This is a genomic window from Streptomyces aurantiacus JA 4570, assembly GCF_000414115.1.
GTDB lineage: Bacteria > Actinomycetota > Actinomycetes > Streptomycetales > Streptomycetaceae > Streptomyces > Streptomyces aurantiacus_A.
Genome location: NZ_AOPZ01000073.1, coordinates 1 through 57671, shown reverse-complemented (window position 1 = coordinate 57671; position 57671 = coordinate 1). Strand labels below are relative to the sequence as shown.

51 protein-coding genes and 1 pseudogene (1 of these 52 running past the window's edge) are annotated in these 57671 nt (G+C 71.1%); 20 read left to right on the top strand and 32 right to left on the bottom strand.

The genetic code is table 11. The features are described 5' to 3' along the window. Positions 1-74, bottom strand: partial view of an NADH-quinone oxidoreductase subunit A gene (locus tag STRAU_RS10250; protein WP_037658521.1) — the start only. The gene continues 328 nt to the left of window position 1, outside the view; only the first 74 of its 402 coding nucleotides appear in the window; its start codon is at positions 72-74; the stop codon falls past the left edge of the window. A 219-nt stretch (positions 75-293) separates the two neighbouring features. On the opposite strand from STRAU_RS10250, the gene STRAU_RS10245 reads away from it, so the two are divergent. The 5 genes from STRAU_RS10245 (at position 294) to STRAU_RS10225 (ending at position 7303) form a co-directional block, all read left to right on the top strand. Continuing rightward, positions 294-1478: a sensor histidine kinase gene (locus STRAU_RS10245; protein ID WP_037658520.1), complete on the top strand. Its 1185-nt coding sequence runs from the start codon at positions 294-296 to the stop codon at positions 1476-1478. Between the two features lie 171 nt (positions 1479-1649). Continuing rightward, positions 1650-3053, top strand: coding sequence for a sensor histidine kinase (locus tag STRAU_RS10240; protein ID WP_016640207.1), 1404 nt, complete (start codon positions 1650-1652; stop codon positions 3051-3053). A 196-nt stretch (positions 3054-3249) separates the two neighbouring features. Further along, positions 3250-3909, top strand: a complete 660-nt coding sequence (locus STRAU_RS10235) for a response regulator transcription factor (RefSeq protein ID WP_310592235.1) — start codon at positions 3250-3252, stop codon at positions 3907-3909. 384 nt (positions 3910-4293) lie between these two features. Beyond that, complete coding sequence (locus STRAU_RS10230; protein ID WP_016640205.1) at positions 4294-6228, top strand: 2-oxoacid:acceptor oxidoreductase subunit alpha; 1935 nt, start codon at positions 4294-4296, stop codon at positions 6226-6228. Further along, the gene (locus STRAU_RS10225) at positions 6221-7303 is read left to right on the top strand and encodes a 2-oxoacid:ferredoxin oxidoreductase subunit beta (RefSeq protein ID WP_037658518.1); all 1083 of its coding nucleotides are present in this window, start codon (positions 6221-6223) and stop codon (positions 7301-7303) included. Before STRAU_RS10230 ends, STRAU_RS10225 begins: the two co-directional genes overlap by 8 nt. A gap of 40 nt (positions 7304-7343) precedes the next feature. Here STRAU_RS10225 and STRAU_RS10220 read toward each other — a convergent pair whose 3' ends face one another. Continuing rightward, positions 7344-7739, bottom strand: a complete 396-nt coding sequence (locus STRAU_RS10220; protein ID WP_016640203.1) for a winged helix-turn-helix transcriptional regulator — start codon at positions 7737-7739, stop codon at positions 7344-7346. Between the two features lie 101 nt (positions 7740-7840). Here STRAU_RS10220 and STRAU_RS10215 point away from each other — a divergent pair, with 101 nt between their 5' ends. Both STRAU_RS10215 and rarD read left to right on the top strand, forming a co-directional pair. Then, entirely contained in the window at positions 7841-8701 is an 861-nt protein-coding gene (locus tag STRAU_RS10215) for an SDR family oxidoreductase (RefSeq protein ID WP_016640202.1), read from the top strand. A gap of 204 nt (positions 8702-8905) precedes the next feature. Continuing rightward, the gene (gene rarD, locus STRAU_RS10210) at positions 8906-9862 is read left to right on the top strand and encodes an EamA family transporter RarD (protein ID WP_397892061.1); all 957 of its coding nucleotides are present in this window, start codon (positions 8906-8908) and stop codon (positions 9860-9862) included. On the opposite strand, the gene STRAU_RS10205 is transcribed toward rarD, so the two are convergent. Continuing rightward, positions 9798-10664, bottom strand: a complete 867-nt coding sequence (locus STRAU_RS10205; protein ID WP_037658515.1) for an NmrA family NAD(P)-binding protein — start codon at positions 10662-10664, stop codon at positions 9798-9800. The genes rarD and STRAU_RS10205 overlap by 65 nt on opposite strands. Before the next feature lie 106 nt (positions 10665-10770). On the opposite strand from STRAU_RS10205, the gene STRAU_RS10200 reads away from it, so the two are divergent. After that, entirely contained in the window at positions 10771-11670 is a 900-nt protein-coding gene (locus tag STRAU_RS10200) for an AraC family transcriptional regulator (protein WP_063890342.1), read from the top strand. Here the strand turns inward: STRAU_RS10200 and STRAU_RS10195 are convergent. Further along, positions 11580-13109, bottom strand: coding sequence for an MFS transporter (locus STRAU_RS10195; protein ID WP_037658513.1), 1530 nt, complete (start codon positions 13107-13109; stop codon positions 11580-11582). The two genes, STRAU_RS10200 and STRAU_RS10195, sit on opposite strands and share 91 nt — an antisense overlap. A 140-nt stretch (positions 13110-13249) precedes the next feature. Here STRAU_RS10195 and STRAU_RS10190 point away from each other — a divergent pair, with 140 nt between their 5' ends. Further along, the gene (locus tag STRAU_RS10190; protein WP_052029029.1) at positions 13250-13681 is read left to right on the top strand and encodes a winged helix-turn-helix transcriptional regulator; all 432 of its coding nucleotides are present in this window, start codon (positions 13250-13252) and stop codon (positions 13679-13681) included. A 7-nt stretch (positions 13682-13688) separates the two neighbouring features. After that, positions 13689-14138, top strand: coding sequence for a VOC family protein (locus tag STRAU_RS10185; RefSeq protein WP_016640198.1), 450 nt, complete (start codon positions 13689-13691; stop codon positions 14136-14138). Positions 14139-14155: 17 nt separating this feature from the next. Here the strand turns inward: STRAU_RS10185 and STRAU_RS10180 are convergent, their stop codons facing one another. Continuing rightward, the gene (locus STRAU_RS10180; protein ID WP_016640197.1) at positions 14156-14572 is read right to left on the bottom strand and encodes a cupin domain-containing protein; all 417 of its coding nucleotides are present in this window, start codon (positions 14570-14572) and stop codon (positions 14156-14158) included. A 51-nt stretch (positions 14573-14623) separates the two neighbouring features. Here STRAU_RS10180 and STRAU_RS10175 point away from each other — a divergent pair, with 51 nt between their 5' ends. The 4 genes from STRAU_RS10175 (at position 14624) to STRAU_RS10160 (ending at position 19128) form a co-directional block, all read left to right on the top strand. Beyond that, positions 14624-15649, top strand: coding sequence for a helix-turn-helix domain-containing protein (locus STRAU_RS10175; RefSeq protein ID WP_016640196.1), 1026 nt, complete (start codon positions 14624-14626; stop codon positions 15647-15649). 151 nt (positions 15650-15800) lie between these two features. Further along, on the top strand, positions 15801-17273 hold the full coding sequence (locus STRAU_RS10170) for a hypothetical protein (RefSeq protein WP_016640195.1): 1473 nt from the start codon (positions 15801-15803) through the stop codon (positions 17271-17273). 182 nt (positions 17274-17455) lie between these two features. Next, positions 17456-18418 (top strand): M28 family metallopeptidase, encoded by a 963-nt coding sequence (locus STRAU_RS10165; protein WP_016640194.1) that lies wholly within the window; start codon positions 17456-17458, stop codon positions 18416-18418. A 98-nt stretch (positions 18419-18516) separates the two neighbouring features. Further along, complete coding sequence (locus STRAU_RS10160) at positions 18517-19128, top strand: flavodoxin family protein (RefSeq protein WP_016640193.1); 612 nt, start codon at positions 18517-18519, stop codon at positions 19126-19128. Positions 19129-19130: 2 nt separating this feature from the next. Here STRAU_RS10160 and STRAU_RS10155 read toward each other — a convergent pair whose 3' ends face one another. The 8 genes from STRAU_RS10155 to STRAU_RS10120 form a co-directional block, all read right to left on the bottom strand. After that, positions 19131-20075, bottom strand: coding sequence for an ABC transporter permease (locus tag STRAU_RS10155; protein ID WP_078621119.1), 945 nt, complete (start codon positions 20073-20075; stop codon positions 19131-19133). Next, positions 20062-20991, bottom strand: coding sequence for an ABC transporter ATP-binding protein (locus STRAU_RS10150; RefSeq protein WP_078621120.1), 930 nt, complete (start codon positions 20989-20991; stop codon positions 20062-20064). The genes STRAU_RS10155 and STRAU_RS10150 overlap by 14 nt, the downstream gene beginning before the upstream one ends. A gap of 192 nt (positions 20992-21183) precedes the next feature. After that, positions 21184-22470, bottom strand: coding sequence for a LolA family protein (locus STRAU_RS10145; RefSeq protein WP_016640189.1), 1287 nt, complete (start codon positions 22468-22470; stop codon positions 21184-21186). Between the two features lie 307 nt (positions 22471-22777). Next, complete coding sequence (locus STRAU_RS10140; protein ID WP_016640188.1) at positions 22778-23833, bottom strand: CHRD domain-containing protein; 1056 nt, start codon at positions 23831-23833, stop codon at positions 22778-22780. Between the two features lie 433 nt (positions 23834-24266). Next, positions 24267-25277, bottom strand: coding sequence for a polyprenyl synthetase family protein (locus STRAU_RS10135; RefSeq protein WP_016640187.1), 1011 nt, complete (start codon positions 25275-25277; stop codon positions 24267-24269). A 584-nt stretch (positions 25278-25861) separates the two neighbouring features. Then, entirely contained in the window at positions 25862-26668 is an 807-nt protein-coding gene (locus tag STRAU_RS10130) for a Cof-type HAD-IIB family hydrolase (RefSeq protein WP_016640186.1), read from the bottom strand. A gap of 374 nt (positions 26669-27042) precedes the next feature. Next, positions 27043-27549 carry a carboxymuconolactone decarboxylase family protein gene (locus STRAU_RS10125; RefSeq protein WP_037658511.1) on the bottom strand — a complete coding sequence of 169 codons (507 nt, stop codon included), beginning with the start codon at positions 27547-27549 and terminating at the stop codon, positions 27043-27045. 91 nt (positions 27550-27640) lie between these two features. Continuing rightward, complete coding sequence (locus tag STRAU_RS10120) at positions 27641-28786, bottom strand: questin oxidase family protein (protein WP_016640184.1); 1146 nt, start codon at positions 28784-28786, stop codon at positions 27641-27643. Between the two features lie 123 nt (positions 28787-28909). On the opposite strand from STRAU_RS10120, the gene STRAU_RS10115 reads away from it, so the two are divergent. Together STRAU_RS10115 and STRAU_RS10110 are read left to right on the top strand one after the other, a co-directional pair. Continuing rightward, positions 28910-29419 carry a MarR family winged helix-turn-helix transcriptional regulator gene (locus tag STRAU_RS10115; protein ID WP_052029028.1) on the top strand — a complete coding sequence of 170 codons (510 nt, stop codon included), beginning with the start codon at positions 28910-28912 and terminating at the stop codon, positions 29417-29419. A 29-nt stretch (positions 29420-29448) separates the two neighbouring features. Continuing rightward, positions 29449-29763 carry a hypothetical protein gene (locus tag STRAU_RS10110; RefSeq protein WP_016640182.1) on the top strand — a complete coding sequence of 105 codons (315 nt, stop codon included), beginning with the start codon at positions 29449-29451 and terminating at the stop codon, positions 29761-29763. 136 nt (positions 29764-29899) lie between these two features. Here the strand turns inward: STRAU_RS10110 and STRAU_RS10105 are convergent, their stop codons facing one another. Then, positions 29900-31132 carry an FAD-dependent oxidoreductase gene (locus tag STRAU_RS10105; RefSeq protein WP_037658535.1) on the bottom strand — a complete coding sequence of 411 codons (1233 nt, stop codon included), beginning with the start codon at positions 31130-31132 and terminating at the stop codon, positions 29900-29902. A gap of 51 nt (positions 31133-31183) precedes the next feature. Then, positions 31184-32437 carry a carboxylate--amine ligase gene (locus STRAU_RS10100; protein ID WP_016640180.1) on the bottom strand — a complete coding sequence of 418 codons (1254 nt, stop codon included), beginning with the start codon at positions 32435-32437 and terminating at the stop codon, positions 31184-31186. 212 nt (positions 32438-32649) lie between these two features. On the opposite strand from STRAU_RS10100, the gene fahA reads away from it, so the two are divergent. Continuing rightward, entirely contained in the window at positions 32650-33957 is a 1308-nt protein-coding gene (gene fahA / locus STRAU_RS10095) for a fumarylacetoacetase (RefSeq protein ID WP_016640179.1), read from the top strand. A 143-nt stretch (positions 33958-34100) separates the two neighbouring features. On the opposite strand, the gene recQ is transcribed toward fahA, so the two are convergent. From recQ to STRAU_RS10020, 15 genes are all read right to left on the bottom strand, one after another. After that, positions 34101-36104: a DNA helicase RecQ gene (gene recQ, locus STRAU_RS10090; RefSeq protein WP_259299874.1), complete on the bottom strand. Its 2004-nt coding sequence runs from the start codon at positions 36102-36104 to the stop codon at positions 34101-34103. Positions 36105-36361: 257 nt separating this feature from the next. Beyond that, positions 36362-38014 carry an NADH-quinone oxidoreductase subunit NuoN gene (nuoN, locus tag STRAU_RS10085; protein WP_037658504.1) on the bottom strand — a complete coding sequence of 551 codons (1653 nt, stop codon included), beginning with the start codon at positions 38012-38014 and terminating at the stop codon, positions 36362-36364. Then, the gene (locus tag STRAU_RS10080; RefSeq protein ID WP_016640176.1) at positions 38011-39582 is read right to left on the bottom strand and encodes an NADH-quinone oxidoreductase subunit M; all 1572 of its coding nucleotides are present in this window, start codon (positions 39580-39582) and stop codon (positions 38011-38013) included. The genes nuoN and STRAU_RS10080 overlap by 4 nt, the downstream gene beginning before the upstream one ends. A 5-nt stretch (positions 39583-39587) precedes the next feature. Then, the gene (nuoL, locus tag STRAU_RS10075; RefSeq protein WP_037658502.1) at positions 39588-41489 is read right to left on the bottom strand and encodes an NADH-quinone oxidoreductase subunit L; all 1902 of its coding nucleotides are present in this window, start codon (positions 41487-41489) and stop codon (positions 39588-39590) included. Positions 41490-41504: 15 nt separating this feature from the next. Then, the gene (gene nuoK, locus STRAU_RS10070) at positions 41505-41804 is read right to left on the bottom strand and encodes an NADH-quinone oxidoreductase subunit NuoK (RefSeq protein ID WP_016640174.1); all 300 of its coding nucleotides are present in this window, start codon (positions 41802-41804) and stop codon (positions 41505-41507) included. Then, positions 41801-42667, bottom strand: a complete 867-nt coding sequence (locus STRAU_RS10065) for an NADH-quinone oxidoreductase subunit J (protein ID WP_016640173.1) — start codon at positions 42665-42667, stop codon at positions 41801-41803. The genes nuoK and STRAU_RS10065 overlap by 4 nt, the downstream gene beginning before the upstream one ends. Next, positions 42664-43443 (bottom strand): NADH-quinone oxidoreductase subunit NuoI, encoded by a 780-nt coding sequence (gene nuoI, locus STRAU_RS10060; RefSeq protein ID WP_397892060.1) that lies wholly within the window; start codon positions 43441-43443, stop codon positions 42664-42666. Before nuoI ends, STRAU_RS10065 begins: the two co-directional genes overlap by 4 nt. Next, positions 43436-44824 (bottom strand): NADH-quinone oxidoreductase subunit NuoH, encoded by a 1389-nt coding sequence (gene nuoH, locus STRAU_RS10055; protein WP_016640171.1) that lies wholly within the window; start codon positions 44822-44824, stop codon positions 43436-43438. Before nuoH ends, nuoI begins: the two co-directional genes overlap by 8 nt. Continuing rightward, on the bottom strand, positions 44824-47337 hold the full coding sequence (locus STRAU_RS10050; RefSeq protein WP_037658500.1) for an NADH-quinone oxidoreductase subunit G: 2514 nt from the start codon (positions 47335-47337) through the stop codon (positions 44824-44826). The genes nuoH and STRAU_RS10050 overlap by 1 nt, the downstream gene beginning before the upstream one ends. Beyond that, positions 47334-48704, bottom strand: coding sequence for an NADH-quinone oxidoreductase subunit NuoF (gene nuoF, locus STRAU_RS10045; protein ID WP_037658498.1), 1371 nt, complete (start codon positions 48702-48704; stop codon positions 47334-47336). Before nuoF ends, STRAU_RS10050 begins: the two co-directional genes overlap by 4 nt. After that, positions 48704-49561, bottom strand: a complete 858-nt coding sequence (gene nuoE / locus STRAU_RS10040; protein ID WP_016640168.1) for an NADH-quinone oxidoreductase subunit NuoE — start codon at positions 49559-49561, stop codon at positions 48704-48706. The genes nuoF and nuoE overlap by 1 nt, the downstream gene beginning before the upstream one ends. Next, positions 49558-50892 carry an NADH-quinone oxidoreductase subunit D gene (locus tag STRAU_RS10035; RefSeq protein WP_016640167.1) on the bottom strand — a complete coding sequence of 445 codons (1335 nt, stop codon included), beginning with the start codon at positions 50890-50892 and terminating at the stop codon, positions 49558-49560. Before STRAU_RS10035 ends, nuoE begins: the two co-directional genes overlap by 4 nt. Next, complete coding sequence (locus tag STRAU_RS10030) at positions 50889-51635, bottom strand: NADH-quinone oxidoreductase subunit C (protein ID WP_016640166.1); 747 nt, start codon at positions 51633-51635, stop codon at positions 50889-50891. Before STRAU_RS10030 ends, STRAU_RS10035 begins: the two co-directional genes overlap by 4 nt. Next, the gene (locus STRAU_RS10025) at positions 51632-52186 is read right to left on the bottom strand and encodes a NuoB/complex I 20 kDa subunit family protein (RefSeq protein WP_016640165.1); all 555 of its coding nucleotides are present in this window, start codon (positions 52184-52186) and stop codon (positions 51632-51634) included. The genes STRAU_RS10030 and STRAU_RS10025 overlap by 4 nt, the downstream gene beginning before the upstream one ends. Positions 52187-52199: 13 nt before the next feature. Next, on the bottom strand, positions 52200-52559 hold the full coding sequence (locus tag STRAU_RS10020; RefSeq protein ID WP_003992243.1) for an NADH-quinone oxidoreductase subunit A: 360 nt from the start codon (positions 52557-52559) through the stop codon (positions 52200-52202). Between the two features lie 727 nt (positions 52560-53286). Between STRAU_RS10020 and STRAU_RS10015 the strand changes: the two genes are divergently transcribed. Further along, positions 53287-54132 (top strand): C40 family peptidase, encoded by an 846-nt coding sequence (locus STRAU_RS10015; RefSeq protein ID WP_078621113.1) that lies wholly within the window; start codon positions 53287-53289, stop codon positions 54130-54132. Between the two features lie 89 nt (positions 54133-54221). On the opposite strand, the gene STRAU_RS10010 is transcribed toward STRAU_RS10015, so the two are convergent. Next, positions 54222-55505, bottom strand: coding sequence for a geranylgeranyl reductase family protein (locus tag STRAU_RS10010; RefSeq protein ID WP_016640161.1), 1284 nt, complete (start codon positions 55503-55505; stop codon positions 54222-54224). 187 nt (positions 55506-55692) lie between these two features. Between STRAU_RS10010 and STRAU_RS10005 the strand changes: the two genes are divergently transcribed. Next, on the top strand, positions 55693-56199 hold the full coding sequence (locus STRAU_RS10005; RefSeq protein WP_037658529.1) for a GNAT family N-acetyltransferase: 507 nt from the start codon (positions 55693-55695) through the stop codon (positions 56197-56199). 101 nt (positions 56200-56300) lie between these two features. Further along, complete coding sequence (locus tag STRAU_RS10000) at positions 56301-56657, top strand: PASTA domain-containing protein (RefSeq protein ID WP_016640159.1); 357 nt, start codon at positions 56301-56303, stop codon at positions 56655-56657. 75 nt (positions 56658-56732) lie between these two features. On the opposite strand, the pseudogene STRAU_RS09995 reads toward STRAU_RS10000, so the two are convergent. Further along, a pseudogene (locus STRAU_RS09995) lies at positions 56733-57671 on the bottom strand (hypothetical protein); the annotation flags it as partial.

Here is a 57671-nt window from a genome sequence, read left to right as displayed (position 1 = left end):
GCGAGCAGTCCGACGACGGAGTACGACTCGAAGTAGCTCGCCGCGACGTCCGTGTGGTGCGTCGTCACTGGCACGTCAGCCCCTCACTCCTGAAACACTCCTGACATTCCCGAACTCCGGCACTCACCGTCTCGCCCGTTCGACGATCTGTACGCACGGGAGTCTAGGGCCTGCTAAAGGCGAGGTAAGCAGACCGTCATGGACAAGCTGGGGTGTGGGGTGGGGTTATCCACAGTGGGATCGTGCGGCACCCCTCATGGCGCGAGCGCGGCGTGCCGGGCAACCTTTGACGTATGACCGCAAGCACCTCGCCTTCGCACGCCGAGCCGCAGGGCCCGCCGCCTGCCCGTTTCGCCTTCGACGTGCACACCTGGAAGGAGATCGCACACCTCCTGGTGAACCTCCCGACCAGCATCGTCGGGTTCGTGTACGTGGTGGCGTCCCTGTCCATCGGCGTCGCCCTGTCGGTGACGGTGGTCGGCCTGCCGCTGCTCGCGCTCGCGCTGTTCGGCGCGCGGCTGATCGGCAAGTTCGAGCGGGGGCGGGCCAGGCTGCTGCTCGGCGTGCGGATCGACGAGCCGAGCCCGATGCCGGCGCCGTCGAAGCGCTCCGGCAGCTTCCTCACCTGGCTGTGGTCCAGCCTCAAGGACCCGGTGGGCTGGCGGACGATGCTGTACGGCTTCATCCGGCTGCCGTGGGGCATCGCGACGTTCACCATCATGGCGTTCGGGGTCTTCCTGCTGTGGCCGGTGCTGCCGTTCATCGCGCGGGCGCTGGCCAACGCCGACCGGGCGATGGTGCGCGGCCTGCTCTCGCGCTCCGACGAACTGGAGCGGCGCATCGCCGAACTGGAGTCGGACCGGGGCGTCGTGGTGGACACCGCCGCGGCCGACCTGCGGCGCATCGAGCGCGATCTGCACGACGGCGCGCAGGCCCGCCTGGTGGCCCTCGCCATGGGCCTCGGCCTCGCCAAGGAGAAGCTCCTGGAGGACCCGGACACGGCGGCGGCGATGGTCGACGAGGCGCACGGCGAGGTGAAGCTGGCGCTCCAGGAGCTGCGGGATCTCGCGCGCGGCATCCATCCGGCGGTCCTCACCGACCGCGGGCTCGACGCGGCCCTCTCGTCGGTCGCCTCGCGGTGCACGGTGCCGGTGAAGGTGACCGCCGACCTGCCCGAGCGCCCGGCGGCCGCGATCGAGGGCATCGCGTACTTCACGGTCTCCGAGCTGCTGCAGAACGTGAGCAAGCACAGTGGGGCGCGGACGGCGAGCGTGGAGGTGTGGCGCTCCGACCAGCGCCTGCTCATACAGGTGTGGGACGACGGCCACGGCGGCGCCAGCCTGGACGGCGGCACGGGCATGGCGGGCCTCGCGGACCGGCTCGGCGCGGTGGACGGCCTGTTCGTCATCGACTCGCCGACCGGCGGCCCGACGACGATCACGGCGGAACTGCCGTGGCGGGACCGCGCGGAGGCGTGAGGTCCGCCGACCTGGCCCACCCCCGGAGGGTGGGGAAAACCCCCGGCCCAAGAGGCCGACGCACTCCATGGTCCGCCCGGCCGCCGACCCGCAGTCTGGACGTACGACAAGGAGAAGCTCTCGCGGAGCGGGCACGAGCCGCGCGGGGCCGAGAAGAAACGGACGACACCGATGGCCACGGACTACGGACAGGGGTACGGACACCTCATGGGAGCCGACGTCGAGGACCGCTGGGGCCACGAGGACCACGGTGGCTACGGCAGCCACCCCGGCGGCGGGCGCGACGAGAGCCGCCTGAGCCGTCTGCCCGCCGCGCTGCGGGCGCCCCTGGAGGGGCGTACGTGGCGTGAGTTCCTGTATGTGCTGCTGTCGTTCCCGATCAGCATCATCGGCTTCGTCTTCGCGGTGACGACGCTGTCGGTCGGCGCGGGCCTGCTGATCACGTTCATCGGCATTCCGGTGCTCGCCCTGGGCCTCGCGGCCCTCCGCGGCTTCGGCGCGCTGGAGCGGATGCGGGCGCGGACGCTGCTCGGCGTGGGCATCAACGACCCGCATCCGCTGCAGACCCGGGGCGGCGGCTTCATGGCGTGGATGGGGGCCGTCCTCAAGAGCGGCGTCTCCTGGCGGCACGTCGTGTACGCAGTGATCCACATGCCGTGGGCCATCTTCTCGTTCGTGGTGACGGCGGCCTTCTGGACGTACGGCTGGGCGATGCTGACGTATCCGCTGTGGTTCTGGCTGTTCCCGCTGTACGGGGGGCAGGCCGGGATCCAGCTCTACGGCGACGACGGCCACCGCATATACCTGGACAACCCTTTCGAAATCGGTGTCACCGCGGCCACCGGCCTTCTCATCACGCTGGCCACGCCCTGGATCATCCGCGCCCTGACCACCGTCGACCGGGTCATGGTCTTCGGGCTGCTCGGCCCCTCGCGACTGGTGTCACGTGTCGTCGAACTGGAGTCGGACCGGGGCGTGGTGGTGGACACCGCCGCGGCCGACCTGCGGCGCATCGAGCGCGATCTGCACGACGGCGCACAGGCGCGGCTCGTGGCCCTCGCCATGGATCTCGGCCTCGCCAAGGAGAAGCTCGCCGAGGACCCGGAGGCGGCGGCGCGGATGGTGGACGAGGCGCACGGCGAGGTGAAGGTGGCGCTGCAGGAGCTGCGGGATCTGGCGCGCGGGATCCATCCGGCCGTCCTCACCGACCGGGGGCTCGACGCCGCGCTGTCCGCGCTGTCCGCGCGGTGCACCGTGCCGGTGGAGGTCGAGGTGGATCTGCCGGCGCGGCCGGCCGCGGCCATCGAGGGGATCGCCTACTTCACCGTGTCCGAGCTGCTGCAGAACATCAGCAAGCACAGTGGGGCCGGGCGGGCCTCCGTGGACGTGTGGAAGGTCGAGAGCCGGCTGATGCTGCAGGTCAGTGATGACGGGCAGGGTGGGGCCGATGTTTCGGCCGGGTCCGGGCTCGCGGGGCTCGCGGAGCGGCTCGACGCGGTCGACGGGATTCTGGTGGTCGAGTCGCCCGTGGGTGGGCCGACGACGATCACTGCGGAGTTGCCTTGGCGGGGGTAGGGGCCCTGCGGGGCATTCCCCAATCCCGCCCCTTCCCGTAACCAGGGGGCTGGCCTCGTCCTCAAACGCCGGACGGGCTGAGTGGTGCCGGACTAATTGAATGAGCGTGACGCCCGGGCGCCCGAATGCTGGGATGCTTGTTCCTGTCAGCGGGGCGGGGACAGGGCATGGGGGCCGGAACATCGTGGAGGACAAGGTGCGGGTGGTCATCGCCGAGGATTCAGTGCTGCTCAGGGAGGGCCTGACCCGGTTGCTGACCGACCGCGGACATGACGTCGTCGCGGGGGTGGGCGACGCGGAGGCGCTGATCAAGACGATCACCGATCTCGCGGCGCAGGACATCCTGCCGGACGTCGTGGTCGCGGATGTGCGGATGCCGCCGACCCACACGGACGAGGGGGTGCGGGCGGCCGTCAAGTTGCGCGCGCGACATCCGGGGCTCGGCGTGCTCGTGCTCTCCCAGTACGTGGAGGAGCAGTACGCGACGGAGCTGCTCGCCGGGTCGAGCCGGGGCGTGGGGTACCTGCTCAAGGACCGCGTCGCCGAGGTCCGCGAGTTCGTGGACGCGGTCGTGCGCGTCGCGCAGGGCGGCACCGCGCTGGACCCGGAGGTCGTGGCGCAGTTGCTCGGGCGCAGCCGCAAACAGGACGTCCTCGCGGGCCTGACCCCGCGCGAGCGGGAGGTCCTGGGCCTGATGGCCGAGGGGCGGACGAACTCGGCGGTCGCGCGCCAGCTCGTGGTGAGCGACGGAGCCGTCGAGAAGCACGTCAGCAACATCTTCCTGAAGCTGGGGCTCTCCCCCAGCGACGGGGACCACCGCCGGGTGCTCGCCGTGCTGACGTACCTCAATTCCTGAATTCCCGAGGGGTTCGGCAGCCTCCCGGGAGGTACTTCGACCGAGTCCGACGACCGCCGCCCGCCGTCCCGCCACCAGGACACGATTACGGGTCGACCGCACAGCGCCACCGTGGCATCACTCGCACGGACTGCACGACACTGCACCGCAGCACGGCCCTGGGACCACACATGGTCCTAGAACCAAAGGATGAGCGGAGAGCGTCTTCATGAAAGGCCGGGGGGCGAGTCACAGCATGACAAATCGGGGCATTCAGCTGTCTCAAAGGTGCGTCCAGCATGCGAGCGGCCCTAAGAAGGTGACCCTTACAGACGTAGGGTGGGCCATGGGAGCGCAGGGCGGCCTGCCGCTTCCGCAGAGCCGCCTCAAGGGAGGTCCAGTTCAGTGACCAGCCAGGTCAGTAGCCCGGCCGAGCAGGCCGACGAAGCCGTCGTAGGAGAGCAGCGCAAGCCCGCAGCGGGCGAGAAGGACGTGCGCCGCCTCGACCGGGTGATCATTCGGTTCGCGGGCGACTCGGGTGACGGCATGCAGCTCACCGGCGACCGGTTCACCTCGGAGACGGCGTCCTTCGGCAACGACCTGTCGACGCTGCCGAACTTCCCCGCCGAGATCAGGGCGCCCGCCGGCACGCTGCCGGGCGTCTCCTCGTTCCAGCTGCACTTCGCCGACCACGACATCCTGACCCCGGGCGACGCGCCGAACGTGCTGGTCGCGATGAACCCGGCGGCCCTGAAGGCGAACATCGGGGACGTGCCGCGCGGCGCCGAGGTGATCGTGAACACGGACGAGTTCACCAAGCGCGCGATGCAGAAGGTGGGGTACGAGACCTCGCCGCTCGAGGACGGCTCCCTGGACGGCTTCCAGGTGCACCCGGTGCCGCTGACCACGCTGACGGTGGAGGCGCTGAAGGAGTTCGACCTGTCCCGGAAGGACGCGGGGCGGTCGAAGAACATGTTCGCGCTCGGCCTGCTCTCGTGGATGTACCACCGGCCGACCGAGGGCACCGAGCGGTTCCTGAAGACCAAGTTCGCCAAGAAGCCGGACATCGCGGCGGCGAACATCGCGGCGTTCCGCGCGGGCTGGAACTTCGGCGAGACCACCGAGGACTTCGCGGTCAGCTACGAGGTGGCGCCCGCGGCGAAGGCGTTCCCCACGGGCACGTACCGCAACATCTCCGGCAACCTCGCCCTGTCGTACGGCCTGATCGCGGCCTCGCGCCAGGCGGACCTGCCGCTGTACCTGGGCTCGTACCCGATCACCCCGGCCTCGGACATCCTGCACGAGCTGTCCAAGCACAAGAACTTCGGCGTGCGCACCTTCCAGGCCGAGGACGAGATCGCCGGCATCGGCGCGGCCCTCGGCGCCGCCTTCGGCGGCTCGCTGGCCGTCACGACGACCTCCGGCCCCGGTGTGGCGCTGAAGTCGGAGACCATCGGGCTCGCGGTCTCCCTCGAACTGCCGCTGCTGATCATCGACATCCAGCGCGGCGGCCCGTCCACCGGCCTGCCGACCAAGACCGAGCAGGCGGACCTGCTCCAGGCGATGTTCGGCCGCAACGGCGAGGCCCCCGTGCCGATCGTCGCGCCGCGCACCCCGGCGGACTGCTTCGACGCGGCCCTGGAGGCGGCGCGCATCGCGGTCACCTACCGCACGCCGGTCTTCCTGCTGTCCGACGGCTATCTGGCCAACGGCTCCGAGCCGTGGCGCATCCCGGAGGTCGACCAACTCCCGGACCTGCGCGTGCAGTTCGCCTCCGGCACGAACCACACCCTGGACGACGGCACCGAAGTGTTCTGGCCGTATCTGCGCGACCCCCAGACCCTCGCCCGGCCGTGGGCGATCCCGGGCACGCCGGGCCTGGAGCACCGCATCGGCGGCATCGAGAAGCAGGACGGCACGGGCAACATCTCGTACGACCCGGCCAACCACGACTTCATGGTCCGCACCCGCCAGGCCAAGGTCGACGGCATCGAGGTGCCCGACCTGGAGGTCGACGACGCGGACGGCGAAGCCGACCTCCTTGTCCTGGGCTGGGGTTCGACGTACGGGCCGATCACCGCCGCGGTCCGCCGCCTGCGGGCCGCCGGGCAGAGCGTCGCGCAGGCGCATCTGCGCCACCTCAACCCGTTCCCGCGGAACCTGGGCGAGGTCCTGAAGCGTTACGACAAGGTGGTGATCCCCGAGATGAACCTCGGCCAGCTCGCCACGCTGATCCGCGCCGAATATCTCGTGGACGCGGTCTCGTACAACCAGGTCAACGGCATGCCGTTCAAGGCCGAGCAGCTCGCCACGGCTCTCAAGGAGGCCATCGATGGCTGACACCACGCTCGCGGGGCCCACAGGTTCCGAGACGCTTCTGAAGCTCGTGCCCAAGGCCGAGGGCAAGCAGTCCATGAAGGACTTCAAGTCCGACCAGGAAGTGCGCTGGTGCCCCGGCTGCGGTGACTACGCGGTCCTGGCCGCCGTGCAGGGCTTCATGCCCGAGCTCGGCCTGGCCAAGGAGAACATCGTCTTCGTCTCCGGCATCGGCTGCTCGTCCCGCTTCCCGTACTACATGAACACGTACGGGATGCACTCCATCCACGGCCGCGCCCCCGCGATCGCCACCGGACTCGCGTCCTCCCGGCGGGACTTGAGCGTCTGGGTGGTCACCGGCGACGGCGACGCGCTCTCCATCGGCGGCAACCACCTCATCCACGCGCTGCGCCGCAATGTGAACCTGAAGATCCTGCTGTTCAACAACCGGATCTACGGCCTCACCAAGGGGCAGTACAGCCCGACCTCCGAGGTCGGGAAGATCACCAAGTCGACGCCGATGGGCTCGCTGGACGCGCCCTTCAACCCGGTGTCGCTCGCGATCGGCGCGGAGGCGTCCTTCGTGGCCCGCACGGTCGACTCCGACCGCAAGCACCTCACCGACGTGCTGCGCCAGGCCGCCGACCACCCGGGCACCGCCCTGGTGGAGATCTACCAGAACTGCAACATCTTCAACGACGGCGCCTTCGAGGTCCTCAAGGACAAGCAGCAGGCCGAGGAGGCCGTGATCCGTCTGGAGCACGGCGCGCCGATCCGCTTCGGCACCGACGGCTCCAAGGGCGTCGTGCGCGACTCGCTCACCGGCGATCTGAAGGTGGTCGCGGTGACGGAGGAGAACCAGTCGCAGATCCTGGTCCACGACGCCCACGCCGCGTCGCCGACCACGGCCTTCGCGCTCTCCCGCCTCGCCGACCCGGACACGCTGCACCACACCCCCATCGGCGTCTTCCGCAGCACCGAACGCCCGGTGTACGACACGCTGATGGCCGACCAGCTCGACACCGCCATCGAGCAGCACGGCAAGGGTGATCTCGCTGCGCTGCTGGCCGGCGGGGACACCTGGACGGTCGTCGGCTAGTTCCCTGGCCTGCGCCCGCCCGGAGCCCGGTCCTGATCCGTCAGGGCCGGGCTTCGTCGTGCTTCGCCCGTGCCTCGTCGTACGCCGCCCGCGCCTCCAGCACGTCGTCCATGCGCCGGTGCGTCCACGCGCCGAGGGCGCGGACCAGCTCGGCGGCCTCGCGGCCCAGGTCGGTGAGGGAGTAGTCGACGCGGGGCGGGATGACGGGCTTGGCGTCGCGGTGCACCAGGCCGTCGCGCTCCAAGGTCTGCAGGGTCTGGGTGAGCATCTTCTCGCTGACGCGGCCGATCTCGCGGCGCAGCTCGCTGAAGCGATACGACCGCTCGGCCAGCGCGATCAGGACGAGGACGCCCCAGCGGCTGGTGACGTGCTCCAGGACGAGGCGGTGCGGGCACATCGCCTCGGCTTCGCTGTTCCAGGGGGTCCTTACGGCCATACCAGTACCTTACTTCAAAGTGGGTACTTACGGATAGTTAGTGCCGGAGCTAGGGTGAGTGGCATATCCGATCGCAACCCACATAACGGGAGATTCATCCCATGAGCATCGTCGTCACCGGAGCCACCGGACACCTCGGCCGCCTCGTCGTCCAGGGCCTGCTGGACGCGGGCGTGCCCGCCGGGCAGATCGCGGCCGTAGTACGGAACAAGGAGAAGGCCGCGGACCTCGCGGACCGCGGCGTGGAGCTGCGCGTCGCCGACTACAACGCGCCGGAGACGCTCGCCGGGACGTTCGCCGCGGGCGACAAGGTGCTGCTGATCTCCGGCAGCGAGATCGGGCGGCGGGTGCCGCAGCACCGGGCCGTGATCGACGCGGCGCGGGCCGCGGGCGTCGCGCACCTCGTGTACACGGGTGTGCTCGGCGGCCCCGACGCCGACTTCGATCTGGCGGCCGAGCACAAGGCCACCGAGCAGGCGGTGCTCGACTCCGGGCTGCCGTACACGTTCCTGCGGAACGGCTGGTACCACGAGAACTACACGGAGAACCTGGCCCCGGTCCTGGCGCACGGCGCCGTCGTCGGCAGCGCGGACGGGGGCCGGATCGGGTCCGCCGCGCGCGCCGACTACGCCGCGGCGGCCGTCGCGGTGCTGACCGGCGAGGGCCACGAGGGCGTCGCGTACGAGCTGAGCGGCGATGTGGCGTGGAGCCTGCCCGAGTACGCGGCCGAGGTCGCCGCGCGCTCCGGCAAGTCCGTCACGTACCGCCAGGTGTCCCCCGCCGAGCACCTCGCCGTGCTGACCGGCGCCGGGGTTCCGGAGCCGGTGGCCGCGATCCTCGTGGACGTGGACGCGGCCATCGCCCGGGGCCTGCTGGCCGGGGGCAGCGGCGACCTGAGCCGCCTCATCGGGCGGCCGACGACGCCGCTGGCCGACGCGGTGGCGGCGGCGCTCGGGGGCTGAACCGCGCGGGAGCGAGGCTGTCATGACCGTATGGCGATACGGGCATGACAGCCTCCCCCTGCGGGCGCTACCTTCGTGCTCGGCAGCGGGTGTCTGCCGAGGGCCCGGCGTCCGGGCCGCGAGCACGAAGGAGGAGCCGTGACCCCAGCGCAGGCCAAGGCCGAGGCACGCATAGGTCTGCTGAACGGCTTCGCCGCGTACGGCATGTGGGGCCTTGTGCCGCTGTTCTGGCCGCTCCTCAAGCCCGCGGGCGCGGGCGAGATCCTGGCCCACCGCATGGCCTGGTCGCTCGTCGTGGTCGGCGTCGCGCTGCTCGTCGTACGCCGCTGGGCCTGGGCCGGTGAACTGCTGCGCCAGCCCCGCAAGCTCGGCCTGGTGACGGTGGCCGCCTCCGTGATCACCCTCAACTGGGGCGTCTACATCTGGGCCGTGAACTCCGGCCACGTCGTCGAGGCATCGCTCGGCTACTTCATCAACCCGCTGGTCACCATCGCCATCGGCGTGCTGCTGCTCGGCGAGCGGCTGCGTCCCGTGCAGTGGACGGCCGTCGGCGTCGGCCTCGCCGCCGTCCTGGTCCTCGCCTTCGGCTACGGCCGCCCGCCCTGGATCTCGCTCGTGCTCGCTTTCTCCTTCGCCGCGTACGGCCTGGTCAAGAAGAAGGTCAACATCGGCGGACTGGAGTCGCTCGCCGCCGAGACCGCCGTGCAGTTCCTGCCCGCGCTCGCCTTCGTGCTGTGGCTCGGCTCGCGGGGCGAGGCCACGTTCGCCACCGAGGGGTTCGGGCACGCCGCGCTGCTCGCCGCCACCGGCGTGGTGACGGCCGTGCCGCTGGTCTGCTTCGGCGCGGCGGCGATACGGGTGCCGCTTTCCACTCTGGGGCTGCTTCAGTACCTCGCGCCCGTGTTCCAGTTCCTGCTCGGCATCCTGTACTTCCACGAGGCGATGCCCGCCGAGCGGTGGGCCGGGTTCGGGCTGGTGTGGCTGGCGCTGTCCCTGCTGACCTTCGACGCTTTGCGCACCGCGCGGCGTAGGGCAGGGGAAACGCAGGGGGGCTTCGCCCCCTCTCCCCCCGCTGTTGGCGCTTCGCGCCTCGTCCTCAAACGCCGGACGGGCTCCCAGTCCACGCGCCCTGTGCCGCAGCCTCCCGCACGTACTCCGTGAAGTCCCTTGGCTCGCGGGCCAGTACCTCGTGTACGCCGGTCGCCGGCGGGGCCAGGTGGCCCTCGTTGAAGAACGTGAAGATGGCCGTGTACTCCTTGGCGGCGGCCTCGGGCACGCCCTCGGCGATCAGCTCGGCCAGGAACTGCTCCGGCGTGACCGGCTCGTAGCGCATCGGGCGGCCCGACGCCGCCGCGACCTCCGCGACCGCCTCGGCGTAGGTGAGGGCGCGCGGGCCGGACAGCTCGTACACGCGGTGCGTGTGGCCGTCCTCGGTGAGCAGCGCGACCACGACGTCCGCGATGTCCTCCACGTCGATGAACGGCTCCGGTGTGTCGCCGACCGGCAGGGCGAGGCGGCCCGCGAGGAGCGGCGCGTGGAAGAAGTCCTCGGAGAAGTTCTGCGCGAAGTTGTTGGCGCGGATCACCGTCCAGTCGACGCCCGCCTCCGCTACGGCCCGCTCGGCCCGCGCCATGCCCGGCAGGAAGGACTCGCCGGACACGTCGGCGCCGCGCCCGGACAGGACCACGAAGCGGCGCACGCCCGCAGCCGCGGCCTGCGCCACGAAGTCGACGACGGGGTCCGGGTCTTCCGGCGCGACGAGGTAGAGAGCCCTGACGCCGGACAGGACCGGGGCCCAAGTAGAGCGTTCGTTCCAGTCGAAGCGGGTCTCGCCGGAGCGGGAGGCGGCCCGCACTGTGTGGCCCGCCGCCCGCAGCCGGGGCACGATCCGGCGCCCGGTCTTGCCGGTGGCGCCGAGGACGAGGATGGGGGCGTCCGCGTTGTTCTGCTGGGTTTCGGTCATGGCTCCAGCCAATCCGCCCGGCCGCGACCGTGACATGGGCGTCCGTCTCACGGCCATGGGAGTACGTCCACGGCGGCCCGCCGGGCGGGCGTCTACCGTTGACCGCATGGACGCTCTGGGGGATCTGCTGCGCGGCGTACGCGCGGACGGCGCTCGATTCGATCGCGCGGTGCTCACGGACAGTTGGGAGCTGAGCTGCCCGCAGGGGGCCGCGCTCGAACTGTTCCTGGTGGTGCGCGGCACGGCCCGGGTCACCGCCGCGGGGTACGAGCCGCGCACCCTGCGCGCGGGCGACGCCACGCTGGCCTGCACCACGGCTCCGTTCGCGCTGGCCTCGGCGGACCCCGGCGCCGGGGAGACCGAACTGGTCTCCGGGGCCTACGAGTTGGCGGGCTCCGTCGGCCGCCGCCTCACCAGCGCGCTGCCGCCGCTCCTGGTCGTGCCCGCCGAGGACGAGTGCCTGCCGATCGTGGAGCTCATCGCCGCCGAGATCGCCGAGGACCGGCCCGGGCGGCAGTACGTGATGGACCGGATGCTGGACTGGCTGCTCGCCTGCACCCTGCGCGAGTGGTTCGAACTGCCCGAGTCCTGCCCGCCCGCGTGGTACCGCGCGCTCGGCGACGACGTGGTCGGCCCGGCCCTGCGCGCCCTGCACGAGGAACCGGCCCGGCCCTGGACCGTGGCGTCCCTGGCGGCGCGCGCCCAGGTCTCGCGCGCCGCCTTCGCCCGGCGGTTCGCCGACCTGGTGGGTCGGCCCCCGATGGCGTACCTCACCGACTGGCGCATGACCCTGGCCGCCGAACTCCTCACGGAGCCGGGCGCGACGGTCGCCTCCGTGGCGGCGCGGGTCGGGTACGCGGACGGGTTCGGCTTCAGCGACGCCTTCAAGCGGATCCGGGGGGTCACGCCGAGCGGTTACCGGGCGTCGCGGGCCGCGGAGGCCGAGGCCGAGGTCGCGGCTGCGGAGAAGGTGGACCCCGACTCGTGGCTGCGGGCCGCGGGCTGAGCCTTCCGCCCGCCCCCGCGCAGCCCTGCCAGCGAGACCACGACCCCGAGGACCGCGAGCACCACGGGCACGGTGAGCGCCGCCCGGAACGCGTCGAGGGAACCCTCGGGGTCCCCGGCGTTCCCGTGCGCGCCGCCGCCCCCGCCTGCCGACGCGAGCCCGTACACCGCCGTCACCGCCGAGATCCCGATCGCCGCCCCGAACTGCGTGGCCGTCTGCAACAGGCCGCCCGCCAGGCCCTGTTCCTCCTCGGCCACGCAGTCGGTCGCCGCGATCAGGAGGGGGCCGTAGGCCAGCGCGAAGGCGGTGCCGGCGAGGATCAGCGTCGGGAACATCGCCGCGTACGTCCAGTCCATGCCGACCGGCAGGAACAGCGCGTACGCCGTCGCCGCGAGCAGGAAACCGGCGAGGATCACGCGGGCGTGGCCGTAGCGGTTCACCAGGAGCGGGGTGAGCGTCGGCGCGAGGACGACGTCGCAGCCCATCACCACCAGGGCGATCGCCGTCTGCCAGGACGACCAGCCGCGCAGCTCCTGGAGGTAGAGCGTCAGGACGAACTGGAAGCCCATGAACGCGCCGAGGAAGAGCAGCGCCCCGAGCCCGGCCCGCACCACCGTCCCCGTACGGAAGATCCCAAGGCGTACCAGCGGCACGGCGGCGCGGCGCTCGATGCCCACGAAGGCGGCGACGAGGAGCAGACCCGCAGTCACCGTGGCGGCCGTCAACGGCCAGTCGTCGAGGCCGTGTTCGAGGCTGACGACGCCGTAGGCGAGGAGCAGCATCGCCCCGGCCGCGGCGGCCGCGCCCGGCAGGTCGAAGCCGCCGGAGCGGGGCCGTGCCGGGGCCTCGGCGGCGTACTCCGCGCCGGGCTCCGGCACGGAGACCGGCGCCGGAATCAGCCGCACCGCCGCCGCCAGGATCACGGCGGCGAACAGCACCGGCGCGAAGAACACCCACTGCCAGCCCAGCTCCGTGAGCAGCCCGCCGATGACCAGGCCGAGCGAGAAGCCGCCCGCGGAGGTGCCGGCGAAGACGAGCAGGGCCTTGTTGCGGGCCGGGCCCTCCGCGTACGAGGTGGTGATGATCGACATCGCGGCGGGCGTCATGAACGCCGCGGCCACGCCGGTCACGAACCGCGCCACGATCAGCATCCAGCCCTCGGTCGCGAACCCGCCGAGCCCGGAGAAGACCAGGAAGACGCCGAGCCAGGTCAGGAACATGCGCCGCCTGCCGAGCAGGTCGGCCGCGCGGCCGCCGAGCAGCGTGAATCCGGCGTAGCCGAGGACGTACGCGCTGATCACCCAGGCCGCCGTGCCGGTGGAAAGGCCCAGGTCGGAGCGGATGCTGGGGATGGCCACGGCGAGCATGGCGATGTCCGCGCCCTCCAGAAAGATCGTTCCGCACAGGACGAGCAGCAGTGCCCAGGCACGGGCGCCCATGATGACTCCTTCGGTTACCCCGATGAGGGCCGGTTCCTTCTTGTAACCAAAGGAATCCTGCGGCAGCATCTACAGGTGCGGAAGAAGGCACTTTGAAGTCACCGAGGCACTGCGAGGGCACCGTGGAGACGGAGGGCACCGTGGAGACGGAGGGCACCGTGGAGACCGCCGACCCTTACGGGGACACCGATCCGTTCCAGTGGGACACCCGGGAGGACTGCCAGGTGCGGCAGATCCTGGACCGGGTGGCCGACAAGTGGTCCCTGCTGGTGATCGCGCTCCTGGACCGCCGCTGCCTGCGCTTCACCGAGCTGCGCCGCGAGATCGACGGCATCAGCCAGCGCATGCTGACGGTCACGCTGCGCCAGCTGGAGCGGGACGGCCTGGTGAAGCGAACCGTGCATCCGGTGGTGCCGCCGCGCGTGGAGTACGAACTCACGCCGCTCGGCGGCACGTTGCACCACACCATCCGGACCCTGGTGACCTGGACGGAGGAGCACCAGAACGAGATCGCGGCGGCGCGGTCCGCGTACGACGCGCGGGTGGCGGCGGAGGAGTCGGCGGGCGCATGATCAAGGCATGACCCTGCACTGGAAGCTCGTGATCGACGCCCAGGACCCGCACGCCCAGGCCGCCTTCTGGGGCGAGGCCCTGGGGTACGAGGTCGAGGACAACAGCGCCCTGATCGAGCGGCTGCTCGGCGTCGGCGCCGCGCCGGAAGCGATGACCGTCGAGTTCCGCGGCCGCCGCGCCTGGCGCGACCTCATCGCCGTCCGGCACCCGGACGATCCGTACGACGAGGAGAGCGGCACGGGGCTCGGCCGGCGGCTGCTCTTCCAGCGGGTGCCGGAGACGAAGTCCGGCAAGAACCGGCTGCACGTGGACGTGCACTCCGCGCCCGGCACCCGCGAGGAGGAGCTGACCCGCCTGCGGGCGCTGGGCGCGACCGTGCTGCGGCACGTGAAGGAGCCCGGGGGCGAGTGGGTGGTGATGGCGGACCCGGAGGGGAACGAGTTCTGCCTCCACTAGGGGGCGACCAGGCGCGGCTAGGCGCGCAGCGCGTGCCCCGTCGTCGCGTCCACGTAGTCCGGCACGGCCTCGTGGCTGTCCCCGACGGTGAGCGTGCCGGTGGGCTCGAACAGCAGGATCGAGGCGCCGGTGCGGGCGATCGGCTTGTGCTCGGTGCCCCGGGGCACGGTGAAGACGGCTCCCTTGGTGAGCGTGACCGTGCGCTCCCCGGCGGGCTCGCGCAGCGCGATGTCCAGCTCGCCGTCGAGGACGAGGAAGAACTCGTCGGTGTCGTCGTGGACGTGCCAGATGTACTCGCCCTCGACCTTGGTGACGCGTACGTCGTAGTCGTTGACCTGGGTGACGATGCGGGGGCTCCACAGGGCGTCGAAGGAGGCCAGGGCGTCGTGGAGGCGGATGGGCGCGGCGGCCGGGGCGGCGGTTTCGTTGGTCATGGACTCATCGTGGGCCTCGCCCCCGCCTCGTACGAGTGCTAGAAATCGCACATGGCGCAAGAAAACTCTCAAGGAAGCTCTCAAGGAAGCCCTCAAGGAAGCCCTCAAGGCTCCGCACGGCGCGGCAGCCGCCCGCACCGCGTCGTCGTCATCGTCGACGAGAACTCCAACCCCTTCGAGCTCGGCTGCGCCACCGAGATATTCGGCCTGCGCAGGCCCGAACTGGGCCGGGACCTCTACGAGTTCACGCTCTGCTCGCCCGAGCCGCGCACCCTGATGCGGGACGGGTTCTTCACGCTCACCGGGGTCGCCGCGCTCGACGCCGCCGACGCGGCGGACACCCTGATCGTGCCGAACCGGCCCGACACGGAGGTGCCCCGCCGCCCGGCCGTCCTGGACGCCGTCCGCCGGGCCCGGGCGCGCGGCGCCCGGCTCGTCGGCTTCTGCAGCGGGGCGTTCACGCTCGCCGAGGCCGGGGTGCTCGACGGGCGCCGGGCCACCGCGCACTGGCAGTGGGCCGACGACTTCCGACGGCGCTTCCCGGCCGTACGCCTGGAACCGGACGTCCTCTTCGTCGACGACGGCGACATCCTCACCGCCGCGGGCAGCGCCGCCGCGCTCGACCTCGGGCTGCACATCGTGCGCCGCGACTTCGGCGCGGAGGTCGCCAACTCCGTGTCGCGGCGCCTGGTCTTCGCCGCCCACCGGGACGGCGGGCAGCGGCAGTTCGTGGAGCGGCCCGTGCCCGACGTGCCCGACGAGTCGCTCGCGCCGCTGCTCGCCTGGGCCCAGGAGCGGCTCGGCGAACCGCTCACCGTGGCCGGGCTCGCCGCCCGCGCCGCCGTCAGCCCGGCGACGCTGCACCGCCGCTTCCGCGCCCAGCTCGGCACGACGCCGCTGGCGTGGCTGAACGGCGAGCGCACCGCGTACGCCTGCCGCCTCATCGAGCGCGGCGAGGAGCGGCTCGACGTGGTCGCCCACCGCAGCGGCCTGGGCACGGCGGCGAACCTGCGGGCCCGGCTGCGCCGCGAGACAGGGCTGACGCCGTCGGCGTACCGCCGCCGCTTCGGCCCCTGACGTCCGCCCGCGGACGCCACGCGATGCCCATGCGCGGCCCACGCGATGCCCACGCCCGGCCACACGGAACGCCACGCCCGGCCACCCGGAACGCCACGCCCGGCCACATGGCTACTGCCGGACCCGGCCCCCCGTTTCTTACCGTGGTCCCGTGGCCGTCGTCGAGAAGTGGAAACCGCAGAGCAGCCGACCCGCGCGTCGCGACCGCGAACGGGCGGCCCACCGGCTGCTCGTCGCCGCCTGCGCCCTCTTCGCCCTCGCCTCGCTCGCCCTGGTCCCGCTGGACCTGCGGCTCGGCTGGGACGAGCTCGTCTACGCGAGCCGCTTCGGCCCGTACGCCCCCGACCAGGCTCCCGGCGTCCCGTTCAGCGCGCCCCGCACCCGGGGCGTGCCCGTGCTGCTCGCGCCCGTCGCCTCCTGGAGCGACTCGGTCGTGCTGCTCCGGGTGTGGCTGACGGCGCTCTCGACCGCCGCGCTCTACCTGGGGTTCCGGCCCTGGCTGCGGGCCGTGCCCCGGCTCCCGGAGGTCGCGGGGGTCGCCGCGGCGCTGTACGGCAGCCTCTGGTTCGCGCTGTTCTACGCCAACGCGGCGATGCCCAACCACTACACCGCCATGGGCGCGGCGGGCGCCGTCGGCCTCTTCCTGCACCGGCGCCCCGGGCCGCGTACGTACGCGGGAATCGCCGCGGGACTCCTGCTCGCGACCCTGATGCGGCCCAACGACGGCGCCGCCGTCGCGGCTCCGCTGCTGGCCGCCGCCGCGCTGGTGCCGCTGTGGCGCTCGCGCGGGCGCGCGCTCGCCGTGCTCGGCGGGCTCGGGGCGGGCCTGCTGCCGTGGGTGATCGAGGCGTACGTTCGCTTCGGTGGCGTACGCGAACGGCTCGACGACGCGAGCGAAGTGCAGGGCGGGCTGCGGTTCACGGACACCGCGCTGCATCAGCTCACCGCCATCGACGGGCCCCTGCTGTGCCGTCCGTGCGCCGGTGACGGCGTGCGGGTGCCCGCGCTGGGGTGGTGGGTGCTGCTCGCGGTGTTCGTGCCGGCCGGGCTGTGGTCGGTGCGGCGGTTCCGGCGGACCGCGGCGGGGGGCCGGCTCGCCGCCGCCGTGGGCGTGTGCGCGGCGCTGCCGTACGTCGTCGTGGTGCCGTACACCGCGCCGCGGTTCCTGCTGCCCACGCACGCGCTGCTCGCGGTGCCCGCGGCGATGGGGGTGCTGGCCGCGGTGCGGTGGGCGCGGGGGGCGCGGGTGCCGGTGCTCGCCGGGGGCGTCCTCGCGGCGGTGCTGGTGGGGCATCTCGCCGTGCAGGGGTCGCTGGTGTCCTCCAACTCCCGGATCCAGTCGGCCGCGCGGGAGGACTGGGAGCGGGTGGCGCGGGTGGTGCACCGGGAGGGGGTGCGGCCGCCCTGTCTGCTGGGGGGCAATACGTCGGTGATTCCGCTGGCCTACGCGGCGGGCTGTGAGCCCGCGCCGCGCGGGAAGGAGCGCCGCGGGGACGAGCGGCGGCCCGACGTCCTGGTGCTGCGGCGCCACGCCCTGCCCGGGTGGGCCCAAGACTGGCACGGGGTTCGGGTACCGGACACGTACTCGCGGGGGTGGCGGGTGTACGTACCGGCTGCGCCGTGAACGGGCGGACTGCGTACGCGCCGACGGGACCGCGGGCCAACTGACGTCGCCCTCCCCCTCGTTGAACCGCTATGCGGAACAAACCGTCCGGATCCCGCTCTTGACGTGAACTCAACAGGGCTCCACCATCGGGCACTCCAGGCTCATTCGGTATTCAACTCACGGAAAGCCGGACCCCCCACATGAGACTCTCCGCATCCGGACGCAGCGCGGCTGCCGCCGTCATAGCCGCGACCGCCCTCCTGACGACCAGCGCGATATCCACCGCGGCCACCGCGTCCCCGGGCACCACCGCTCCCCCGCGAGCGGCCGCCCCGGACATCCCCGTGGCCAACGTGAAGGCGCACCTCTCGCAGTTCCAGTCCATCGCCTCCGCCAACGGCGGCAACCGCGCCCACGGCAGCGCGGGCTACAAAGCCTCGCTCGACTACATCAAGGGCAAGCTGGACGCCGCCGGATTCACCACCAGGGTCCAGCAGTTCACCACCAGCGGCCGCGTCGGCTACAACCTCATCGCCGACTGGCCCGGCGGCGACGCCAACCAGGTCCTCATGGCCGGCGCGCACCTCGACAGCGTGAGCCGCGGCGCGGGCATCAACGACAACGCGTCGGGCTCGGCCGCCGTCCTGGAGACGGCGCTCGCGGTGTCCCGCGAGCAGTACAAGCCCGCCAAGCACCTGCGGTTCGCCTGGTGGGGCGCGGAGGAGCTGGGCCTGATCGGCTCCTCGAACTACGTACGCGGCCTGCCCGCCGCCGAACGCACGAAGATCAAGGGCTATCTCAACTTCGACATGGTCGGCTCGCCGAACCCGGGCTACTTCGTCTACGACGACAACCCCACCATCGAGAAGACGTTCAAGGACTACTACGCGGGCCTGAACGTGAGCACCGAGCCGGACCGCGAGGGCGACGGCCGCTCCGACCACGCGCCGTTCAAGAACGCGGGCGTCCCGGTCGGCGGCGTCTTCGCCGGGGCGAGCACCGCCAAGTCCTCGGCCCAGGCCCAGAAGTGGGGCGGCACGGCCGGCCAGGCATTCGACCGCTGCTACCACTCGTCGTGCGACACCACGGCGAACATCAACAACACGGCGCTCGACCGCAACAGTGACGCGGTCGCGTACGCGGTGTGGGGCCTGTCCTCCTAGCCTCTCGCCGCTCCCCCTGGACGAGAATGCTTGCGTGTGCATATAGTGCGCACGCAAGCATTCCTCGTACGCAAGCGTACGCACTCAGGGGGCATCCCATGACTCGCTCGTTCCTCTTCGTCCACGGCAGCGCCCGCCCGCGGGGCAACACCGAGATCCTGGCCCGCAAGGCGGCCGAACAACTGCCGTCGGACGTCGAGCAGCGCTGGATCGATCTCGCCGACCACCCGCTCCCCGACTTCGAGGACCTGCGCCACGACGACACTCGCCCGCGCGCCCGGCCCCGCCCGCAGGGCGACACCGAGGCGCTGCTCCTGGACGCCACCCTCGCCGCCACGGACATCGTCATCGCGTCCCCGCTGTACTGGTACTCGGTGTCGGCCACCGTCAAGCGCTACCTGGACTACTGGGACGCCTGGCTGGAGGTCCCCGAGCTCGACTTCAAGGACACCCTGGCGGGCCGGACGCTGTGGGGCGTGACGGCCCTCGCGGACCGCAACGAGGCGGCCGCGGACCCGCTAGTCGGCACGCTGCGCAACACCGCCGCGTTCTTCCCGATGCGCTTCGGGGGCGTACTGCTCGGCAACGGCACCCGGCCGGGACACGTCCTGAACGACACCGAGGCCCTGGCCCGCGCCAAGACGTTCTTCGCCCAGGAGGACATCCCGGTGGCGCGCTTCCCCTTCAGCTCCGGGTCGTACGGCGAGTAGCCCTACGTGGCGATGTCCTTCGCCCCGAACCGCGCCCACGCCGCCGACCCGAACACCCCGGCGTACAGCGCCTGCAGGCCGAGGTTCTTGACCAGGTCGTCCCAGTAGACCGGGTCACGCATCAAGTCGGCGAAGGACAGCCAGTAGTGCGAGAACAGATACGGGTGCACCGCGTGCAACTGGGGGATCTGGTCGACGATCTGGACGGTGATGAGCAGCCCGACGGTCGTCGCCATCGCGGCGATGCCGCTGCTCGTCAGCGTCGACACGAACAGGCCGAGCGCGGCCACGCCGATCAGTGAGGCGGCCACGACCAGCGCGATCAGCAGGGCGCGCAGCAGCCCCTCCCCGAAGCCGATCCGCGTCCCGGAGATCGTCGTGACCTCGCCGAGCGGGAACAACAGCGCCCCCACGGCCAGCGCGGACGCCGCCACCACCAGCGTCGCGACGAGGCAGAACGTCAGCGTGGTGACGTACTTGGCGAGCAGCAGCCGGGTGCGGCCCGCGGGCGCCACAAGGAGATAGCGCAGCGTCCCCGCACTGGCCTCGCCCGCTATCGCGTCGCCCGCGACGACGCCGATCGCCATCGGCAGGAAGAACGGGAGCGTCGCCGCCAGCGCCGTGAAGACGAGGAACAGGCCGTTGTTGGTGACCTGCGCGATGAACGCGGGTCCACCGCCGCCCTCCGGACCGCCGCCGCCGATCGACCCGCCGTCGCTCGTCTCGATCTTGACGGCGATGCCCACGAGCACCGGCACGGCGGCGAGCACCGCGAGCAGCGCGAGGGTGCGCCAGCGGCGGAAGGTGACGGACAGCTCGCTGCGGAACAGGCCCAGGGTCCAGGCGAGGCGCACCGGGCGCGGCCCGCTGCCCTGCCCCGGTTCCTGACCCGTCTCCTCTGGTGCCGCCGGTGCGCCCGCCCCCGCCGTCACGTCAGCCCGCGACATCGAATCCCTCTCCCGTCAGCGCGACGAACGCGTCCTCCAGGGAGGCCCGTTCGACGCCGAATCCACGGACGCGCACGCCCGCCCCGACCAGCGCGGCGTTGACGTCGGCGAGGTCCGTGCCGGGCGGCTCGCCCGTGACGCGGTCCTCGGAGACGACCAGGTCGGCCACGCCGAGTTCCTTCAGTACGCGGGCCGCGTCGCCGGTGTCCGGTGTGGTCACGGTCAGCCTTCCGCGCGCGCCCGCGGCGAGTTCGGCGACCGGGCCCTGGGTGATCAGGCGGCCCTGGGTCATCACCGCCGCGTGCGTACAGACCTGTTCGATCTCGTCGAGGAGGTGCGAGGAGAGGAAGACGGTGGTGCCTTCGGACGCCAGCTCCCGCACCAGGGACCGGATCTCGCGCATGCCCTGCGGGTCGAGTCCGTTCGTCGGCTCGTCGAGTACGAGGAGTGCGCGCGGTTGCAGCAGGGCCGCCGCCAGGCCGAGGCGCTGCTTCATGCCCAGCGAGTACGCCTTCGCCTTCTTGCCCGCGGCGGCGGTCAGGCCGACCCGGTCGAGGGCCGACTCGGCGCGGGCCCGGCGGGTGCGGGGGTCGGCGGTCGGGTCGGCGGAGTCGTACCGCAGGAGGTTCTCGCGGCCGGAAAGGAAGCCGTACAGCGCCGGGCCCTCGATGAGCGCGCCCACCTGCGGCAGGACTCTCCGGCCTTCGTGCGGCATGGGGCGGCCGAGGACCTTGGCGCGGCCGGAAGTCGGCTCGATCAGGCCCATCAGCATGCGGATCGTCGTGGTCTTGCCGGAGCCGTTGGGACCGAGGAAACCGAAGACGCTGCCGCGCGGCACGGTGAGGTCGAGCCGGTCCACGGCGAGATGCTTGCCGTACCGCTTGGTCAGCCCGAACGTCTCGATCACGCTGCCCATGACCTTCGCCTCGCCGCCGTTGGTGCTCGGCACCGTCTTCCTCCCGTTGCCCGGCCGGACGAGGTGCCCGGCTTGCCCGGCCGGACGAGGTGTCCGGCTGAACGATGGGGCGGCGGTTGGGAGGTACCGGACCGGTACCTCCCAACCGCCGCCCGCTCTCATGTGCTCACGGTCGCGCCGCCGCCAGTGCCGCTAGTGGGCCGCGTTCGCCGCCTTGACCAGCGCGTCCTTCGTGACCGCGCCGACGTACACCTTGCCGTCGTCGGTGACGAGGGCGTTGATCAGGCGGGTCTTGAAGACCGTGCCCGAGCCGAAGTCGCCCTTCACCTGGTCGCCGAGGGAGTTCAGGAACTTCTCGGCCTCCGGCGGTACGTCGCCGGAGTCGGAGCCCGAGCCCGACGTGGGCAGGCCCTGGCCGCCGGGCGTCTTCAGCTCGGCGATGGACGTCCAGCCGTCGCCGATGACGTTGAGGCCGCCGTCCTCCATGCCCTTGAGGTCCCTGCCGCCCATGCCGTCCTTGCCGTGGCGCCCGTTCGCGTCGCCCTCCTCGGTGACCTTCGTGCCCTTCGGGGGCCTGAAGTCGAAGGTGGAGGCGGCCGGCTTGCCGAAGTCGACCTTCGTGAAGCCCGCGTCGACGACCGCGGAACCGCCGCCCGCCGGGGACAGCGTGAACTTCAGCGGCGTACCCGTCTTGGCGTCCACCGCGATGGTGATCTGGCCGACCGTCGAACCGGACTCCTTCGGCTTGAGCACCAGGCGGTAGGCGTCACGGCCCGCGACCTGCGCGCTGCCGTCGACCTTCACGGACGTCGCCGACTTGTCGGCCGCCTTCAGGGCCTGCTCGGCGAACTCCTTGGGCGTGGAGGGAACTTCCTTGCCCAGGTCCTTCGCGCCCTCACGGTCGTGCTGCTTGCCGTGCTTGTCGCCCTTGCCGGCGTCCTTGGAGTGATACGCCTCGTTCGACGCGCTGTCGTACGCCCATACGTCGTCGCCGTTGTGGATCAGGCTGTACTCGGCGGCGTCGTCGAGCACCGACAGCTTCTGCTTGTCCGGGCCGTCGGCGGCGACGCGGAGCGTGTGCGTGCCGGAGGCCAGCTCCATCAGCTTGGCGCTCGGGTCGGCGGCCGAGCCGCCCTTGCCGCCCTCGCCGCCGTCCTCACCCGCACCGCCCGCTCCGGCGCCCGGGGCGAAGCCGCCGGTCATGCCGGAGCCGAACGACGGCAGGCCCAGGTCGGTGCTGATCTTCACCGTGCCGGAGAGCTGCTCGGTGTCCGACGCGGCGATCTTCTCGATGAGTTCCTGTGCGGTGACGTCCGGCAGGTCCGGGTCACCCGAGGTGGCGAGCGCCGGGACCAGCCCGATGGTCGCCGCGGCCACCCCCGCCACCGCGAGCGGGACGACATAGCGGGCGGCCTTGCGGCGGCCTGCGCTCAGCTCGTCCGCCTCGTTGGTGTCCTGCTCCGGTTCGTACGGTGCCATTGTGTGCCCTACCTCCGTCGTCGGCGGCGGCGTTCCGTCCTCGCGTGCACTCGTCCACCCCGCGCCGCCATTCTCACCCGAATTGGTCAGGAGTGGTTGTCCGTGCTGGCTTTCAGCTGTCTCCATCCGACCAAATCGGCCAGCCAGAAGCGTCAGACCCCGGGAGCAACTCCGCGTACTGCTCTGGGATGACAAAAGGGGGCGGCACCTCCCCCGTCCCGTAGGGGGAGGCGCCGCCCGGGATGGTGACGATCAGTGCGTCACGGGGGAGTTCCGCACGTCTGTCACGTGGTCCGAGCGCTGAGGCTCAGCGCTTGACGAACACGTAGTCCGCGCCGTACGGCACCGACGTGATGCTGCCGGACTTGCAGCTGCCGGACGGCTGGACGCCGCCGACGGTGTTGAGCCGCAGGATCTCGGTCGTGCCCGCGAGCAGCCCGCGCTTCTTGCCGACCTGCTCGGCCTTCAGGTCGAGTTCGGCGATGTTCTTCGCGCCGTTGGGCGTCTTGGAGATCAACTTGCCGGTGACGCCGCTGCCGTCGGGGGCGACCCAGCGCGGGGTGCCGGAGTTCGGGGCGACGAAGTCGTGGGCGATGCGGCCGCCGAGGGTCGCGCGGACGTCGCGCTGCTGGAAGGTGAACCCGCCCGAGCCGTCCTCGGCCTTCTTGCACTGGTAGATCTGCTTGCCCTTGACCACGGACGCCTGGAAGCTGCGCGCGGCCGCGTCCAGGGAGACGTTCGCGGTGACCTTGTGGAGCTGGCCGCGGACGGCTCCGCCGGGGAACTCGGCGGTGTGCAGGTTGGCGTAGAAGCCGTTCGGGTCCGCCTTGAGGCGCTTGAGCAGGGCGGCGTCGGTGACCTTGACCGTGCCGGTGACGCGCTGGTGCTCGGCCTTGGCGAGCAGCTTGGTGAAGTCGACCTTGATGCCTCCGTTGGTTCCCTTGGCGCCCTGGTGGATGTGCAGGGCGGACGGCTTGGCGGTGCCGCGCCACTTCACGGTGACGCTGACCTTGTCGCCCTTGACCTTCACGAACTGCAGGGCCGCGCCGTCCTTGTCGCCGACGGCGGGGCCGCCCTGGACGGGTACCTCGTTGGCGCCGTTCATGCTCGCCACGAAGAGGGTGCCGCCGGCGGCCTTGCCGCTCCGCGCCACTACGGTCTCGTCGCCGCCCGCTCCGGCGCCGTGCGCGACGCCGTGCGCGCCGCTGCGGCTCCCGCCGGCTCCGCTCGTCCCGCTTCCGCTTCCGCTGTCCGCCGTCGCCGGCAGGACGGTGGCGGCCACACCGGCGGCCGCGGCGACCGCGACGCCCGTGACGAGCAGGGTGCGGCGGCGGTTCTTGGCGTACGTGGTGACAGTGCCCATGACCTGAAATCTCCCCGTTCCACGACCGACGCCCCCTGCGCCGGCTCTGGCCATGAGTACGGAACGAATCCGACCCTGGACTCAATCCAGGCTCGACCTCTAGGTGTGACGTGCATCACGCCTACGGCGGCCTTACGCACGGCCACGCCTTACGCACCGCCGCTGCGCGGCGGCTCTCCCACCCACCCACCCGTGACCGTGGTCCGCGACGCACCGCCGGGGCACCGTTCCTGCTCGAGCGAAGCCGAGAGCTTGGGGAAGGCAGGGCGGAACGGGTGGGCACAGCCCCGGCCGACGGGGCCGATATGTGGGCGGCGGGGCACCACCCAGGCCGACAGCGCCGGTATGTGGGCGGCAGGGCACCACCCAGGCCAACGCCGACCTCAAGGACAACGGCAACCACGAATCGGCCCACGAAGCCCCGCGGGCACCCTCATCCAGCCCGATGCACAACCAAGTCGCACAGCTCGACCAACGACGCCTTGGCGTCACACTCGGGCAACGGAACAAGCGCGGCCCGAGCCTCCTCGGCATACCGCACCGTGTCCCGCCGAGCCTGCTCAAGAGCCGGATGCACCCGCAGCCGGGCAAGCGCCTCCGCATGCCGGGCGTCATCCGTGAGATCGGAGTCCAGCAGCTCGCACAGCGCGACATCCTCCGCGAGCCCGAGCCGAGCGACCCGCTCCCGCAGCCGCAGCACGGGCAGCGTGGCAATCCCCTCCCGCAGATCCGTACCCGGCGTCTTCCCGGATTCCGTCGACTCGGACGCGATGTCGAGGACGTCGTCCGCGAGCTGGAAGGCGACCCCCAGCCGCTCCCCGTACTGCGTGAGCACGTCCACCACGGTCTCGTCGGCGCCCGACATCATCGCCCCGAACCGACAGGCGACGGCGACCAGCGAGCCGGTCTTCCCGGCCAGCACCTCGAGGTAGTGGTCGACCGGGTCACGCCCGTCGGACGGCCCCGCGGTCTCCAGGATCTGCCCGGTGACCAGCCGCTCGAACGCCTCGGCCTGGATACGGACGGCCTCCGGCCCGAGGTCGGCCAGCGTGTGGGACGCGCGCGCGAACAGGAAGTCGCCGGTGAGGACCGCCACGGAGTTGCCCCAGCGCTGGTTGGCGCTCGCCACGCCCCGGCGCACATCGGCCTCGTCCATCACGTCGTCGTGGTACAGCGTCGCGAGGTGCGTCAGCTCCACCACCACGGCCGACGGCACCACTCCGGGCGCGTACGGGTCGCCGAACTGGGCCGTGAGCATCACAAGCAGTGGCCGAAAACGTTTGCCGCCGGCCCGCACGAGGTGCTGGGCGGCTTCGGTGATGAAGGGGACCTCGCTCTTGGTGGCCTCGAGCAGGCCCTCCTCGACAGCCGCCAACCCGGCCTGGACATCGGCTTCGAGAGCCTGGTCCCGCACGCTCAGCCCGAAGGGCCCGACGACGGTCACGAGGGGTTCTCCTGTCTGCTGACGATCACAAGTCGATCACTCGGTCGATCATTCGTCGATGACACGGTTTGTCGATGTGTCGCTGCCATCACTCAAGTCAGCGTATCCGGTCGCCTTTCGATCACAGCCAGCGCCTGCCCGAGCAGAGGAGACCAGCCTGCCCGATAGACATGGAATGACCGAATTACTCCACAGGCAACGATGTGCCCCACATGGAGCGAGTAATACCCCCCGTTCCACAGACAGCCGCCCGCCCCGGCACGAGCCCCGCGCGACCCCCGCACCGACCCCAGGACGGAGCGGCGTACTGGACGAACGGCCACACGAAGGACCGGCAACACATCAGGCAGCACATCGCGCGGCCCACCGGCCGGGCCCCGACGGCCGCGCACGACCCCGCCCGCCGAACCGGAACCCCCACCTCCGCCACCTGACGTCATCCGGCCAGACATCCACCCCGCGTACATTTCCGGCCACGCGCCACCCCCAGCACCCGGGCCCCACACGCCGCCCCCACCCCACACGCCACACGCCAGACCGCCCGCCGACAGCCCGCCCAGCTCCGGACACGTGGCGCCCCACCCTCACCCCATCAGCCGCTCCAGCACCACCGCGATCCCGTCCTCCTCGTTGGACGCGGTCAACTCGTCCGCGACCGCCTTGAGTTCAAGGTGGGCGTTGGCCATCGCCACGCCGTGCGCGGCCCACGCGAACATCGGGATGTCGTTCGGCATGTCACCGAACGCGAGGGTGTCGGCGGCCCTCAGCCCCATCCGCTCCGCCGCCAGCGCGAGCCCCGTCGCCTTCGTCACCCCGCACGGCTGAAGCTCCACCGTGCCGGGCCCGGACATCGTGACCGTCGCGAGCGACCCCACCGCCGCCCGGGCCACCTCCGCCAACTCGTCGTCCGCCAGCGCGGGGTGCCGCAGCAGCACCTTGCTGATCGGCTCCTCCCACAGCACGTCCCGCCGGGGCACCCGCACCGCGGGCAGCGTCGGGTGCGGCATCTCGTACCCGGGCTCGATCAGCGTCAGCCCGTCGACCCCGTCCTGGTCGACCGCCGCGAAGACCTGCCCGACCTCCGCCTCGATCTTCCCCAACGCGGCCTCCGCGAGCTCACGGTCCAGCGTCACCGACCACACCATGCGGCCGCTGCCCGCGTCGTAGAGCTGGGCGCCCTGCCCGCACACCGCGAGGCCGTCGCACCCGAGCTCCTCCAGGAGCGGGCGCACGCGGGGCGCGGGACGCCCGGTGACGACAAGGTGCCGCGCTCCGCCCTCACTCGCGGCGGCCAGCGCCCTGCGCGACCGGTCGGAAACCGTGTCGTCACAGCGCAGCAGGGTTCCGTCCAGGTCAGTGGCGATGAGGGCATATGCGAGGGGAGCGGCCATGATCCGAAGAATACGGATCTGACGCCGGGCGTTAAGCCGTGTGGCAGGAGCTGTGACGGTTCCGGTGCGCCCGGCGCACTCCCGGCAGACACCGGGTCGTGGGCCCGGTCACGCCCGGTGATGCGCGCCCCGGGCGCACAGGCGCGCCGGACTTGACGGCCCGCTCCTGGTTCACCGGAACGAGGAGCCCTCCGCGACCACGCCCCGGACGGGGCCCGAACTTCCTTGCCCGGACCACTGGTTGCGCGCCCCGGATGTCACTCGAAAGCCCGACGCTGCGAAAGAGGGTGCGCGGCGGGCGCGGCGGCGGCGGTCGGCTCGGGCCCGCCGCGCCCGAGCCGTGCACAAGCGGCCTCACTTCCTCCTGGGCGGCCTCACTTCCACGGGTCGGTGAACGACCGGCCGGGCACCGGCTTGGCTATGAGCGCCACGGCGATGAAGAAGTTGACCTGGCCTATCGCGAACATCAAGGTGGCCAGCGCCTTGGGCTCATAGTGCTCGGCCGCCTGGGCGTACAGCTCGTCCGACACCCGCTCGCCGTGCACGGACGGCTGCAGCACCGCCTCCACCAGAGCCAGGGCGGCACGCTCGGCACCGGTGAAGTACGGCGAGTCCTGCCAGGACGCCACCGACGTGATCCGCTCCTCCGACTCCCCTGCCTTGCGCAGGAACCCGGTGTGCAGAACGGTCAGGTAGGTGTTGCCCACGATCTGCCCCGCGCGCAACTGCATCAGGCTGATCGTCGAGCGCGGCACCGAACCGTTGCCGGTGACCTTGAACAGCGCCGCCGACACGGCCGCCAGCTCGGGGACCAGCTCCGCGGGGTCCTCCGTCATCCGCGGAGCCATCGGGACCTCGGCCGTGATCGAACGCGTTTCCATCGCCATCTCCTTAAGGCTTTCAAGTTGCTGTCACTGCCCTGACGGATGGCGCCGGAGGAATGTGACCGACGGAAGGCAATTGTTTTGTGCCCTAGTCCGCAGCCCCCGCCGCCCCCGCGGCCACCACCCCCACGCCTCCGCCCGCGTCCAGGCGCGGGATGCGGCGTATCGCCGCGTACGCCGCCGCCGGGTAGCGGGCGTCGGGCCGCAGTGCGTACTCCCGCAGGCATGCCTCGGTGAACTTGATGACGTGTTCGTCGCCGTGCTCCACGGCCCCTGCGCCGAGCTCGTCGAGCGGGGGCAGGCCGGCCGTCTCGGTCTGCCAGGCGGCCGTGCCCTCGTCCCGCCGGTCCGTGGTGAAGGCGAGGAGGAAGGCCGACTGGACCTGCCACAGCTGGGCGAGCGTCGGCTCGTACAACTCCTGGGGCAGGTGCGGCAGGACGAGGCGTGCGGCGGCGGGCGCGGTGACGCCGTGGACGAGCGGCACCGGGAAGACCTCGGGGTGGCCCAGATAGACGTCGGCGAACTGGAGCGTCATGTCGCCGAGCAGGCGGGACGCCGGGTGCGGCGCGAGCCGCTCCAATGACTCGGCATAGCCGGGAAGTTGCCCGAGGGTGTCGAGACGTCCCTGGGCGACCGATGGACCGCGCGGTCCGTCGAGCGGCACGCGGGGCAGCGCGGCGACGGCTTCCGCCACGCTGTCGGTGCCGCGGAGGGCCGGGCTGCCGGGGAGTGTGCGGTGCCGCGCGGCCCAGTAGGCGAGGCCCCTGGACAGCTCGTCGAGCTGGAGCGCGGTGGGCGCGTCCCCGGCCGCGGCCAGCCCCCGCACCGCGTGCGCCGTCCGGATCAGGCCGTGTGTCAGGCCGGCGAAGAGACCGGGGATCAGGCGCGGCCACCAGCGGGCGAGGACGTCGCGCCAGGGCGCGGTGGCGAGTTCGCGCGCGAACAGCCGCTCCCAGTCGCCGGCTCGGCCGAAATCACCCAGCGCGGGGCGCCAGGACGCCTCGTCGGCGGGGTCGAGGGCGAAGCGTGCGGCGGGCGGCTCGTGGTGGTCGAGCGCGCGGCGGTAGCGGCCGGTCCAGTGCGCGACCTCGTCCCCGTGCCCGAGCACCGCGATGGCCTCGGCGGCCATCGGGCCGTGGTTGGCGAGGTCGACGCCGACGCCCCGCTCGTAGCCGAGATCCCCGAGTCGTTCCAATGCGTCGTTGACGGCGTCGCTGTAGCTGATGGGCGGCATGTCGTGATCCCCCTAGAAGTGAGCGTGCGGAGCCTCCACACTTTGGATACCCAAACACTTCGACTATCCAAACACTTCAGTTTGCCGAACACTCAGAGTTTCCGAACAAACTAGACTCGCGGCATGCGACGCGCGCCAGACCCTGGGAAACCCACCGCCGTCGAGGCCCAGATCGTGGGCCTCGTGCCCCTGCTCGAGCCCTACTTCCGGGGTGCGGTGGTGAGCGAGCTGATGCCGGAGCGGCTGCGTGAGGCGATGGACAGCCATGGCCTGACGCCGCGCCACGGCGCCGTGCTCCCCCAACTCCTGGCGGCCGCCGAGCCGTTGACGGTGAGCGGTATCGCCCACCGACTGCAGGTGTCGCTGCCCACGGCCAGCGAACTCGTCGGCGGCCTGGCCCGCGCCGGGATCGTCACGCGCGCCCCGGACGAGTCGAACCGCCGCCGGGTCCTGGTGTCCCTGGCCGAGGACTACCGGCCGCTGCTCGAATCCTTCGTCGTACGCCGTGGCGAACCGCTGCTCCGCGCGCTCGCCGGGCTCTCCCCCGAGCAGCGGGAGGGGTTCACCGCGGGGCTCCGGGCGTGGGTGCGGGAGGTGCAGGGGAGCCAGGAGGGGCCGGGGACGGGGGCCTGACGGAACCTCCTGGCGACGGGGCGCGTCACATGGGTGACGTAATCGACCCGTTCGACCCGACGACAAGGAACGCCATGGCACTGCCCCGGACCCGCAAACTCGCCCTCGCCACCGCGAGCGCCCTCGCGCTGCTCACCGCGGGGCTCGCCTGGCAGGCGTCGGCGGCGGACTCGGACGGCACCGGCCGCACGTCGTCACCGGGCGCGAAGTCGGACACCGTGAGCAGCAAGGAGGTCTCACACGACGCCTCCTCGGCCGCGGAGTACTGGACGCCGGAGCGCATGCGCGCGGTCCAGCCCGCGCCCATGCCGGTGGCCCCGGACAACTCGGTCGCGGGCCGCTGAGCCGGACCCCGGACGGACGCCGAGACCCAAGCCACCGAGGCCGAGGCCGCGCACGCAGCCGTCAGCCCTCAGGCAGCGGCCGTCCACGCCGACGGACGGCCGCACTCACCCGGCCGGGCACCACCCGGCACCGCCCTCAGCCCCGGTACACCCCCGCCAAGTGCCGTGCCAGCCGCGGCGAGGCGAACTCCGTGCCGCACACGAACCGCATCACCGGGCCGTACGACGAGCCGGCCAGCATGCCCGTGAAGTACAGGCCGGGCACGGACGAGGCGTAGCCCGGGCCCAGTTTGGGGGTGCCGCGGCTGACGGCGAGGCGGGCGCGCAGGCCGTGGCCGAGGAAGCTGAGGGCGGCGAGGTCTACGCGATACCCCGTCGCGGCGATGATGTGGTCCGCGGTGAGTTCCTGGGGGCGGCCGCCAAGGGTCTCCACGGTGAGGACGGGGCGGCCCTCGCGTGTGCTGGCCGACGCGACGCGCCGCACCTCGCGCGCCTCGACCTTCCCCTCGAACCGCTCCCGCAGCCACCACGCGCCGAGCGGGCCGAGGATGCGACGGGTGAGGAAGTGCCGGGTGGCGGCGGGGAGATGGCGGTATGCCTGGGCGTAGTAGCTGATCGCGTACAGCGACCAGGCGTGGCCGAACGGCGACTCCGGGCGCAGCTTCGGCTGCTCCCACGGCGGCCCGCCGAACGCCACCGAGCGCCGGCCGCGCGCCACCACCCGCACGCGCGCGCCCGCCTCCGCCGCGAGCACCGCCGTCTCCAGGGCGGACTGGCCGGCCCCGACGACGAGCAGCTCCTGGCCCGCGTACCGCGTCAGGTCGTGGTGCTGGGCGCTGTGCGAGACGGGGCCCGCGGGCGAAGGGCCGTCCGGCGCGGCCGCGGCCAGCTCGCGCGGCAGCCGCGCGAGGCCGGACAGGCCCGTGGCGACGACGACCGCGCGGGCGGCGAACTGCTCCCCGGAGTCCAGCTTCACCTCGAAGCCCCCGGCCGGCCGCTGGTCGACGGAGACCACTCGCACCCGCTCCAGGCCGGGCACGAGCTTCTGCTGGAACCACTGTCCGTACCCGACGAACGTCTCTACGGGGATGATGTCCTCGTCGGTGATCAGGCGGGGCAGGCCCGCCGCGTCGCAGTAGTCGACGAGGGTGTGGCCGCGCTGCGGCGCGTCGATGTTCGACGCCACGGGCGTCGACTTCAGGAGCATGCCCGCGGGCATGTGCGCGTGCCAGCTCACCATGGGTTCGCCGAACACACGCACCGATACGCCGCGGGCCCGCAGGTGCGCCGCGGTGGACAGGCCGTAGGGCCCCGCCCCGATGACGACGACTGGCCGGACTGACTGGACCGGTCGGGCTGATTGATTCACGAAGTCCCTCCCCAGGACGTCGTGTGCGCCGTGCCGTCGCACGGGGCACCGTCACTTCGTGGTCGTGCTGCCGCGGCGGTTCGTCCGCCACAGTTGGTACAGATGCTTCGCCCCAGGACGTACGAAACGCGCGAGCATGGTGAAAAACGGCAGCATGTCGTCCGCCGCGAGCCACGCGAGCTCCGTGCCGCTGGCGCGGGTCGGCGCGTGCGGCGTCACATAGCCGCTGCGGCGGTAGGCGAGGTAGGCGGGCAGGTCGATGTTCTCCACGACATAGCGGTGCCCCGCGCGCTGCTCCCCCTCGGGGACGGCACGGCCGGTCAGATGCAGGTGCATCGCCCGGACGACGTCGATCCCGGCCTCGTTCTCGAAGAGGCGGAACTGGGCGCCCATGCGTGGGTTGAAGTCGAGCAGTTTGTACTGACCGTCGCGGCGGTCGAAGCGGAGGTCCAGATCTATGATGCCGGTGAAGCCGATCTGTTTGATGAAACGTCCGGCGAGGTCCGCGAGTTCCGGATTGTCGACGACGTACGCGTTCGCCGTCATGCCCGCGTGCGGCGGCCAGGAGCGGACCTTCACGCCGGTGAACATGGCGAGCGGCGTGGAGTCGGCGTCGCAGTAGGCGTGCACGACCCAGTCCTCGGCCTGCTCACGCGGCAGGTACTCCTGCAGGATCACGCCTGGCCGCTCCCCCCATCCGTACGACAGGTTCAGCAGCCCTTCGGGGGTGTTGATTCTCGTGGTGCCGTTCACCGCGGGCTTTTCGCGGCGCTGGAACGCCTCCCGGTTCTTGGCGACGACCGGGAACCGGGCCGTCGCGGCGAATTTCTCTATGTCGTCCTGGCTCTGCGGGCACACCGAGGCGGGCGAGGCGAGGCCGTGCTCCACGCACAGCTCGTGCAGCCCCTGCTTGCTGGCGAGCCGGCGGGGCAGCGCGGGCTCCACGCGCGGGAACAGGAATCCGCCGAAGTCCGCGTCGCCCAACTCCCGGTGGTGCTCGGCGATCAGCACCGCGGCTTCCTCGTCCGTCGGGATCAGCACCGTCGGCCTGCCGATCCGCCGCCCGATCCGCAGCAGCCCTTCCACCAGGAACGCGGGATCCTCGGTTCCGGTGGTCGGCCACGGGAACGCACGCGTGAGGTAGCGCGAGGCCGCGGCCGGCGTGTGCCGGTCCTCCGTGATCGCGAACATGGGGATGCCGAGGCGCCCGAGGCTGCGGATCGCCCCCACCCCGCCGTGGTGCAGCGGGTAGTCGCCGAACTTCACGACGAGGCCGGGCACTTCGCGGTCGGGCCGCAGGCCCACACGGCCGCTGGAATTGGTCACGGGTCCCCCCACGCGTCCCTTCCGCACCGAACCCGGACCCACCCCTGTCCGCGTCCCCAAGGAAGCTAAGCAGGGTCTGACCATTCCACCCAAGGTTTATCCGGACATTGCGAACTCTTTAGACACTGCCCCAACCCGTCCTTCCCACGTAACGTGTGGGGCACCCAGATTGGAAAGCGAGGCAGGCACGCATGTCCGAGCAGAACCCGCTCGACCTCCCCGAGGGCGACCCCTTCGGCCCGCACAATCTTCCGTACGGAGTCTTCTCCCCGGCCGGGTCCGCCACGGACTCCGCGCCCGGCTCAGCGCCTGGTTCTGCCCCCGCCGCCGACGGGCACGCCGCCGCCCGGGGCGGGCGCCGCGTCGGTGTCCGGCTCGGCTCCTACGTCCTGGACGCGGGCGCGGCCGCAGCCGCCCTCGGCTCGCCCTATGTCTCGCTGCTCGACCAGCCCACGCTGGGCCCGCTGCTCGCCGCGGGCCGCCGCACGTGGAGCGACGTGCGCCGCGCCCTCACCGCCTGGGTGACGGTCCCGGCCCACCGCGACATCGTCCGCCCGCTGCTCCACCCCCTCTCCGACGTCACCCTGCACCTGCCCTTCGAGGTCGCGGACTACGTCGACTTCTACGCCTCCGAGCACCACGCCTCGAACCTGGGCCGCATGTTCCGCCCGGACGCGCCCACCCCGCTCACCCCCAACTGGAAGCACCTGCCCATCGGTTACCACGGCCGGTCCGGCACCGTCGTGGTCTCCGGGACGGACGTGGTCCGCCCCACCGGCCAGCGCAAGGCCCCCGCCGACCCGGCGCCCGTCTTCGGCCCGTCCGTCAAGCTCGACATCGAGGCCGAGGTCGGCTTCGTCGTCGGCGCGCCCTCCGCGCTCGGGACTCCCGTGCCCCTAGCCGACTTCCGCGAGCACGTCTTCGGGCTCTGCCTCCTCAACGACTGGTCGGCCCGCGACCTGCAAGCCTGGGAGTACGTCCCGCTCGGCCCCTTCCTCGGCAAGTCCTTCGCCACCTCCGTCTCGGCCTGGATCACGCCCCTGGAGGCCCTGGACGCCGCGCGCGTCACCCCGCCCGAGCGCACCGAGCCGCTGCTGCCCTACCTCGACGACTCCGCCGAGTCCGTCGCGGACGAGCCCGGCGGCTACGACCTCCGCATCACCGTCTCCCTCAACGGTCACGTCATCTCCGAACCCCCCTTCTCCACCGTCTACTGGACCGCCGCCCAGCAGCTCGCCCACATGACCGTCAACGGCGCCTCCCTGCGGACCGGTGACCTCTACGGCTCCGGCACCGTGAGCGGGCCCTCCCCCGAGCAGTTCGGCTCCCTCATCGAGCTGACCTGGAACGGGCGGGATCCGCTCGAACTCCCTGACGGGAAGCGGACGTTCCTGGAGGACGGGGACGTCGTCACGATGACCGCGTGGGCCCCCGGCCCCGGCGGCACCCGGGTGGGCCTCGGCGAGGTCTCCGGCCGCATCGCCCCGGCCGGGGGGTGAGGCGGGGCCCTGCCGAGGGCTCCCCGATCCCGCCCCTTCCCGAAACTGGGGCTCCGCCCCCGCAGACCCCGCTCCTCAAACGCCGGAGGGGCTAAGACTTGGCCCCTCCGGCGGGGGCGGGACTGGGGAAAGCCCCGCAGGGACTACTCCCCCACCCCCGTCAACACCTCCAGCACACCCTCCCCATACGTCGCCAACTTCTTCTCGCCGACCCCGCCGATACCGCCCAGCTCCGCCACGGAAGCGGGCCGCGCCGTCGCGATCTCCCGCAGCGTCGCGTCATGGAAGATGACATAGGCCGGAACCCCCTGCTCCCGAGCCTGCGCGGCACGCCACGCCCGCAGCGCCTCAAAGACGGGCTGGGCCTCCGGAGGCAGCTCCGCCACCGCGGCGGCGGCCCGCGCCTTGCGCTCCCCCTTCGCACCCGAACGCGCCGCACCGGCGGGCTTCTTGGGCTCCTTGCGCAGCGGCACCTCCCGCTGCCGGCCGAGGACGGTGCCGCTCGTGTCGGTCAGGACCAGCGTCCCGTACTCCCCCTCGACGGCGAGCAGCCCCTGGGCCAGCAACTGCCGCACCACGCCCCGCCATTCGCCCTCGGCCAGCTCCGAGCCGATGCCGAAGACGGAGAGCTGGTCGTGGTCGAACTGGATGACCTTGGCCGTCTTCCGGCCGAGGAGGATGTCGATGATCTGGCCGGCGCCGAACTTCTGGCCGCGCTCCCGCTGCAGCCGTACGACCGTCGACAGGAGCTTCTGCGCGGCCACCGTGCCGTCCCAGGTCTCCGGCGGGGTCAGACACGTGTCGCAGTTGCCGCACGTCGGTGCCGTGGGGTCCTGGCCGAAGTAGGTCAGGAGCTGGGCGCGGCGGCACTGGACCGTCTCGCACAGGGCCAGCATCGCGTCCAGATGGGCGGCGGCGCGGCGCCGGAACGCCTCGTCGCCCTCGCTGCCCTGGATCAGCTTCCGCTGCTGGACGACGTCCTGGAGGCCGTACGCCATCCAGGCCGTCGAGGGCAGTCCGTCGCGGCCCGCGCGGCCCGTCTCCTGGTAGTACCCCTCGACGGACTTGGGCAGGTCCAGGTGGGCCACGAAGCGGACGTCCGGCTTGTCGATGCCCATGCCGAAGGCGATCGTGGCGACGACCACCAGGCCGTCCTCGCGCAGGAAGCGGGACTGGTGCCGCGCGCGCGTACCGCCGTCCAGGCCCGCGTGATACGGGACCGCCTCGACCCCGTGGGCGCGCAGGAAGTCCGCGGTACGGTCCACGCCGTTGCGCGAGAGGCAGTAGACGATGCCCGCGTCGCCGTCGTGCTCCTCCTTCAGGAACGTCAGGAGCTGCTTCTTCGGGTCCGCCTTCGGCACGATCCGGTACTGGATGTTCGGCCGGTCGAAGCTCGCCACGAAGTGCTTGGCGTCCGGCATGGCCAGGCGCTGGGTGATCTCCTGGTGGGTGGCGTCCGTCGCCGTCGCCGTCAGGGCGATGCGCGGCACGTCCGGCCAGCGCTCGCCGAGGACGGACAGGGCCAGATAGTCGGGGCGGAAGTCGTGGCCCCACTGCGCGACGCAGTGCGCCTCGTCGATGGCGAAGACCGAGATCGTGGCCCGGGAGAGCAGGTCGAGGGTGGCGTCCAGGCGCAGCCGCTCGGGGGCCAGATACAGGACGTCCAGCTCACCCGCGAGGAGCTCGGCCTCCACCACGCGGCGCTCGTCGAAGTCCTGCGTTGAGTTCATGAACCCGGCCCGCACGCCGAGCGCCCGCAGCGCGTCCACCTGGTCCTGCATCAACGCGATGAGCGGGGAGACCACGACGCCGGTGCCCGGCCTGACCAGGGCCGGGATCTGGTAGCACAGGGACTTGCCGCCGCCGGTCGGCATGAGGACGACCGCGTCCCCGCCCGCGACCACGTGCTCGATGATCGCTTCCTGCTCGCCGCGGAACGAGTCGTACCCGAAGACGCGGTGCAGCGTCTCCAGCGGTGTGCCGCTGCTCGCCGCGGCACCGCCTGCGGTCCCGCGCCCGCCCGGGCCCGCGCCCGCGGGCCTCTCACCGTCCATGAAGGGGTCCTCGCCCGCGAACGGGTCCTCGTCCCCGAACGGGTCCTCAAACGGGTCCGCGAACGGACGCGCGCCCTCGTCCATCTCAGTCATGCCACCGATCCCATGCTTCGCCCAGCCCCCGTACGTCACGCCTCGACCACCGCGTGCTTCCACCACTGCGTCCACGATAGGGGTCCGCGCCGACACCTCTCGAAGTTATCCACAGGCTCGCCCCCGCGGTATGACGAATGCGCCGTCGCCGCACGGCCCCGCACACGCCGCCGCCCGGCACCCCGCGGAACCGGGGTGCCGGGCGGCACCGTACGCGAACCGGCCCGGCGGAGCTAAAGCCCCGGGCCGGGCCCTGCCTACCGGACGAAGACTCCCGCCTGCCCGGCCAGATCGAGGAAGTACTGCGGCGCCACACCGAGCACCAGCGTGACCGCCACCCCGACCCCGATCGCCGTCATCGTCAGCGGCGAGGGCACGGCGACCGTCGGGCCGTCCGCCTTCGGCTCGCTGAAGAACATCAGCACGATCACGCGGATGTAGAAGAACGCAGCAATCGCCGACGAGAGCACACCGACCACGACCAGCGCGCCCGCGCCGCCCTCCGCGGCCGCCTTGAACACCGCGAACTTCCCGGAGAAACCGGAGGTCAGCGGGATGCCCGCGAAGGCGAGCAGGAAGACCGCGAACACCGCGGCGACCAAGGGTGAGCGGCGGCCGAGCCCCGCCCACTTCGACAGGTGCGTCGCCTCGCCGCCCGCGTCCCGCACCAGCGTGACCACCGCGAAGGCGCCGATCGTCACGAACGAGTACGCGCCCAGGTAGAACAGCACCGACGACACGCCCTCCTCCGTCGTCGCGACGACACCGGCGAGGATGAAGCCGGCGTGCGCGATCGAGGAGTACGCGAGGAGCCGCTTGATGTCGGTCTGGGTGATCGCGACGATCGCGCCGCCCAGCATCGTGATCACGGCGATGCCCCACATCACCGGCCGCCAGTCCCAGCGCAGGCCCGGGAGGACGACGTACAGCAGGCGCAGGAGCGCGCCGAACGCGGCCACCTTCGTCGCCGCCGCCATGAAGCCCGTGACCGGCGTGGGCGCGCCCTGATAGACGTCGGGCGTCCACATGTGGAACGGCACCGCGCCGACCTTGAACAGCAGGCCCATCACGATCATCGCGGCGCCGATGAGGAGCAGCGCGTCGTTGCCCATGGTGCCCGCGAGGGCGGGGTCGACCGTCGTGAGCGTGCCGTCGACGACCTTCGCGATCGTGCCGTACGACACCGAGCCCGCGTAGCCGTAGATCAGCGCGATGCCGAACAGCGTGAACGCGGAGGCGAAGGCTCCCAGGAGGAAGTACTTCACGGCCGCTTCCTGCGACATGAGGCGCTTGCGGCGCGCCAGGGCGCACAGCAGGTACAGCGGGAGCGAGAAGACTTCCAGGGCGATGAAGAGGGTCAGCAGGTCGTTCGCCGACGGGAAGACCAGCATGCCGCCGATGGCGAAGAGCGCCAGCGGGAACACCTCGGTGGTGGTGAACCCGGCCTTGGTGGCGGCCTGTTCGCCCGGGCTGCCGGGCACGGCTCCGGCCTGCGCCACGAAGGAGTCGATCCGGTTGCCGTGCGCCTCCGGGTCGAGCCTGCGCTCCGCGAACGTGAAGATCGCGACCAGGCCCGCGAGCAGAATGGTGCCCTGCAGGAACAGCGCGGGGCCGTCGACCGCGATCGCGCCCATGGCCGCGATCCGGGCCTTCGTGGTGCCGTACCCGCCGGAGGCGAGGGCGACGACCGCGGCGAACGCGGCGGCCAGCGCGACGACGGACACGAAGAGCTGGGCGTAGTAACGGGACTTGCGCGGTACGAAGGCTTCGATGAGCACTCCGATGACGGCGGCACCGATGACGATCAAGGTCGGCGCCAGCTGGCCGTACTCGATCTTCGGCGCGTCGATCTTGTCGATCGGATCGGCCGCCGCCATTGTCCACAGGTTGTGGACGGCTGTCGCACTCACTTGGCCGCCTCCACCTCGGGCTGGGGGTCCTTCTTCTGTACGTCGGACATGGTGTGCTTGACCGCCGGGTTCACCAGCTCGGTGAGCGGCTTCGGGTAGACACCGAGGCCGATCAGGAGCGCGATCAGCGGGGCGACGACGGCGAGTTCACGCACGCGCAGGTCCGGCATCGCCGACACCTCCGGCTTCACCGGGCCCGTCATCGTCCGCTGGTAGAGGACGAGGGTGTAGAGCGCGGCGAGCACGATGCCGAGGGTCGCGATGATGCCGACCGCCGGATAGCGCGCGAAGACGCCCACCAGGACCAGGAACTCACTGACGAAGGGCGCGAGCCCCGGCAGCGAGAGCGTGGCGAGACCGCCGACCAGGAAAGTGCCCGCCAGCACCGGCGCCACCTTCTGCACTCCTCCGTAGTCCGCGATCAGACGCGAGCCGCGGCGCGAGATGAGGAAGCCGGCGACCAGCATCAGGGCGGCCGTGGAGAGGCCGTGGTTGACCATGTAGAGCGTCGCGCCGGACTGCCCCTGGGACGTCATCGCGAAGATGCCGAGGATGATGAACCCGAAGTGCGAGATCGACGCGTACGCCACCAGGCGTTTGATGTCGCGCTGGCCCACGGCGAGCAGCGCTCCGTAGATGATGCTGATCAGCGCGAGTACGAGGATGACGGGCGTCGCCCACTTGCTCGCCTCCGGGAAGAGCTGAAGGCAGAAGCGCAGCATCGCGAACGTGCCGACCTTGTCGACCACCGCCGTGATCAGCACGGCGACCGGGGCCGTGGCCTCGCCCATCGCGTTCGGCAGCCAGGTGTGCAGCGGCCACAGCGGGGCCTTCACTGCGAAGGCGAAGAAGAAGCCGAGGAACAGCAGCCGCTCGGTGTTGGTCGCCATGTCGAGCGAGCCGTTGGCCCGCGCTTCGGCGATCTCCTGGAGCGAGAAGTTTCCCGCGACTACGTAGAGCCCGATCACGGCGGCCAGCATGATGAGGCCGCCGACCAGGTTGTAGAGCAGGAACTTCACTGCCGCGTACGAGCGTTGCGCCGATGCCTTCTCGTCGCTGCCCGCGTGGGCGCGGTCTCCGAAGCCGCCGATGAGGAAGTACATCGGGATGAGCATGGCTTCGAAGAAGATGTAGAAGAGGAAGACGTCGGTCGCCTCGAAGGAGATGATCACCATCGCCTCGACGGCCAGGATCAGGGCGAAGAAGCCCTGAGTCGGCCGCCAGCGCGACGACTTCGTTTCCAGCGGGTCGGCGTCGTGCCAGCCCGCCAGGATGATGAAGGGGATCAGGAGGGCGGTGAGCGCGATCAGGGCGACGCCGATGCCGTCGACCCCGAGTTCGTACCGCACTCCGAAGTCCGCGATCCAGGCGCGCGATTCGGTCAGTTGATAGCGGTCGCCGTCCGGGTCGAACCGGACGAGGACCACGACGGCCAGCACGAGGGTGGCCAGCGAGAAGAACAGCGCGAGCCACTTGGCGGCGGCCCGCCGCGCGGCCGGTACGGCCGCCGTGGCGATCGCGCCCACCGCGGGGAGCGCGGCCGTCGCTGTCAGCAGAGGAAAGGACATCGGTATCAGACCGCCCTCATCAGCAGCGTCGCGACGATGAGGACCGCCGCGCCGCCGAACATCGAGACCGCGTAACTGCGTGCGTAGCCGTTCTGCAGCTTGCGCAGCCGCCCGGAGAGCCCGCCGACCGAGGCCGCCGTGCCGTTGACCACGCCGTCGACCAGGGTGTGGTCGACGTACACCAGGGAGCGTGTGAGGTGCTCGCCGCCGCGCACCAGGACCACGTGGTTGAAGTCGTCCTGGAGCAGATCGCGGCGGGCCGCGCGGGTGACCAGCGAGCCGCGCGGGGCGACGGACGGCACCGGACGGCGGCCGTACTGCACCCAGGCCATGCTCACGCCGATGACCAGGACCACCATGGTGGCGCCCGTGACCGTGGCGGCGCTGAGCGGGGAGTCGCCGTGGTCATGGTGCGTGACCGGCTCCAGCCAGTGCATGAACCGGTCACCGATGCTGAAGAATCCACCCGCGAACACCGATCCCACGGCGAGCAGGATCATCGGAATCGTCATCGACTTCGGCGACTCGTGCGGATGCGGGGCGTTGCCCTGTGCGTCCGGCTCCCACCGCTTCTCTCCGAAGAAGGTCATGATCATCACGCGGGTCATGTAGTACGCCGTGATGGCCGCGCCGAGCAGTGCCACGGAGCCGAGGATCCAGCCCTCCGTGCCGCCCTTGGCGAACGCCGCCTCGATGATCTTGTCCTTGGAGAAGAAGCCGGACAGGCCCGGGAAGCCGATGATGGCGAGATAGCCGAGACCGAAGGTCACGAAGGTCACCGGCATGTACTTCCGCAGGCCGCCGTACTTCCGCATGTCCACCTCGTCGTTCATGCCGTGCATGACCGAACCGGCGCCGAGGAAGAGCCCGGCCTTGAAGAAGCCGTGCGTCACCAGGTGCATGATCGCGAAGACGTAGCCGATGGGGCCGAGGCCCGCGGCCAGGATCATGTAGCCGATCTGGGACATCGTCGACCCTGCGAGGGCCTTCTTGATGTCGTCCTTCGCGCAACCGACGATCGCACCGAAGAGGAGCGTCACGGCGCCCACCACGGTGACGGCCAACTGCGCGTCCGGGGCGCCGTTGAAGATCACCCCGGAGCGGACGATCAAGTACACACCGGCGGTCACCATCGTCGCCGCGTGGATGAGGGCCGAGACCGGGGTCGGGCCCTCCATCGCGTCCCCGAGCCAGGACTGCAGCGGCACCTGGGCGGACTTGCCGCAGGCCGCGAGCAGCAGCATCAGGCCGATCGCCGTCAGCTTGCCCTCGCTGGTCTCTTCGGCGGCCCCCAGGACGGGCTCGAAGGCGAACGTCCCGAAGGTGGTGAACATCAGCATGATGGCGATCGACAGGCCCATGTCGCCGACGCGGTTGACCAGGAATGCCTTCTTGGCCGCGGTGGCCGCGCTGGGCTTGTGCTGCCAGAAGCCGATCAGGAGGTACGAGGCGAGGCCGACGCCCTCCCAGCCGACGTACAGGAGCAGGTAGTTGTCGGCGAGGACCAGCAGGAGCATCGCCGCGAGGAACAGGTTCAGATAGCCGAAGAAGCGGCGGCGCCGCTCGTCGTGCTCCATGTACCCGATCGAGTACAGGTGGATCAGCGTGCCCACACCGGAGATCAGCAGGACGAACGTCATCGACAGCTGGTCGAGCTGGAAGGCGACGTCCGCCTGGAAGCCCTCGACGGGGATCCAGCTGAACAGGTGCTGATGCAGGGACCGCTCCTCGGCGCCCTTGCCGAGCATGTCGGTGAAGAGCACCAGGCCGATCACGAAGGGGACGGCCGCGAGCAGCGTGCCGAGCCAGGGGCCCACGCGGTCCAACCGGCGCCCGCCGCACAGCAGTACGGCCGCTCCGAGCAGAGGCGCCGCCACCAGCAGCGCAATCAAGTTCTCTGTGTTCACGGTTCTAGCGACCCCTTACAGCTTCATCAGGCTGGCGTCGTCGACCGAGGCCGAGTGGCGGGAGCGGAACAGCGACACGATGATCGCGAGCCCGACCACGACTTCGGCGGCGGCGACGACCATCGTGAAGAAGGCGATGATCTGGCCGTCCAAGTTGCCGTGCAGCCGGGAGAAGGCGACGAACGCGAGGTTGCAGGCGTTCAGCATCAGCTCGATGCACATGAAGACGACGATGGCGTTGCGCCTGATCAGAACGCCGGTGGCGCCGATGGCGAACAGCAGCGCCGCCAGATACAGATAGTTGACCGGATTCACTTCGACGCCTCCTCGGTCTCCTCGGCGCGATCGCCGTCGCCGTTCCGGCCGGTGTCCGTCCGGTGCAGGTCCGGCCGCTCCAGGCGGTCCGTGGCGCGCTGCTCGAGGGCCCGCAGGTCGTCGAGCGCCTCACTGGAGACGTCCCGGATCTGGCCGCGCTCGCGCAGCGTCTTGTTGACCGTGAGCTCCGACGGCGTGCCGTCCGGGAGCAGGCCCGCGATGTCCACCGCGTTGTGCCGGGCGTACACACCCGGGGCCGGCAGCGGCGGCAGGTGCTTGCCCTCGCGCACGCGCTCCTCGGAGCGCTCGCGCTGGGTCTTGGCGCGCTCCGTGCGCTCGCGGTGGGTGAGGACCATCGCGCCGACCGTCGCGGTGATCAGCAGGGCACCGGTGATCTCGAAGGCGAAGACGTACTTCGTGAAGATGAGGGCCGCGAGGCCCTCCACGTTGCCGCCCTCGTTGGCCTTGGCCAGGCCGTTGAAGTCCTTCAGGGAGGCGTTGCCGATGCCCGCGAACAGCAGGATGGCGAAGCCGAGACCGCACACGGCGGCCAGCCAGCGCTGACCCTTGATGGTCTCCTTCAGGGAGTCGGCGGCGGTGACGCCGACGAGCATGACCACGAAGAGGAACAGCATCATGATCGCGCCCGTGTAGACCACGATCTGGACGATGCCCAGGAAATACGCGCCGTTGGCGAGGTAGAACACCGCCAGGACGATCATGGTTCCGGCCAGGCACAGCGCGCTGTGCACCGCTTTCTTCATGAGGATCGTGCACAGCGCGCCGATCACGGCGACCGTGCCGAGCACCCAGAACTGGAATGCCTCGCCCGTGGAGGTGGTGTAGGCCGCGAGGTCGGTCATGCCCCCACCCCCCGGTCCCCGGACGGCCGCTCCCCCGACGGGCCGCTCCCGGAGACGCCCCGGCCGGATCCGGCCTGCGCGGCGGCGGTGGGCTCGGGGCCGACGCCCTCGGGGACGGTCACCTCGGAGGCCGGCTTCTCGCCGCGGGAGACGGCGGCTTGCGGCACCGTGCCCGGCGCGGCCTGCGTGACCAGGCCGCGGTAGTAGTCGCCCTCGTCCATGCCGGGGTAGATCGCGTGCGGCGCGTCGACCATGCCCTCTTCGAGGCCGGCGAGGAGCTGCTCCTTGGTGTAGATGAGGTTCTCGCGGCTGCTGTCGGCCAGCTCGAATTCGTTCGTCATCGTCAACGCGCGCGTGGGGCACGCCTCGATGCACAGGCCGCACAGGATGCAGCGGGCGTAGTTGATCTGATAGACGCGGCCGTACCGCTCGCCCGGGGAGTAGCGCTCCTCCTCGGTGTTGTCCGCGCCCTCCACGTAGATGGCGTCCGCGGGACAGGCCCAGGCGCACAGCTCGCAGCCGACGCACTTCTCCAGGCCGTCCGGATGGCGGTTGAGCTGGTGCCGGCCGTGGAACCGGGGAGCGGTGGTCTTCTGCTGCTCCGGATACTGCTCGGTCAGCCGCTTCTTGAACATGGCCTTGAAGGTCACGCCGAAGCCCGCGACGGGGTTCTGGAACCCCTGGTTGGACTGATTCGACTGCTGCGGGTCGGCCGCCTGCTGCTCGGGCAGCTGCGAGTGCTCCGGCCGGTCCGGCATGTTCGACTGCTCAGCCATCGGACGCCTCCTTTCCGTCACTTTGAGTATCGGGCCCACCACTGACAATCAACTCCCGCTCGTGGCGCGGGCGTCGCCGCGGCACCGGCGGCAGGCTCTGTCCGGGCAGCGGCGGCACCGGGAATCCCCCGGCCATCGGGTCGAACGCATCGGATTCCGCGGGCGGTCCGGCCGCCGCCTCCTGCTTCTCGCGCTTGTCGCGGAAGATGTCCACGAGCACGGAGAGCAACAACAGGGCGAGCACTCCGCCGCCTACGTAGAGCGCGATCTCGCTGAAGTCATAGTCCTCGTTGCGCAGCGCCCGGACGGTGGCGACGAGCATCAGCCAGACCACCGAGACGGGGATGAGGACCTTCCAGCCCAGCTTCATCAGCTGGTCGTAACGGACGCGGGGCAGCGTGCCGCGCAGCCAGATGAAGAAGAACAACAGCAGCTGCACCTTGAGCACGAACCAGGCCATCGGCCACCAGCCGTGGTTCGCGCCCTCCCAGAAGGTGCTGATGGGCCACGGGGCCCGCCAGCCACCCAGGAAGAGGGTCACGGACACGGCCGAGACGGTGACCATGTTGACGTACTCGGCGAGCATGAACATCGCGAACTTGATCGACGAGTACTCGGTGTTGAAGCCGCCGACCAGGTCGCCCTCGGACTCCGGCATGTCGAACGGCGCGCGGTTGGTCTCACCGATCATCGTCACGATGTAGATCAGGAACGACACCGGAAGCAGCAGGACGTACCAGCGGCCCTCCTGCGCCTCGACGATCCGCGACGTCGACATCGACCCGGAGTACAGGAACACCGAGGCGAACGCGGCGCCCATCGCGATCTCGTACGAGATCATCTGCGCGCACGAGCGCAGGCCGCCGAGCAGCGGGTACGTGGAGCCGGAGCTCCAGCCCGCCAGGACGATGCCGTAGATGCCGACCGAGGCGACCGCGAGGATGTAAAGCATCGCGATGGGCAGGTCGGTGAGCTGCATCGTGGTGCGGTGGCCGAAGATCGAGACCTCGTTGCCCGCGGGCCCGAAGGGGATCACCGCGATCGCCATGAAGGCGGGGATGGCGGCGACGATCGGCGCGAGGACGTAGACCACCTTGTCCGCGCGCTTGACGATGAGGTCTTCCTTGAGCATCAGCTTGATGCCGTCCGCGAGGGACTGCAGCATGCCCCAGGGGCCGTGCCGGTTGGGGCCGATGCGCAGCTGCATCCAGGCGACGACCTTGCGCTCCCACACGATGGAGAACAGCACGGTGATCATCAGGAAGGCGAAGCAGAAGACGGCCTTGATGACGACGAGCCACCAGGGGTCGCGGCCGAACATCGACAGGTCTTCGGCCGCCAGGGGCACCGCTGTCTGCGCGGTGTGCACTGCCTGAAGCATCACGACGTCACCTCCGTGGCCCCGGCGGGCGCCGACAGGACGGCAGGGCCGATGCGGACGATTTCGCCGGGCCGGGCGCCGGTGTCCGAAGTGACGCCTCCCCCGGCCGAGTTCAGCGGCAGCCAGACCACGCGGTCGGGCATCCGCGTGACCAGCAGCGGCAGCGTGGTCACGCCCGCGGAGCCGGTGACGGCGAGCGCGTCTCCGTCCTTGACGCCCGCCTCGGCCGCGGTGGCCGCCGAGAGCCGGGCCACCGCCGGGTGCCGCGTCCCGGCGAGCGCGTCGTCGCCCTCCTGGAGACGGCCCTGGTCGAGCAGCAGCCGGTGGCCCGCGAGGACGGCTTCCCCGGCGGCGGGCCGGGGCGGCTGGACCGCCGTCTCCAAAGGCTCCGTCGCGTGCGGCCCGTCCCAGCCGCCGAGCCGGTCCAGCTCACGCCGGATGCTCAGCAGGTCGGGCAGGCCCAGCTGGACGTCGCCCGCGTCGGCCAGCATGTGCAGCACGCGCGCGTCGGACGGGGCGAGCCAGCGTGTCATGTGGTCCGGCTTGAGCGCCGCTTCGAAAAGCCGGGCCCTGCCTTCCCAGTTGAGGAAGGTGCCGGGCTTCTCGGCGACGGCGGCCACGGGAAGCACCACGTCGGCACGTTCCGTCACCTCGCTCGGCCGCAGCTCCAGCGAGACCAGGAAGCCGACCGCGTCGAGTGCCTCACGCGCGCGCGCCGGGTCGGGCAGGTCGGCGACCTCCACGCCCGCGACGAGCAGGGCGCCCAGCTCGCCGGTGGCGGCGGCCTCGACGATCTGGCCGGTGTCGCGGCCGTAGCGGTGCGGGAGTTCGGCGACGCCCCAGACACCGGCGACCTCGACCCGCGCGCGCGGGTCGGTGGCCGGACGGCCGCCCGGAAGAAGCGACGGCACCGCGCCGGCCTCGACGGCACCGCGCTCGCCCGCGCGACGCGGGATCCACACCAGCTGGGCGCCGGTCGCAGAGGCGGCCCGTACGGCGGCGGTGAGGGCGCCCGGTACGGCCGCGAGCCGCTCCCCGACGACGATGACGGCACCTTCGGCGCGCAGCGCATCTGCGGCCCGCGTGCCGTCCTCGTCCAGGCCGACGCCGGCCGCGAGCGCGTCCAGCCACTCGGTCTCGGTGCCGGGCGCGGCGGGCAGCAGCGTGCCGCCGGCCTTCGCCAGACCGCGGGTCGCGTACGTGGCGAGCGAGAAGCTGCGCTGCCCGTGCTTGCGCCATGCCTTGCGCAGCCGCAGGAAGACGCCGGGCGCCTCCTCCTCGGACTCCAGGCCGACGAGCAGGACGGCGGGCGCCTTCTCCAGGGCGGTGTACGTCACTCCGCCGCCGTCGAGGTCACGGCCGCGCCCGGCGACGCGTGCCGCGAGGAAGTCGGCCTCCTCGCTGGAGTGCACCCGCGCGCGGAAGTCGATGTCGTTCGTGTCGAGTACCACGCGCGCGTACTTGCTGTACGCGTAGGCGTCCTCCACGGTGAGCCGCCCGCCGGTCAGCACCCCGGCACGCCCGCGCGCGGCCGCGAGCCCCTTGGCGGCAGCCTCCAACGCCTCGGGCCAGGACGCCGGTTCGAGCTCTCCGGAGTCGGCGTCGCGCACCAGGGGCGTGGTCAGGCGGTCCGGCTTCTGCGCGTAGCGGAAGCCGAAGCGCCCCTTGTCGCAGATCCACTCCTCGTTGACCTCGGGGTCGTCCTGCGCGAGCCGCCGCATGACCTTGCCGCGCCGGTGGTCCGTACGCGTCGCGCAGCCGCCCGCGCAGTGCTCGCACACCGAAGGCGACGACACCAGGTCGAAGGGGCGCGACCGGAAGCGGTAGGCGGCCGACGTGAGCGCGCCCACCGGGCAGATCTGGATGGTGTTCCCGGAGAAGTACGACTCGAAGGGGTCGCCCTCGCCCGTGCCCACCTGCTGGAGGGCCCCGCGCTCCAGGAGTTCGATCATCGGGTCGCCCGCGATCTGGTTGGAGAAGCGGGTGCAGCGCGCGCACAGCACGCACCGCTCGCGGTCGAGCAGGACCTGCGTGGAGATCGGCACGGGCTTCTCGAACGTGCGCTTCTTGCCCTCGAAGCGGGTGTCCGGGTCACCGACCTGCATGGCCTGATTCTGCAGCGGGCACTCGCCACCCTTGTCGCAGACCGGGCAGTCCAGCGGATGGTTGATGAGCAGCAGCTCCATCACACCGCGCTGCGCCTTCTCCGCCACCGGGGACGTCAGTTGCGACTTCACCACCATGCCGTCGGTGCACGTGATGGTGCAGGAGGCCATCGGCTTGCGCTGGCCCTCCACCTCGACGATGCACTGGCGGCAGGCGCCGGCCGGGTCGAGCAGCGGGTGGTCGCAGAAGCGCGGGATCTCGATGCCGAGGAGTTCGGCGGCGCGGATCACCAGCGTGCCCTTGGGGACGCTGATCTCGATGCCGTCGATCGTGAGCGAGACCAGGTCCTCCGGCGGAACGGCCGGCTCTCCGCCCCCGGAGGGAGCGCTATTGGTGGTCACTGTCATGCGTTCACCTCCGTGTGCGTGTCGGACCGGCCGCTCCGGTCGGCCCAGAGCGTCGACTTGGCGGGGTCGAAGGGGCAGCCCCTGCCGGTGATGTGCTGCTCGTACTCCTCGCGGAAGTACTTGAGTGAGGAGAAGATCGGCGAGGCGGCGCCGTCGCCGAGGGCGCAGAAGGACTTGCCGTTGATGTTGTCGGCGATGTCGTTCAGCTTGTCGAGGTCGGACATGACGCCCTTGCCGGCCTCGATGTCGCGCAGCAACTGCACGAGCCAGTACGTCCCTTCGCGGCAGGGCGTGCACTTGCCGCAGGACTCGTGGGCGTAGAACTCGGTCCAGCGCGTCACGGCCCGCACCACGCAGGTCGTCTCGTCGAAGCACTGCAGGGCCTTGGTGCCGAGCATGGATCCGGCGGCGCCCACGCCCTCGTAGTCGAGCGGCACGTCGAGGTGCTCGTCGGTGAACATCGGCGTCGAAGAGCCGCCGGGCGTCCAGAACTTGAGGCGGTGGCCGGGCCGCATGCCACCGCTCATGTCGAGGAGCTGGCGCAGCGTGATGCCGAGCGGCGCCTCGTACTGGCCGGGCGAGGCGACGTGCCCGCTGAGCGAATAGAGCGTGAAGCCGGGCGACTTCTCGCTGCCCATCGATTTGAACCAGTCTTTCCCGCGATGCAGGATCGCGGGAACCGACGCGATGGACTCGACGTTGTTGACAACAGTGGGGCACGCGTAGAGGCCCGCGACCGCGGGGAAAGGGGGACGGAGTCGCGGCTGGCCACGGCGGCCTTCCAGCGAGTCGAGCAGCGCGGTCTCCTCACCGCAGATGTACGCGCCCGCGCCCGCGTGCACGGTGAGTTCGAGGTCGAGTCCGCTGCCCAGCACGTTCGTGCCGAGATAGCCCGCCGCGTATGCCTCACGCACGGCTTCGTGCAGCCGCCGCAGCACGGGGACGACTTCACCACGCAGATAGATGAACGCATGCGAAGACCGGATCGCGTAACAGGCGATCACGATGCCCTCGATGAGGCTGTGCGGGTTCGCGAAGAGGAGCGGGATGTCCTTGCAGGTCCCGGGCTCCGACTCGTCGGCGTTGACAACTAGATAGTGCGGTTTGCCGTCGCCCTGCGGAATGAACTGCCACTTCATTCCCGTGGGGAAGCCCGCGCCGCCGCGGCCGCGCAGGCCGGAGTCCTTCACGTAGGCGATCAGGTCGTCCGGCGCCATGGCGAGAGCCTTGCGCAGTCCCTCGTAGCCGTCGTGGCGGCGGTAGGTGTCCAGCGTCCAGGACTTGTCCTCGTCCCAGAAGGCCGAAAGCACCGGCGCGAGCAGCTTCTCCGGGCTGGTCTCGTTGTCGATCTCGGCGGCCAACGTCATCACTCCCCCTCCTCGGCGGTCGGTCCGGCCGGGTGGGCCGGGTCGGAGGCCGAGGTCTTCTGCGGCGCGTCGTGCGAGCTGAGGTGCTCGGTGGGAGACGGCTCGTGCGGCTGGGTGCCCTCCGGTCCGCCCGTACGCGGGTGGACCACGCGCGCGGGGGGTGCCTCGCCCTTGGCCAGGCGCAGTCCGATCAGTGAGGCGGGGCCCGCGCCGCCGCTCGCCTCGACGGCGCCCGCGCGCTCGTCGGGGAAGCCCGCCAGGATCCGCGCCGTCTCCTTGAAGGTGCACAGCGGGGCGCCGCGGGTCGGTTCGACCTGGGCGCCGGAGCGCAGGTCGTCGACGAGGCGCTTGGCGCTGCCCGGGGTCTGGTTGTCGAAGAACTCCCAGTTGACCATCACCACGGGCGCGAAGTCGCAGGCGGCGTTGCACTCGATGTGCTCCAGCGTCACCTTGCCGTCGTCGGTGGTCTCGCCGTTGCCGACGCCCAGGTGCTCCTGGAGGGCCTCGAAGATGGCGTCGCCGCCCATGACCGCGCAGAGCGTGTTGGTGCAGACGCCGACCTGGTAGTCACCGGACGGCTTGCGGCGGTACATGGAGTAGAAGGTCGCGACCGCCGTCACCTCCGCAGTGGTCAGGTCCAGCGTGTCCGCGCAGAACTGCATGCCGGTGCGCGTCACGTGTCCCTCCTCCGCCTGCACCAGGTGCAGCAGCGGCAGGAGTGCCGAGCGGGAGTCGGGGTAGCGGGCGACGATCTCGCGCGCGTCGGCGTCGAGGCGGGCGCGGACGTCGTCCGGGTAGTCCGGCGGGGGCAGTTGGGGCATGCCCAGGCTGACGCCCTCGGGGGAACTGGTGGTCACCGGTCGACGCCTCCCATCACGGGGTCGATGGACGCGACGGCGACGATGACGTCGGCGACCTGGCCGCCCTCGCACATCGCCGCCATGGCCTGCAGATTGGTGAAGGACGGGTCCCGGAAGTGGACCCGGTAGGGGCGGGTGCCGCCGTCGGAGACGACGTGCACGCCGAGTTCGCCCTTGGGCGACTCCACGGCGGCGTAGGCCTGGCCGGGCGGGACCCGGAAGCCCTCCGTCACCAGCTTGAAGTGGTGGATCAGGGCCTCCATGGAGGTGCCCATGATCTTCTTGATGTGGTCGAGCGAGTTGCCGAGGCCGTCCGGGCCGAGGGCCAGTTGGGCGGGCCAGGCGATCTTCTTGTCGGCGACCATGACGGGGCCGGGCTCGAGCCGGTCCAGGCACTGCTCGACGATGCGCAGCGACTGCCGCATCTCCTCCAGGCGGATCAGGAAGCGCCCGTAGGAGTCGCAGGTGTCGGCGGTGGGGACGTCGAAGTCGTACGTCTCGTAGCCGCAGTAGGGCTGGGCCTTGCGCAGGTCGTGCGGGAGGCCGGCCGAGCGCAGGACCGGGCCGGTGGCGCCGAGGGCCATGCAGCCGGCCAGGTCGAGGTAGCCGACGTCCTGCATGCGGGCCTTGAAGATGGGGTTTCCGGTGGCGAGCTTGTCGTACTCCGGAAGGTTCTTGTGCATCTTCTTCACGAACTCGCGGATCTGGTCCACCGCGCCGGGCGGCAGGTCCTGGGCGAGTCCGCCGGGCCGGATGTACGCGTGGTTCATGCGCAGGCCGGTGATCAGCTCGTAGATGTCGAGAATGAGTTCACGATCACGGAAGCCGTAGATCATGATCGTCGTCGCGCCGAGTTCCATGCCGCCGGTGGCGATGCACACCAGGTGCGAGGACATCCGGTTCAGCTCCATCAGGAGCACCCGCAGGACGGTCGCGCGGTCGGGGATCTGGTCCTCGATGCCGAGCAGCTTCTCGACGCCCAGGCAGTAGGCCGTCTCGTTGTAGAAGGACGTCAGGTAGTCCATGCGTGTGACGAACGTGGTGCCCTGGGTCCAGGTGCGGTATTCGAGGTTCTTCTCGATGCCCGTGTGCAGATAGCCGATGCCGCAGCGGGCCTCGGACACCGTCTCGCCCTCGATCTCCAGGATGAGCCGGAGCACGCCGTGCGTGGAGGGGTGCTGGGGGCCCATGTTGACGACGATGCGCTCGTCGTCGGCCCTCGCCGCGGACTGGACGACTTCGTCCCAGTCGCCGCCGGTGACCGTGTAGACGGTGCCTTCCGTCGTGGCGCGGGGAGTCGCGTGGGGCGTTGAGTGGGGAGCGGTCACGAGTACGACCTCCGCTGGTCCGGAGCCGGGATCTGGGCGCCCTTGTATTCGACGGGGATGCCGCCGAGGGGGTAGTCCTTGCGCTGCGGGAAGCCCTGCCAGTCGTCCGGCATCATGATCCGCGTGAGGGCCGGATGGCCGTCGAAGATCAGGCCGAAGAAGTCGTACGTCTCGCGCTCGTGCCAGTCGTTGGTCGGATAGACCGCGACCAGCGAGGGGACGTGCGGATCGGCGTCCGGGGCGCTGACTTCGAGGCGGATCAGGCGGTTGTGGGTGATCGAGCGCAGGTGGTAGACGGCGTGCAGCTCGCGGCCCTTGTCGCCGAGGAAGTGCACTCCGGAGACGCCGGTGCACAGCTCGAAGCGCAGCGCCGGGTCGTCGCGCAGGGTGCGGGCCACCCGGACGAGGTGCTCGCGCGCGATGTGGAAGGTGAGCTCGTCGCGGTCGACGACGGTCTTCTCGATGGCGTTCTCGGGGACGAGTCCCTGTTCCTCCAGGGCGCCTTCGAGTTCGTCGGCGACTTCGTCGAACCAGCCGCCGTAGGGGCGCGAGGTGGCGCCGGGCAGCGTGATGGTGCGGACGAGGCCGCCGTACCCGGAGGTGTCGCCGCCGTTCTCGGCGCCGAACATGCCCCTGCGTACGCCGATGACCTCCGGTGAGGCGTCGCGCGGGGCCGGGACGCCGTTGCCGTTCAGGGGCTCGCCGCCGGGCGTGCCCTCGCCGTTCGGGTGCTTCTCGCTCACCGCAGCAGCCCCTTCATCTCAATGGTGGGGAGTGCCTTGAGGGCCGCCTCCTCCGCCTCGCGGGCCGCTTCCTCGGCGTTCACGCCGAGCTTGGAGGTCTGGATCTTCTGGTGCAGCTTGAGAATGGCGTCCATCAACATCTCGGGCCGGGGCGGGCAGCCGGGCAAATAGATATCCACCGGGACGACATGGTCGACGCCCTGCACAATCGCGTAATTGTTGAACATTCCGCCCGAGGATGCGCAGACCCCCATGGAGATGACCCATTTGGGGTTCGGCATCTGGTCGTAGACCTGGCGCAGGACGGGCGCCATCTTCTGGCTCACCCGCCCGGCCACGATCATCAGGTCCGCCTGGCGCGGTGAGCCGCGGAAGACCTCCATGCCGAAGCGCGCCAGGTCGTACCGCCCGGCGCCGGTCGTCATCATCTCGATGGCGCAGCACGCGAGCCCGAACGTGGCGGGAAAGACGGATGACTTGCGCACCCACCCTGCGGCCTGCTCGACGGTGGTCAGCAGGAATCCGCTCGGCAGTTTCTCTTCGAGTCCCATGCTCAGTGGCTCCTCAGTCCCATTCCAGGCCGCCGCGCCGCCATACGTACGCGTAGGCGACGAAGACGGTGAGCACGAAGAGCAGCATCTCCACGAGCCCGAAAATCCCCAGGGCGTCGAAGGTGACGGCCCAGGGGTAGAGAAAGACGATCTCGATGTCGAAGACGATGAAGAGCATCGCCGTCAGGTAGTACTTGATGGGGAAGCGCCCGCCGCCGGCCGGCGTGGGGGTCGGCTCGATCCCGCATTCATAGGCTTCGAGCTTCGCGCGGTTGTACCGCTTTGGACCGATAAGCGTGGCCATGACCACGGAGAAGATCGCAAAGCCTGCCCCGAGGGCTCCCAGTACGAGGATGGGCGCATAGGCGTTCACCGCTCCTCGCTCCTCTCAGTCGGCACTGACTGCTGGCGGTTGCGTCGGGCTCGCGAAGATCGCTTACATGTGAAGCAGGTCACAAGCCCAACTGCCCCGCATCTTATGCCTGCCGGTCTGTGATCTGCGACACGGGGTGCGACAACGGCTTTGTGATCTCCACCACCTGACGAAGGATCATGAAGTCGGATGAGCGGTGATCTTCGTACGCGAAGCGCCTGAGTGATCACCAGAGGTGACATCTCGGCGCGTCACCCCTGGTCGGGGCGGGGTTGCACTATCAAGGGATGGTCGCTACAGGCAAATTGGCGCTGGACATGATCACTTGATAGAGGAGCGCGTTCACACTTTGGCGGCAGAGATGTGGACGTGGGTGGACGTGTGCACCGATTCACGAGTCGACCGGCGGAATCCACCGGAAGATCTCGGTCGGGTCTCGGCCAGGTCTCGGCGAGGTGCAACGGACCCCCCGAGGTGACCTGCGCCACACCCGAACTGGTGGGCAAACAACCGGGCTTGGCCAACCGGCTCACCTGGTGGTAGTCCACGGGCAATTCGGGCGTAACACAGAAAACCCATGATCACAGGCGTGATCACGACTGTCCGCATTGCCCGTTACGGCGTCAATAAGAAGCGACACGCCCGGGATTCAGCAGCTCACCGGGCAACTGTGGCGCAGCACACGTTTCTTGAAGGGAACCGTGTGTCCCTGATAGCGGTTGTTCTCATGTCCCACACCGCTCACATACCCAGCCACCGGAAGCCCCGCCGCAGCGCGTCGAAGATGGCTCTGCGCGCCGGAGTTGCCGGTGGCGTCCTCAGCACCCTGGCAGTGGCCGGCGCCGCTGGTACGGCGAACGCCGCCGAGCCGGTGACCGAGACCATCGAACTGCCCACCCTGACGGCTGATCTGTCCGCGCAGATCGCCCAGTCGGCGGACGCCACCGCGCAGACCGCCGACAGCTACGAGGCCCGCGCCCAGCAGGACGCCGCGGCCGTGAAGGCCGCCAAGCAGGCCGCTCAGGACCAGGCCGAGGCCAAGAAGAAGGCGGAGGCCAAGAAGAAGGCCGAGGCCGAGGCCAAGCGCAAGGCCGCGCAGGAGCGCGCCGCGCGCGACTCCGAGCGCACCCGCCTCAGCACGGCCTCCGCGCCCTCCACCGGCGGCGGCTCGTCCTCGGGTTCCTCCTCCGAAGCCTCCACGCCCTCCGCGCCCGCCAGCGGCAGCGTCGCGACGGTCATCAGCTTCCTCAAGGCGCAGCTCGGCGACGCGTACGTCATGGGCGCCTCGGGCCCCAACGCGTGGGACTGCTCCAGCCTCGTCCAGGCCGCGTTCAAGCAGGCGGGCGTGGACCTGCCGCGCGTCTCGCAGAGCCAGTCGACCGTCGGCACCGAGGTCGGCACCTCCAACCTGCAGGTCGGCGACATCCTGTACTGGGGCGGCAAGGGCTCCGCGTACCACGTCGGCGTGTACATCGGCGGCGGCCAGTACCTCGACGCCGCGAACCCCAGCAAGGGCGTCGTCATCCAGGACCTCTCCGGTTACCCGGCCTCGGGTGCTGTGCGCGTCCTCTGACGGCTTCCCGTACGTCCTCCACGTACACACGAAGGGCCGGAACCCCCCAGCGGGGTTCCGGCCCTTCGACGTGCGGCCCAGGGGCCAGGTCAGGCCTTCGGGGCCACCTTGCTCAGGCCGTTGATGATGCGGTCCATCGCGTCGCCGCCCCGCGGGTCCGTGAGGTTCGCCAGCATCTTCAGGGTGAACTTCATCAGCATCGGGTGGGTGAGGCCCCGCTGGGTGGCGATCTTCATGACCTTCGGGTTGCCGATGAGCTTCACGAAGGCGCGGCCGAGCGTGTAGTAGCCGCCGTAGACCTCCTTGAGCGTCTTCGGGTAGTCGTGGAGGGCCAGTTCGCGCTGGGCGGGCGTGGCGCGGGCGTGTGCCTGCACGATGACGTCGGCCGCGATCTGGCCGGACTCCATGGCGTACGCGATGCCCTCGCCGTTGAACGGGTTGACCAGGCCGCCCGCGTCACCGACGAGCAGCAGCCCGCGGGTGTAGTGCGGCTGGCGGTTGAAGGCCATCGGCAGGGCGGCGCCGCGGATGGGCATGGTCATGTTCTCGGGCGTGTAGCCCCAGTCCTCGGGCATCGAGGCGCACCACGCCTTGAGGATCTCGCGCCAGTCGAGCTCCTTGAAGGCGGCGGACGTGTTCAGGACGCCCAGGCCGACATTCGACGTGCCGTCGCCCATGCCGAAGATCCAGCCGTAGCCGGGGAGGAGACGGTCCTCGGCGCCGCGCCGGTCCCACAGTTCCAGCCAGGACTCCAGGTAGTCGTCGTCGTGGCGCGGCGACGTGAAGTACGTACGCACCGCGACGCCCATCGGGCGGTCCTCGCGGCGGTGCAGGCCCATCGCGAGCGAGAGCCGCGTGGAGTTGCCGTCCGCGGCCACGACCAGCGGCGCGTGGAAGGTCACCGGCGTCTTGTCCTCGCCGAGCTTGGCGTGCACGCCGGTGATGCGGCCGGTGCGGTCGTCGATGATCGGGGCGCCCACGTTGCAGCGCTCGTGCAGCCGCGCGCCCGCCTTCTGCGCCTGCCGGGCGAGCTGTTCGTCGAAGTCGTCGCGCTTCCGTACGAGTCCGTAGTCGGGGTAAGAGGCGAGTTCCGGCCAATCCAGTTGCAGCCGGGAGCCGCCTCCGATGATGCGGAGGCCCTTGTTCCGCAGCCAGCCCGCCTCTTCGGAGATGTCGATTCCCATCGACACGAGCTGCTTGGTGGCGCGGGGCGTGAGGCCGTCGCCGCAGACCTTCTCCCGTGGGAAGGCGGTCTTTTCGAGGAGGAGTACGTCGAGTCCCGCCTTCGCCAGGTAGTACGCGGTGGTCGAACCGGCTGGCCCGGCCCCGACGACGATGACGTCAGCGGTGTGTTCGGAGAGGGGCTCGGTCACGGCGGGTTCTCCCCAAGGCTCGAAATCTGTGTGCCGACGGGCACGGGATATGGGCAGTCTATGAGGCGGTACCGATCAACCAGGCGAAGGGCCACTTGTGAGCGATGTGAGCGACGTGAGCGACGTAAGCCCCGTGAACGAAGCGGGCGCCGTGAGTGACGCGGGCGCCGCGAACGGCACGGGCGCCGTGGGCGTCGCGGGCCCGGCCGTCCGGCTGCGCGTCCCGACCGACGAGGACGCCTTCGTCTGGCACCGTCTTTTCGACGACCCGGAGGTCATGGAGTTCGTCGGCGGCTGGAGCGGGGAGCGTTCGACGTACGAGGAGCTGACCGCGCGACAGCGCAGACACGACGCCGAACTCGGCTTCTGCCTGTGGACCCTGCTCGACCCCGAGGGCGAACCGGTGGGCTTCGCGGGCGCCATGCCGTGGCCCCGGGAGTGGGGGCCGACGGGCGAGATCGAGATCGGCTGGCGCCTCGCGCGCGCGGCATGGGGGCGCGGGTACGCGACCGCGGCGGCGCGGGCGACGCTGGAGCGGGTGCGGGCGGCGGGCGTGCGGTCGGTGGTCGCGATGATCGACATACGCAACGAACGGTCGATGGCGGTCGCGCGGCGCCTCGGGATGGAGCGCGCGGAGACGTTCACCTCGCCCAGCACGGGCGTGACGGCGTACTGCTACCGGCTCACGCTGTAGCGGGCGCCCGGGGGCGTGGCCGTTCGGGGTTGTGGTCGCCCGTGGCGCGGCTACCCTGCCTCATACCGCTGGGGGCCTCATACCGCTGGGGGGTGACGCCTGTGCCGAAGACACCCGGGCCCGCCGGGGCGCCGGACGTGCGCGTACCGCGCTTCGTCGGCCTGATGGCGATGGACGCGCGCGAGACGGCCGCCCGGCACGGCGTCCGGCTCACGGCGCCCGACCGGCCCGACTTCCACGACCTGGTCCTCGACTACGTCGTACGCCAATACCCCCCGCCGGACGCCGAGATCCCGCGCGGCGCCGTCGTGACCGTGTGGTTCGACGCGGGCCCGCAGGAGGGCGGGGGCGGCGCGGGCGTGCGTGAGCCGCGGTGCCCGGCGCCTCCCGGCGGCGGGCTCCGGCGGGAGCTGGACGAACCGGGGCAGCCGGAGGTGGGGGTCGTCGGCGGGACGTGACGGAGGCGGCGCGCGCCTGGGGCGTGCGCCGCCTCGAAGTGCCGTACGCCGAAGCGCCGGCCGGTGCCCCGGGCGCTAGCCGGTGAGGTGCCAGGTGTCGAGCGCCGTCTGATGCGTCTTCGCGCCGTGCCCGGCCGGCCAGAAGTCCTCGCGCCAGGAGAGCTGGAGCGCGTACTCCGTGCCGTTGTCGGCGATGTAGCTGTGGTTGATCGCGTGGATGGTGCGGTCCGCGCGGTCCTTGTACGTGTACTCCCAGACCGCGGCCGGGCGCGCCTGGAAGGTGGTGTCCTCCAGGCGGAGGCGCCGGTAGTCCGACTTGTCCGGGTCCTTCTTGGCGTGCACCTCCATGTTCTTGAGGTTTCCGTACGAGGTGTAGCCGGCGTTGTCGATGACGCCGATCTGGAAGTTCTCCGGCCCCGTCAGGCCCGCGTACGTGATCTGCGTCGGGTTGTCGCCGCGCTCCCGGGTCCAGCCGTCGGGGACCGCGAAGGAGAAGCCCATCGTGTCGGTCACGCGCTTCGAACCGGCGGGCACGGGGGCGTCGTCGGTGCTGTCGGTGGCACTGTCGTCCGTGCCTCCGTCCGTGCCCCCGTCCGTGCCACCGTCCGCGTCGCCGGTGTCCGTCGGCGAGCCGGGCGGCGTGGGCGCGACCCCTTCCGTCGGGACGTCCGAAGACGGCTCCTGGGGCGGCTCCTCGGTACGGCTGACGGCCGGCCGGTCGTCCTTGCCCTTGGCGTCCGACTTGTCGTCGCCGTTGTCCTGCCAGAGCAGGATGCCCGCCGCGGCACCGCCGCCGACGACGAGGGCTCCGGCGAGCGTGGCCACCCAGACGCCCGCGCGACCGCGCGGCCCCCGTGAAGCGGGCCCCGGGGTTCCGGGGTGGCCGAGTTGGAAGGCGTGGGGGTCGTACGGGGCGGGGCCGTGGGGTGGCGTGCCGTGGGGCGGGGCGCCGTAGGACGCCGGGGGTCCCGGCGCCGGGGCCGGGGCCGGGGCTGAGGCCGCCGGGCCGCCGTG

Bases quoted from the DNA above. Each gene is read 5' to 3' on its own strand.
- STRAU_RS10245 (WP_037658520.1), top strand. From the start codon at position 294: ATGACCGCAAGCACCTCGCCTTCGCACGCCGAGCCGCAGGGCCCGCCG.
- STRAU_RS10240 (WP_016640207.1), top strand. From the start codon at position 1,650: ATGGCCACGGACTACGGACAGGGGTACGGACACCTCATGGGAGCCGAC.
- STRAU_RS10225 (WP_037658518.1), top strand. From the start codon at position 6,221: ATGGCTGACACCACGCTCGCGGGGCCCACAGGTTCCGAGACGCTTCTG.
- STRAU_RS10220 (WP_016640203.1), bottom strand. From the start codon at position 7,739: ATGGCCGTAAGGACCCCCTGGAACAGCGAAGCCGAGGCGATGTGCCCG.
- STRAU_RS10215 (WP_016640202.1), top strand. From the start codon at position 7,841: ATGAGCATCGTCGTCACCGGAGCCACCGGACACCTCGGCCGCCTCGTC.
- rarD (WP_397892061.1), top strand. From the start codon at position 8,906: ATGTGGGGCCTTGTGCCGCTGTTCTGGCCGCTCCTCAAGCCCGCGGGC.
- STRAU_RS10205 (WP_037658515.1), bottom strand. From the start codon at position 10,664: ATGACCGAAACCCAGCAGAACAACGCGGACGCCCCCATCCTCGTCCTC.
- STRAU_RS10200 (WP_063890342.1), top strand. From the start codon at position 10,771: ATGGACGCTCTGGGGGATCTGCTGCGCGGCGTACGCGCGGACGGCGCT.
- STRAU_RS10195 (WP_037658513.1), bottom strand. From the start codon at position 13,109: ATGGGCGCCCGTGCCTGGGCACTGCTGCTCGTCCTGTGCGGAACGATC.
- STRAU_RS10185 (WP_016640198.1), top strand. From the start codon at position 13,689: ATGACCCTGCACTGGAAGCTCGTGATCGACGCCCAGGACCCGCACGCC.
- STRAU_RS10180 (WP_016640197.1), bottom strand. From the start codon at position 14,572: ATGACCAACGAAACCGCCGCCCCGGCCGCCGCGCCCATCCGCCTCCAC.
- STRAU_RS10175 (WP_016640196.1), top strand. From the start codon at position 14,624: ATGGCGCAAGAAAACTCTCAAGGAAGCTCTCAAGGAAGCCCTCAAGGA.
- STRAU_RS10165 (WP_016640194.1), top strand. From the start codon at position 17,456: ATGAGACTCTCCGCATCCGGACGCAGCGCGGCTGCCGCCGTCATAGCC.
- STRAU_RS10160 (WP_016640193.1), top strand. From the start codon at position 18,517: ATGACTCGCTCGTTCCTCTTCGTCCACGGCAGCGCCCGCCCGCGGGGC.
- STRAU_RS10155 (WP_078621119.1), bottom strand. From the start codon at position 20,075: ATGTCGCGGGCTGACGTGACGGCGGGGGCGGGCGCACCGGCGGCACCA.
- STRAU_RS10150 (WP_078621120.1), bottom strand. From the start codon at position 20,991: ATGGGCAGCGTGATCGAGACGTTCGGGCTGACCAAGCGGTACGGCAAG.
- STRAU_RS10145 (WP_016640189.1), bottom strand. From the start codon at position 22,470: ATGGCACCGTACGAACCGGAGCAGGACACCAACGAGGCGGACGAGCTG.
- STRAU_RS10140 (WP_016640188.1), bottom strand. From the start codon at position 23,833: ATGGGCACTGTCACCACGTACGCCAAGAACCGCCGCCGCACCCTGCTC.
- STRAU_RS10130 (WP_016640186.1), bottom strand. From the start codon at position 26,668: ATGGCCGCTCCCCTCGCATATGCCCTCATCGCCACTGACCTGGACGGA.
- STRAU_RS10125 (WP_037658511.1), bottom strand. From the start codon at position 27,549: ATGGAAACGCGTTCGATCACGGCCGAGGTCCCGATGGCTCCGCGGATG.
- STRAU_RS10120 (WP_016640184.1), bottom strand. From the start codon at position 28,786: ATGCCGCCCATCAGCTACAGCGACGCCGTCAACGACGCATTGGAACGA.
- STRAU_RS10115 (WP_052029028.1), top strand. From the start codon at position 28,910: ATGCGACGCGCGCCAGACCCTGGGAAACCCACCGCCGTCGAGGCCCAG.
- STRAU_RS10110 (WP_016640182.1), top strand. From the start codon at position 29,449: ATGGGTGACGTAATCGACCCGTTCGACCCGACGACAAGGAACGCCATG.
- fahA (WP_016640179.1), top strand. From the start codon at position 32,650: ATGTCCGAGCAGAACCCGCTCGACCTCCCCGAGGGCGACCCCTTCGGC.
- recQ (WP_259299874.1), bottom strand. From the start codon at position 36,104: ATGACTGAGATGGACGAGGGCGCGCGTCCGTTCGCGGACCCGTTTGAG.
- STRAU_RS10080 (WP_016640176.1), bottom strand. From the start codon at position 39,582: ATGTCCTTTCCTCTGCTGACAGCGACGGCCGCGCTCCCCGCGGTGGGC.
- STRAU_RS10065 (WP_016640173.1), bottom strand. From the start codon at position 42,667: ATGACCGACCTCGCGGCCTACACCACCTCCACGGGCGAGGCATTCCAG.
- nuoI (WP_397892060.1), bottom strand. From the start codon at position 43,443: ATGGCTGAGCAGTCGAACATGCCGGACCGGCCGGAGCACTCGCAGCTG.
- nuoH (WP_016640171.1), bottom strand. From the start codon at position 44,824: ATGCTTCAGGCAGTGCACACCGCGCAGACAGCGGTGCCCCTGGCGGCC.
- STRAU_RS10050 (WP_037658500.1), bottom strand. From the start codon at position 47,337: ATGACAGTGACCACCAATAGCGCTCCCTCCGGGGGCGGAGAGCCGGCC.
- nuoF (WP_037658498.1), bottom strand. From the start codon at position 48,704: ATGACGTTGGCCGCCGAGATCGACAACGAGACCAGCCCGGAGAAGCTG.
- STRAU_RS10025 (WP_016640165.1), bottom strand. From the start codon at position 52,186: ATGGGACTCGAAGAGAAACTGCCGAGCGGATTCCTGCTGACCACCGTC.
- STRAU_RS10015 (WP_078621113.1), top strand. From the start codon at position 53,287: ATGTCCCACACCGCTCACATACCCAGCCACCGGAAGCCCCGCCGCAGC.